The following is a 55,495-nucleotide window of genomic DNA, read 5'->3' as shown; positions in this document are numbered from 1 at the left end:
GAGGAGCTGGCGGCGCGGGGCTGGCGGTAGTGCCGGCAGCCGCGGCGGGAGCGCGAGGAGCCGTGCGGTCCGGTCGGTCCCGCTCCGTGCCCGGACTCAGAACGGGTGCCAGCGGACCGCCGGGTCGGACGCGCGCAGCGAGTCCACCCTGCGCCGGAACTCGCTCAGGGCCGCGGGATTGCCGGGGGCGTGCTGGGAGACCCATGCGCAGCTGGCGGTCTCCCGCGCCCCGCGGAGCACTCCACACCCCTCCCATGCGCGCACGTCCCAGCCGTAGCCGGCGCAGAACGACTCGTACTCCGCGGCCGGCAGCCCGTACCGGTCGCGGCTGAGCGCCATCACGACCAGATCGTGCTCGCGCAGATCGGAGGAGAACGTCTCCAGGTCCACCAGCAGCGGCCCCTGCGGGGTGATGTGGACGTTGCGCGGCAGGGCGTCCCCGTGCAGCGGGCCGGGCGGCAGGTGGGGGACGAGTCCGGGCAGCGCGGCGAGGATGTCGTCCCGGCGCGCCCGCAGGAACGCCGCGTCCTCGCGCGGCACCGCGTCCCCGGCCAGTCGCAGCCAGCGCTCGATGCCGCCGAGCAGTTCCCGGGGCGGCAGCGCGAACGGGGGTTCGGGCAGCGCGTGTACGAGCCGCAGCAGCCCGGCCAGGTCCGCCGGCCCGGCCGGGCGCACCGCGGCGGGCAGCCGCTGCCAGAAGGTGACCGGGTGCCCGCCGACCAGGCGGGCCTCCGGCTCCGCCGCGCGGACGGCGGGCACGCCCTCGCTCTCCAGCCAGGTGGCGACTCGCAGCTCGTGCTCGGCGCGGGCGAGCAGCTGCGCGTCCCGGCCGACCCGTACGACGGTCCCGTCCAGCGCGAAGACGGCGTTCTCGCCGAGGGACAGCAGTTCCGCCGTGCCGCCGGCACCGTTCGTCGCGGCGGCCAGCACCTCCCGCGCCAGGTCCTCGGTGAATGCCACGCTGGTCGCCATCGCCTCTGCTCCCTGCTCTCGTCGGTCCTCCCCTCCAGGCTGTCAGGGTGCCCGGCGGGGCCGTCGCGCAGCCCCGTGTCGAATGCGGCGTATCTCTCACTCCGCGGCTGCAACCGCCGGCCCTCCGGAGAGGTCTGCCTGTATGACAAGCACGGTGAAAACGGGCAGTTGGGAGCAGAAGTGCACAGCACGCGGGGTGGCAGGCCGGCGACCGTGGCGACAGCTGCCGCGGTGGGAACCGTGGCCGTCGGGCTGTTGACGGCGTTCGTCGGGACGGACGCGGGGGCGTCCGCCGCGGACCGGCATCCGGGCTGGGAGCAGAGTGTGCGCGCCGCGCGCGCGGGCCAGGACGCCGCCGCACCGGCGGAGAAGCAGTCCGGCGCCGGGCGGGCGAAGCCCAAGGCTCCTCCGCGGAAGGTCAGCCGGACGATCAGCCATCACACGGCGGACGGCGGACGCGCGGTCTCGCTCACCCTGGACGACGGCCCGCACCCGGAGTGGACGCCCAAGACGTTGGACCTGCTGCGGCAGTACCACGTGAAGGCGACCTTCTGCCTGATAGGCCCGAACGCGGAGCGCCATCCCGGTCTCGTCAAGCGGATCGTCGCCGAGGGGCACCGGTTGTGCGACCACTCCGTCGACCACGACACGGGGATGGACCACAAGTCGGCCGACTACCAGAAGCGGCAGATACTCGACGCGAAACGCATGATCGACAAGGCGTCGGGGGGTGCGCCGGTCCACTACTACCGTGCGCCGGGCGGGGCCTTCACCCCCACCAGCCGGCGGGTGGCGGCCGAGCACGGGATGCGGCCGCTGGGCTGGATCGTCGATCCGGGGGACTGGCAGCTCCCGGGGACCGACGCGATAGTGCGGCACGCCAAGGAGCAGGTGGAGGACGGTGCGGTCATCCTCTTCCACGACGGGGGCGGCGACCGGTCCGAGACCTACGAGGCGCTGCGTCGGCTGCTGCCCTGGCTCAAGAGCCAGGGCTACGGCTTCGGCTTCCCGAAGGCTTGACCGTCCCCCGTCAGCCGCTAAAGTCTAGACCAATCCCCACTGTGTGCTCTCCCCCCACCGAAGGAGCTGAGATGCACCGAACATCGCGTACCAGAAGGAAGTTAGCGGCCCTGGCGGGCGCCGGTCTCGCCCCGGTCCTGGCTCTCGGTCTCACCGCGACCCCGGCCTCCGCGCACGGCTGGATCACCAACCCGGCCAGCAGGCAGGCCCAGTGTGCCAACGGCACCGTCTCCTGCGGCTCGATCAAGTGGGAGCCGCAGAGCGTCGAGGGCCCCAAGGGACTCAAGGACTGCGCGGGCGGCAACGAACGCTTCGCCGACCTGCGCGACGACAACAAGGGCTGGAAGGTCACCGACGTCGGCAGCTCGGCCACCTTCAACTGGAAGCTGACCGCCCGGCACCGCACCACCACCTGGCAGTACTTCATCGGCAACACCAAGATCGCCGAGTTCGACGACGGGGGAGCGCAGCCTCCGCAGTACGTCTCCCACCACGTCGGATTCCAGGGCTTCACCGGTAAGCAGAAGGTGCTCGCGGTCTGGAACGTCGCGGACACGGCGAACGCCTTCTACGCCTGCGTCGACGTCAACATCGGCGGCTGACGCCTCTTCCCCCTCCCGGCCGGGCGGCTCCCCACCACCTCCGGCCGGGAGGCGCCCGCCTCGGCCGGGCGGCCCGCTCCCGGTCGGAGCCGGGGGCCGTTCGGGCGGGCCGGGACCTGCACGAGCAGCGCGCCGATGTGTCTCGGTGAACAGGGCGCCTCGCCGTTGCCGCCGATGGCCGAGTCCCGGCACAGGAAAGCCGGACGGCGTCCGCACTGCTTCACCCCCGTCCCCCGAGGCGAGCGTCGAACTCACGAGCCCGCCTCGGGCCGTCGGGAGCAGCCGGGGAGACCCGTTGCCCGATCCCGCTCGCCGGCGACGGCTCCGGCGGAGAGGAGCGTCGCGGCGGCGAGGCTGCCCCAGAGGGCGGCCGGGCCGTGGGGCGCGAGAGCGGTGAGGGCCGCGGGGGAGACGGCGAGGCCGAAACCCGTGGAGAGCTGGAAGCGGGCGAGGGCGCGTCCCAGGACGTGCGCCGGGGCGAGGGCGGTGACGAGTGCCGTGGCGCTGCCCGCGTAGACGATCTCGCCGAGGGTGCAGACCACGGACACCGCGGCGACGGCCGGGGCGCCCCAGCCGCGTCCCAGCGAGGTGGCCGCGAGGAAGCCGAGGTAGGACACCGCGAGCACCACGCCGGCGAGAACCAGCACGGACCGGCGGGAGAAGCGGGACATCAGGACCGTGACCGGAACCTGCAGGGTGACCACCAGCACCGTGTTGGCCACGAAGATGGTCCCCGACCACACCGGGGAGGCGTGCATCTGCGTCACCAGGACGAGAGGGAGCGCGACCTCGGGGACGTTGAGGCAGAAGACATAGATCACGTTGGCGGCCAGGAGCGCGCGCATCCGGGGCGCGGGCGCGTCGTCCCCGCCCTCGGTCACGGCAGCCGCCGGATGAGCGTGCACGTGGACCGACCACGCCAGGGCCGCAGCGGCGAGGTAGGCGAGCCCGGTGACGGCCGCCAGCGCCTGCAGTGCGGTGGTGCCGCCTGCCAGGCATGCGGTGGCGAGGAGTGCGCCGGCGCCCAGACCGGCGTTGCGCAGGGCGCGGCCCCCCGCGAGCGCGGCGTCGCGTTCCCGCCCGCGGGCGACCGTGGCCACGAGGGCAGCGTGGGCGGCCGGCCATGCCTGGTTGCCGATGCCGAGGAAGAGCGCCGCCGTCGCGAACGGCCAGACGTGCGCCGCCGGGGCGGCCAGCAGCAGCGTCACGCCCAGCACCCGCACCAGCATCGATGCTGCCACGACCGTGCTGCGTGCGCCCCGGTCCAGCCATCGGCCGATCGCGGGCATGCACACCAGGCCCACGACGGCGCCGAGTGTCATGGCGATGCCGGTGGCCGGCGCGGAGAGCCTCAGCACGGTCACCCCGTAGAGCAGCAGAAGGGGCCGGAGCAGGCCGGTGCCGAGCGCGTCCACGACCAGGGCGACGGCATATCTGGGGCCTCCGGAGGCACGGACGAGGGCGCGCGGCTGGATCTTGACGGTGGTTGCCATGGCGCCAACGGTGCGTTTCGGCCGCCGAGCAGAGCGTGCCGCTTGACGGACACCGTCAATCGACACGGTCGTCAACCGTGCGACCGGCGATGATGAGGGAATGACATTGAGGATCGACATCGGCGGCCTGCCGTCCGGGGGACTGCGGTTCGCTGCCTCCCCGCTGGCCGAGCTGACCGCGATGCTGCACGTGCTGGCCGAACCCGCGCATCATCCGCAGCTCACCGGCTGGGCCGCGGACGTGTGGGCCGGGCTCCCGCCCGAGCTGGCCGAGCGGCTCAGGGAAGCGGAGTTCCTCTGGCGGTCCTCACGAGCCGACTTCCTGGTCCCCGCCCGTCCCCGGCCCACCCTCGCCGAGGAGCTGGACGATGTGGACCGGATCGACGACGAAACCTATGTCGCCGCCGCGCTGATCACCACGTGCGGCAGCAACCGGGTCCACTTCGCCGCGCCGTCGCCACTCGCCGACGCAACGGCGCGTGAGCGGGCCCTGGCCCTGGCCCAGGCCCGCGGCGCGCTCCAGGAAGCCTTCGCGGAACGGCTGCTCGCGGACCCGGCCGCCGTGCGGGCACGGGTGCGCCGGACTCTCGAACAGTGCACCGAGGCGTTCTTCGACGCCGCCTGGGCGGGTGTCGCGGTGCGGCTCGCCACCGACCTGCGCCTGAAGAACGACCTGTTGAAGCGCCAGGGCACCGAGGCGGCACTCGCATCGGTCTCCGGCGCCGTGACCCTCGCGCCGGACGGCAACTGCCTCACCGTGGACAAGCTTCAGGACAATGCGACCACCGCACACGGCACCGGGATCACCTTCCTCCCCAGCGTCTTCGGCCGCCCGCACCTGGTGGTGATCCACGCGCCCGGGTGGCAGCCGGTGGTGCAGTACCCCGTGGCCGAGACGAGTCCGCCGGAGCCGGTGTCGCTGGAAACGGTCACCCTACGGTTGGAGGCACTCGCGCATCCGGTACGGCTGCGGCTGCTGCGCACCCTGGCCCGCGGCCCGCACACCACCGGTGAGCTGGCCCATGCCTGGGAACTCTCCCTCCCGGAGGTCTCCCGCCACCTCGCTGTCCTGCGCCGCGCGGACCTGCTCACCAGCCGGCGGCACGGCCGTCACGTCCGATACACCCTCGACCTGTCCGATCTGACGGTGCTGGGGGCCGACCTCGTGGCGGCCGTACTGCGCTGAGAAGCTTCGGCCCGCCCCGACGGCGACCGCCGCCTTGCGACCCGTGCGGCTCGGCAGGCGCCGGGCGTTCAAGGAGCCCGTCGACAACGACTGCCGACGCTTCCGCCGCCGCGGCAGCCCGGGCCGAAGCCCGCGCGGGCGCCACCAGGGCTCGGTGCCGGTTCTCGTTCCGATGCTCCCCGTCCCCGTGCGCCGTCGCGGCCGTGACCCGGACCTCTCACGAATGCGGAATTTCCGGCCGGTTCATCCCGGCAATGCGATCCGCTGCGATCCTTGCCGGTCGAATGTCGTCACCCGATACCGCGCGTGAATCTCCCGCGCGTGACCGGAATTCCCGAGCCACAACCGCCGCTTCGGTCACCGGTAACTCTCCCTGCTCTCACGGGAGTCGGCGAAAGCCGCAGCGACACGCCGAAACACCCGTGCTGTGCGGATGGCTTCTTGGGTGACGCGACCCTCGACTGCCGTGATTCCAGGGCGAGTTCACAGAATTCCGGGAATCCTACTATGGGCAGCCTTATGGGGAAACCGTGTGCGCGAATCCGGTGATGCGGCACGCTTCCTTTCGAGGAACGGCCCGCCGAGGCGAGCCGGGCAGCACAACACCCCACTCCTGCAAGGAGGTCCCCGTTGCCCCTTGCCCTCCTGGCCCTGGCCATTGCAACGTTCGGTGCGGGCACGGCCGAGTTCGTGATGATAGGTCTACTTCCCGAGGCGGCCTCCGACATGGGAGTGAGCATCTCCGAAGCCGGTGGCTACGTCTCCTTCTACTCGCTCGGTGTCGTGATCGGAGCACCACTTCTCACCGTCGTCGGTATGCGGGTCCAGCGTAAGACAATACTGCTCGCAATGACATGCATGTTCATCTTCGGGAACACAGCGTCAGCCCTTGTCCCGAGCCATGAACTGCTGCTGGCTGCGCGTTTCACCGCGGGACTCCCGCACGGTGTGTTCTTCGGAATCGGAGCCGTCGTCGCGGCCGGACTCGTCGCCCCCGAAAAACGCGGCAGAGCACTCTCCGTGGTGCTGGTCGGCGTACCGATGGCCAATATCGTCGGCTCGCCACTGGGCACCCTGCTCGGGCAGACCGTCGGCTGGCGCTGGACGTTCATCGTGGTCGCCGGTATCGGCGTGCTCGCGTTCGTCTCCCTCGCGGCGCTGCTCCCCGTGCAGCGCGAGACCGGCAGAGGAACCGTGCGCGGCGAACTCGGCATATTCAAAAGACCGCAGGTGTGGCTCGCCTTCGCCGTGGTGGTGTTCGGCTTCGCCGGCACCTCCTCGTTCTACACCTACATCCAGCCGCTGGTGACCGAGGTCAGCGGCTACACCCCCAACGCGGCCACCGCGCTGCTGGCGCTGGCCGGAGCGGGGATGACCGTGGGCACCATGCTCGGCGGACGGCTCGCCGACCGCCCGGTGCGCACGATGTGCGGGGCGCTGCTCGCGCTGGCGCTCTCGCTGAGCATGTTCCTGGTGACGGCGCAGAACACCGTCCTGGTCGCCGTCAACGTGTTCCTCACCGGGATCGCGGGCATGGCCGCCATCCCCAGCGTCCAGGCACGCATCCTCGACCACGGCAGGGACGCGCCCGAACTCGGCTCCGCCAGCGTGCAGTCCGCCTTCAACATCGCCAATTCGCTGGGCGCCTCGCTCGGCGGAGTGGTCATCGCAGCCGGCTTCGGACTCACCTCACCGAGTTGGCTGGGCGCGCTCCTCGCCCTGGCGGGTGCCTGTTTCGGCCTGCTGTCCGGGTGGCTGGACCGCAGCTCCCGGCCCTGGGCGGTCGCCTCCTCGGCCCCCTCCTGGAAGAGCGTGAAGTCGGAGGCGTTATCGGGCCGGGGCGTCCGCAGCGCCCCGCGCCCGCTCGCGGGCCGTACCGCCGCGCCGCTGCCGGGCGCCGCGCCCGGCCGGCGGGCCGCGCCGGTGACCGGCCGGGCAGTGCTCACTCCGCGGCGGTCTCCTCTGCGGTCTTCTCCTCCTGGGTTCGGCGGGACGCGTGGGACCACCGCAGCAGCGCGCCCAGCCCGCCGACCGGAAGCTCCTCCCCGGGCGCGGCGAGCAGTACCTCCGCATCGGTCGCCAGCGCACTGCGCAGCAGCGCGTCGTCGGCCCGCGCGGAGGCGGGCTCAGGCGCTCCGAGATACTGCAGCTCGGAGCGCCGCACCCCCACCTGGTCCGCGCCGTCGCCGACCCACACCTCGGTGTCCCTGTCCGGTCCCCCGGGCCGCACGAGCAGTGTGGCCAGCCGGTGCTCCCGTGCCGCCTCCACCAGCGAGGGCACCGTCTCCGCCGTGCCCGAGCCCGCGGGAGAGGGGCCGGGCGCGTGCGCGGCGCGCAGCGCGGCCAGTGCCTCGGAGGTGCGCCGCTCGACGTACTCCGTGCGGGCCCGCGCCGTCTCCCGGTCCAGCAGCTCCGAGGAGGCCCCGCCGCACGGCCGCCGTGCGAGGTCTGCACGGCCAGGGCCCGCAACCGCTCGGGCAGCTTCTCGTGCACGGCACGCCGCTCCCGGGGCTCGCCGCTGAGCACCAGCACATCGGCGGTCGTCTCCCGGAAGCGGCGTTCGATCGCCTCGGCGATCAGCCCGGCGTTGCTCTCCCAGGTGTTCTCCACCCGCAGCTGGAAGTGCTTCTCCGACAGCTCGCCGGTGGAGTTGCGGTGGATGGGCCACTCCTCGCCGGTGGCCTGCCCCGCGCTGCGCGTCCCGTGCGCGTCCACCAGTTCGAAGTCTGCCCCTGTGCGGTCGATGCGTGCCGTCAGGCAGCGCGGGTTCTCGCCCAGCAGCTCCGGCAGCGGTGCCAGATGCGGCAGCGTCGACCAGGCGACGTGCTGCCGTTCGGGCGCCACGGTCAGCGGGAGGTCCAGTACGAGGTCCCCGTCCGCCGCGAAGACCGCGCTGCCCTGCGGGCGGGTGCGCGGGGAGAGCGCGGACAGGCGCTCGGTGACGGCTTCGGCGGTGGCGGAGTCGGCCCCCTGCCGCAGCAGCTCGTCCCCCGCGGCACGGGCCGCCAGCCGCCGCTCGTCCCCGGCGTTCTCGGTGGCCTGCGCCGTGCTCGTGCAGACGGTGGCCCACGGTCCGTTCCGGTCGAGAAGAGGTGCGAGGGAATCGAGGCGCATGGTTCCTCCCTGGTGCTCCTGGGCGCGCTGCATCGATGCATTGCGGACCCCGGTGCCCGGACGCGGCCGGGCCGTCCGCAGGACGGCCGGGTACCCCTGCCACCAGGCAGCGACACAGGCCCGCGGGACCGGGGCCCGTCGCGCTCCGCGCCGTCTGCCTCCCGGCGCCTGTCTCCCGGCGCCTGTCTCCCGGGCCGCTGCCGGGAGGCGCCCACCACCCGACCAGAGCGGCGTGCCACCATCCGGGGCATGGCGTCACTGAGCGAACTGCTGCCCTGTGCGGCGATCCGTCTGGACATCGCCGCGGCGGACTGGCGCTCCGCCGTCCGCGTCGCAGGAGATCTACTGGTCACGCAAGGTGTCAGTACCGACGCGTACACGGACGAGATGATCGGGAACCTCGAGGAGAACGGACCCTACGTCGTCGTCGCACCCGGCCTCGCGCTCGTACACGCCCGGCCCTCGCCCGCGGTGCGCCGGACCGGGCTGGCGTGGGTGCGGCCGGCCGAACCCGTCGTGTTCGGCCATGCGACGAACGATCCGGTCACCCTCGTCGTGGCCCTCGCCGCGGCGGACTCCGGTGCCCACACGGCGGCCATGGCGGCCCTCGCCGGACTGCTGGCCGACCCGGACGCCGAGGCCGCGCTGCGCGCAGCACCGACCCCGCAGGCCGTGCACCGGCTGCTCGATGCCCGGGAGAGCGGCGGTGGACAGCTCCCGCGCAGCGGGCCGGCCGTGCAGCGGATCCTCACGGTCTGCGGGAACGGGGTCGGCACCAGCCTCTTCCTCAAGAACACCCTGGAGCGGGTGCTGGAGCGCTGGGGCTGGGACCGGCACGTCACCGTCGAGGCCACGGACACCGTCTCCGCGCGGGGCAAGGCGTCCGGGGCCGCGGCCGTCCTCACCTCGCGCGAGATCGCCGGGCTCCTCGGCGACCTGGGCGTCCCGGTACGGGTGGTCGCGAACTTCACCAGCGAGAAGGAGGTGGACGCCGTGCTCCGCGACACCTACGACGTCTGACCGCGCCCCCGCGCCCGGCTTCCCCCGCCACGCACCCCGCGGACTCCCCGCAGCTCCCGCGCACCCCGCGGGGCACCCTCCCCACCCGCCCGAGCACGGCACGCAGCGGAAGGCTCCATGGACTGGCTGGTCACGATCGCGGCATTCCTCGGCACCGAGATTCTGAGCGTCCCCGCATACCTCATCGGTCTCATCACGGCGGCCGGTCTGACGGTTCTGCGGAAACCCGGGGGGCAGATCGTCGGCGGGGCCGTCAAGGCGACGCTGGGATTTCTGCTCATCAGTGCCGGAGCCGGACTCGTCGTCGGCGCGCTGGCGCCGCTGGGGGAGATGATCCAGGGCGCCACCGGGGCGCACGGGGTGATTCCCACCAACGAGGCGATCGTCGGTATCGCGCAGGACCGGTTCGGCGCCCGCGTCGCCTGGCTGATGACCGCGGGATTCGCCCTCTCCCTGCTGCTGGCCCGGTGCACGCCGCTGCGCTATGTTTTCCTGACGGGTCATCACATGCTGTTCATGGCGACCCTGCTGACGATGGTGCTGGCGGCCGCGGACCTGCCCGGGTGGCTGGTGGTGGCCGTCGGCGGAGTACTGCTGGGCATCCTCCTCGTCTCGATGCCCGCCTTCGCGCACCCCTGGACGAAGCGGATCACCGGCGACAACAGCATCGCCGTCGGGCACTTCGGCACCGCCGGCTACGTGACCGCCGGTGCCGTCGGCCGGCTCGTCGGCGGACGCAGCCGCAGCACCGAGGACATGAAGCTGCCGGAAGGACTGCGGTTCCTGCGCGACTCGATGGTGGCCACCGCACTGTCCATGCTGCTGATCTACCTCGGCATGGCGCTCCTGTACCTGGCCGACGCGGGTGAGGCTACGGCCTTCCGGGCGTTCGCCGCCGACGGCGGGAGGGCCGCCACCGGCCTGGGGAACTACTTCATGCAGGCCGTGATGGAGGGCCTCCGGTTCGGCATCGCCGTCGCCGTCATCCTCTTCGGCGTCCGGACGATCCTCGGTGAACTCGTCCCCGCCTTCCAGGGGATCGCACACAAGGTCGTCCCCGGTGCCGTGCCCGCACTGGACGCGCCCATCGTCTTCCCGTACGCGCAGAACGCGGTGCTCGTCGGATTCCTCGCCAGTTTCTCCGGCGGCCTGTGCACGCTCGGGCTGCTCACCTGGCTGCTCAACCCCGCCTTCGGCCTGGCACTGGTGCTGCCGGGACTGGTGCCGCACTTCTTCACCGGCGGCGCGGCCGGTGTCTACGGAAACGCGACCGGCGGCAGGCGGGGTGCCGCGCTGGGTGCGTTCTGCAACGGCATCCTCATCACACTGTTGCCCGCCGTGCTGCTGAAGGTGCTGGGCACGTTCGGGGAGGAGAACACCACCTTCGGCGACGCCGACTTCGGCTGGTTCGGCACTCTCATCGGCTACGCGGGCAGGGCAGGGGAGGCGGTCGGCATCGCCTTGATGCTCGCCGTCGGGGCCGCGGTGCTGGCCGGAGCCGTCCTGGTGCAGCGGCGCGTCGTCGAGCCCGGCTGGGACCCCGGCGACCGTCGCGACGCGCTGCTGCCGCCCGAGGCCGCTGCGGATCCCCCACCCGCGGCGGCGACCGGTACGGAGGCCGCGCCGCCGGGTGCCGCGCGGATCCCGGGGCCCGGCCCGGCGGGGGACACGGCACCGCGCCGCTTCCCCAAACTGCCTCCGCCGGCCGGCGCGCCCGTACCACCCCCGCCGCCGGACTGAGACGGGACTCGGGCCGCGTCCCGCCGCCGCCGGGCACCGGCTGCTGGTAGAAGTCTGAGCACACCACCGCAGCCAGGAAGGGCCCGCCATGACCGTGCGCTTCACCACCTCGCCCGACGGCACCGACATCGCCTTCGAGCAACTCGGGGACGGCCCGCCCGTCGTCCTGACCGGTGGGGCGCTCAGCACCCGGCACGAGGGTCTGCCACTCGCCCGTGAACTGGTCGGCCTCGGGCTCTCCGGGGTGGTCTACGACCGCCGCGGCAGAGGCGGGAGCGGCGACACTCCGCCCTACACCCCGGCGCGGGAGGCCGAGGACCTGGCCGCCGTCCTCGGGGAACTCGGCGGGGGAGCGGCATGCGCCTTCGGCGTGTCGTCCGGCGCTCTGATCGCGCTCGGCGCGGCAGCGCGCACCGGAGCGGCCCCCGGCAGGCTGGTGCTCTTCGAACCGCCCTTCACCGGCGCCGTGGGACAGCCCCAGGACCCGGCGCGCGCGGTCCGGCTGGCCGAACTCCTCGACCGGGAGCGGCGCGCGGACGCCGTCGCGTACTTCCTGGAGGAGATCATCGGGCTGCCACCGGAGTCCGTGGAGGGCGCGCGCCGCTCCCCCGCCTGGGACGGCCTGACGAGAATCGCCCACACGCTCCGCTACGACACCACGCTGCTCGGGGACGCCACCCTCCCGGCCGGCATCCTGGCCGCTGTGCGGGTCCCCGCGCTCGTCCTCTCCAGTGACGCCAGCACGCGGCTGCTCCAGGACGCCGCGCACGCGGTGGCGGAGGCCCTGCCCCGCGGCGAACACCGGACGGTGCCCGGGACCTTCCACCAGGCACCCGCCGAGGCGCTCGCTCCGGTGGTGCGGGACTTCCTGGCCGCCTGAACCGGTGCGCCGGTACGCCGGTGCGCGCCGCGTCCGGTGCGTTAAGAGTTGCCCATGGCTTCCCCAACTGAGCCATGACCAGGGCCTCTCGGGGGAAGCCACTGGCTGTCCGGTGAGCGGGGGGCGAGCAACTCGGGGGTGCGGGATGGACAGCACGGCGGCGAACGGCGGCCCGCGGTGCGCGGCGGCGGACCAGGCGGACCCGACACCGTGCGAGGGCAGGCTCACGGTCGTGACCGTCATCGACCGGAACGGAGCGCAGCACACCGGCTGCATCCACCACACGGCCCGGCTGCTGGCCAGTCTCGAAGGCGCCCGGCTGCATCCGTCCGCGGCCGTGCTTCCCTTCGCGTGCGAGGTCTACTGCCGCGCCGACCAGCTCCTCCCCTTCCCCTGGCAGCTCGGCCGCTGAACAGCGACGGCCGCCGCGAGCACGTGGCGCGGCGGGCCGGGAGTCCGCGAGCCCCTCCGGGGTGCGCCGACTCCCTGCCACGGCAGGCCCGTACCCTGCTGCGCACCGCTTCCTCACGCGTCGGTACTCGGCAACAGGGCCGCCGGAGTGATGGGATGCCCTCGGGCGGCCGGGGACTCCGCTGCCCCGGACTGCGGGAAGGAGACCGGGATGGGTACCGCTGCGGTCGGCGGCGACGCCGGGAACACCGAGTACGGCCGGAAGGCGTTCAAGAGGTCCAGGAGCCACTTCGCCGACCGGATCACAGCCGACGGGAGGGACGGGTGGCCCGTCGAGGCGGGCCGCTACCGGCTCGTGGTCAGCCGTGCGTGTCCCTGGGCGAGCCGGGCACTGGTCTCGCGCCGGCTGCTGGGTCTGGAGAGCGCGCTGTCGCTGGCCGTCGCCGACCCGATCCAGGACGACCGGAGCTGGCGCTTCACCCTCGACCCCGGCGGCCGCGATCCGGTGCTCGGCATCCGCTTCCTGCACGAGGCGTACGACAGGCGCGAGACGGGCTACCCGGGCGGCGTCAGCGTGCCCGCCGTGGTGGACGTGCCCAGCGGCAAGCTGGTCACCAACGACTTCCAGCAGCTCACGCTCGACCTGGCGACCGAGTGGCGCGCGCTGCACCGGCCGGGCGCGCCCGACCTCTACCCGCGGGCACGGCGGGAGGAGATCGACGAGGTGGCCCAGGGGATCTACCGGGACGTCAACAACGGCGTGTACCGGGCCGGGTTCGCCACCACGCAGCAGGAGTACGACGCCGCCTACGCGGACGTCTTCCGCCGCCTGGACCTGGTCTCGGAGCGACTGCGGGACCGGCGCTATCTGGTCGGCGACACCCTCACCGAGGCGGACATCAGGCTGTTCACCACGCTCGTGCGGTTCGACGCCGTCTACCACGGTCACTTCAAGTGCAACCGCAACAAGCTGGAGCAGGATCCGGTGCTGTGGGCGTACGTGCGGGACCTGTACCAGACGCCCGGCTTCGGTGACACGGTCGACTTCGACCACATCAAGCGGCACTACTACGTCGTCCACACCGGCATCAACCCCACCTCGATCGTGCCCGCCGGGCCGGACCTGTCCGGCTGGCTGACCCCGCACCACCGCGAGCAGCTCGGCGGCCGCCCCTTCGGCGACGGCACCCCGCCGGGCCCCGTACCGGCGGGGGAGGAGATCCCGGCGGACCACCGGCCCTGAGGCCCGCCCTCGCCGGAGGCCGCCGTCCGGGCGGCTCAGCCGCCCAGCGGGAAGCCGAGCCAGGGAAGCCAGCGGCCCTCCTCGTGGACGACCAGCTCGACGCGGCTCACCCGCGCGGTCACCGGCAGCCGTGCCGTCAGCTGCGCCGCGATCCGCCGGTGCACCCGGGGGCCGCCGCTGTTGGCGACCGTGAGATGCGGCTCCACCGCGCCGAGCAGACCGCCGTAGGGCGGATGCGAGGGCCAGCGAGCGGCAGCCGCGCCGGTCAGCGCGCGCAGCGGGGCGGCCGGTTCGGGCACCAGGTGCAGCACGCCGGGGAAGGAGCCGCAGCGGTCGAACGTGACGGTGAAGGGCCGGTGCCGGGCGTACAGCGCCGCCAGCGCCGCTTGCTGGGGGCCGCGTATCCGGTCGCGGTGCAGAAAGGGGAACAGCACCGTCACATGTGCTGTTCCCCCGTACCGCGCGGCCGTGTCGTAGCGGGCGCGCCAGTCGCGGACCAGCGGATCCACGTCCGGCAGCAGTACGCTCAGCGCCGTCGTACCGGCCGCGACGGGCCAGTCCTCGCCGGAATCCCGCGTCCCCGTGTCCATCCGGGCACCGTAGCCCGCCGCCCGGGGCGTCAGGCGCCGGGCACCCGGTCCAGGAAGCCCTTGACCGAGGCGATCCGGCCGTCGTCGGCCAGCGTGAGCACGTCGGACCCCGCCGCGGGAGCCGAGCCGTCGGCCGCGACGACCAGTTCCCAGGAGAACCGGGCGATGTCGTGGTGCCCGTCGACCGCCCCGGTCAGCCGGAACGTGCAGCCGGGGAACTGCTCCTGGGCGGCCCGGATCGTCGCGGTCAGCTCCGGGTGGCCGGCGGCCTGCGCCAGGGGGTCGGTGTAGCTGCCCTCCTCGGTCCACGCCGCGGCCACGGCCGCGGCCAGGCTCGCCGCGTCCGGTGCGTTCCAGGCGGCGAAGTAGCGGTCCACAGCGGCTTCGTAGGTGTTCATGGTCCCTCGTCCCCTCGTTCGGGTGCCGCCGCCGGAGTGTTCCGGCGGGGCGATGCCAAGACTGTGCCCCGGCTCCGGGCACCCGGTCGATTACGCGCGGGGTAATGCGGCCGAGGCGGGGTGCTGTGCCCGCACTGGCGGGCCCGGCGGTCGCAGTGACCGCCGGACTCCGCGGTGCCGGAAGGCGGTTGACGGACTCCCGGCGTGCGGGAAGAGTCCCCCGCGTGGAGATCGACGAACTGACGGGCGCGGAGCGGCGGGTGTGGGAGGCGTTTCCCCGGGGGCGGACCGTGGATCTCTCCGCGGCCGCCGAGCGGTCGGTACGGGCCCGGGTGCTGCGGGCCCTGCTGCTGACCTCACCCGCGGAGGACGGGGAGATCCCCGCACTGCGGCTGCGCGGCGCCCGGATCACCGGCGAGTTCAATCTGCACTCCGGGGTGGTCAGGGCCCCGGTGTCGCTGCGGGAGTGCGTGTTCGAGGAGACGCCGGTGCTCTACGGCGCGGAGTTCCGGCAGCTCTCCCTGAGCGGCTGCCGGATGCCGGGGCTGTGGGCGGCGACACTGCGGGTGGCCGGGGCGCTGCGGCTCAACGACTGCCGGGTACCGGGCGCGGTGGGCCTGTCCGGAGCGCGGATCGAGGGAGCTCTCTTCCTGGACCGCGCGGAGCTGGGCACCCGGGCCACCGCCGGGGAGCCGGAAGCGGCGGCGGCCGAGCGCGAGGGCGGCAGCCTCAAGCTGGACCACGCCACCGTCGGCGAGGACCTGCAGGCCACGCGGCTGACGGTGCACGGCCGGACCCGCCTGGACGGACTGACGGTGACCGGACTCGTCCGGCTCGACGGTGCCCGGCTGCTGTACCCCGGCGGCGGCCACACCGCGCTCCACGCCGAGACCCTCACGGTCGGTACCGATCTGCACGCCATGCGGCTGCACGCCGAGGGCCGGGTCAATCTGCGCGGGGCCACCGTGCCCGGGCAGCTCAACTTCGCCTACGCCCGGCTCTCCAACCCGGGCGGGGTCGCGCTGCGGGCCAGCAGCTGCACGGCGGCCGAGTTCTGGCTCCGCGACGCGCCACCCGTCCAGGGCACCGTCAACCTGCGCCGGGCCCGGTTCGAACTGCTCCACATACGTCCGGAGGTGTGGCCCGCGGAGGTGCAGCTGGACGGGCTGACCTACACCGCGCTCACCCCCGTCCTCCCGGCGGCCGACCGGCTCCGGGTGCTCGCCCGCGAGGCGGACGGCTATGTGCCCTTCGCCTACGAGCAGTTGGCCACCGCATATCGGCACATCGGTGACGACGCGGCGGCGCGCACCGTGCGACTCGCCAAGGAGCGCCGCCACCGGGCCACCCGGCCGCTCTACGGACGGCTGTGGGGCCATCTGCAGGACGCGACCGTCGGCTACGGTTTCCGTCCCATGCGGGCGGCCGGCTGGCTGGTCGGCCTGCTGCTGGTGGGCGCGCTCGCCTACGGGCTGCATCCGCCGCGCCCGCTCAAGGCGGACGAGGCGCCGGAGTTCAACCCCCTCGCCTACGCACTCGACCTGCTGCTGCCCGTCGTCGACTTCGGGCAGGAGAAGTCCTACGCGCCAGAGGGCGGATACCAGTGGCTGGCCTACCTGCTCGTCGTCGCGGGCTGGGTGCTGGCCACGACGTTCGTGACCGGCGTCAACCGCGCGGTGACGCGGAACTGAGCGCGCCGTCCGCGGTCCCCTGCCCGGGGCGCGCGCCTCCGGGTCAGGGCCCGCGCCAGACGGTCGTCGCGTTGCAGAACTCGCGGATGCCGTGCCCGGCCAGCTCCCGTCCGTAGCCGGAGCGCTTCACCCCGCCGAAGGGCAGTGCCGGATGCGAGGCGGTCATCCCGTTGAAGAAGACCCCACCCGCCTCCAGGTCCTGGACGAAGCGGTCCGCCTCGCACTCGTCCCGCGTCCACACGTTCGAGCTGAGCCCGAACGGGGTGTCGTTGGCGAGTGTCAACGCCTCCTCCACGTCCGCCACCCGGTAGAGGGTCGCCACCGGACCGAACGCCTCCTCGCGGTGGATGCGCATCTGCGCGGTGACGCCTGTGAGCACGGTCGGCTCGTAGTAGAAGCCCCGCTCCAGCCCCTCCGGCCGACGGCCCCCGCACAGTGCCTGCGCCCCCTGGGCCAGCGCGTCGGTGACCAGCTCCTCCAGGTCCGCGCGGCCCCCGGCGCCGGAGAGTGGGCCGACATCCGTGCCCGGCTCCATGGGATCGTCCACGGTCAGTCCCTGCATGCCCGCCGTGAACCGCTCCGCGAAGGCGTCGAACACGTCGGTGTGGACGAGGAAGCGCTTGGCGGCGATGCACGACTGCCCGTTGTTCTGCACCCGCGCGGTCACCGCGGTGCTCGCGGCGGCCTCGACGTCGGCCGACGGCATCACGATGAAGGGGTCGCTGCCGCCGAGTTCGAGGACGGTCTTCTTGATCTCGTCCCCCGCCACCGAGGCGACCGCACGTCCCGCGGCCTCGCTGCCCGTCAGCGTCGCCGCGACCACCCGCGGGTCGCGCAGCACCGCCTCGACGGTACCGGAGGAGATCAGCAGCGTCTGGAAGCAGCCCCGCGCGAAGCCCGCCCGGTGGAAGAGGTCGCCCAGATAGAGCGCGGTCTGCGGCACGTTCGAGGCGTGCTTGAGCAGCCCGACATTGCCCGCCATCAGTGCGGGTGCGGCGAACCTGACGACCTGCCAGAGGGGGAAGTTCCACGGCATGACGGCCAGCACCGGCCCCAGCGGCCGGTAGCGCACCTCCGCCCGCGCCGCGCCGGAGTCGGCCACGTCCTCGGAGGCCGGATACTCGGGAGCCAGCAGTTCCTCGGCGTTCCGGGCGTACCAGCGCATCGCCTTGACGCACTTGGCGGCCTCGGCGCGGGCGGCGGCCAGCGGCTTGCCCATCTCCGTCGTCATGACACGGGCGACACCGTCCGCCTCCCGCTCCAGCAGGTCCGCGGCCGCGTTCAGCAGCCGGGCCCGCTCCTCGAACGTGGTGGTGCGGTAGCCGCGGAAGGCGGCGTCCGCGTCCGCGAGACGCTGCTCCACCTCCTCGGCGGAGAGCGGATCGAACGTCTCGATCGTCGTGCCGTCGGCGGGGTTCACCGTGGCGATGGGCATGGCCACCTCTCAACCGTGGGCCCGGCGGGGCCGGGCGCCGGGATCCTCAGGGCTCCGTCGCCGGAGGAACGTCCTCGGGGTCGTAATCGTCGACCCCCGTCTCGACCCGTTCCTGCTCCGTACGCCGGGCCAGCGCCTCGTCGTCCGGCTTCTCCGGCATTCCGCCGTGCGTCCGGCGCTCCTCGGGCCCGCGGATCTGATCGGACTCGCTGCCTTCCTGGTCCGGTCGGCGCTTGGACATCTGCCGCTCCTCACCTCGAGCAGGTGTTCTCGGACACCCCCATTCCAGGGAACACCCTTCCGGCGGGTCGCACCAAGCGGAGCCGCCCTGCGCGCTCCCGGTGCCGGGCCGACCACGGGCGGTGGCCGGTGGGGCGGGGAACGGTGGCCGACGGTGGCCCGCATAGGCGCGCGCGGACAGCGTTGCGCGCGGGCCGGCCCGCGCGCCGTCGGAACCGCGCTCTTCCTCTCCCGCAGGGTGCCGCTCCGGTCGGCCGGCGTCCGCGCGTCGGCGGAGTACGGCTACGGGCCGCCGCGCAGCCCGGAGCGGACGCCGGTGCTCCGCGACGGCCCGGCCGCGTCCGGCGGACCTCGACGATCCGGGGACGCGCCCTACCGCCGCTGCCGTACCGCCGGAACGGGCCGCGTACCGGACACGTCCGCCGCTGCCTCCGGTACGGCCGTCTCCCCGCCGGCCGGGAGGGCCGGTCGGGGCGCGCGCCGCCGGGCCTCCCGCTCGCCCGCGACCCGGACGACCACCCGGCACCCGCCGCCGGTGCGCCGTGGCCGGGCTGCCCGCGCGCGACCGGCTCAGCACGTACGCGAGTTCGACCGGGTCGCGCCGACCGCGCGGCGGTCCGCCTGGGCGTGCCCCGGTCAGCCGGGAGCGCCGGGCCGCTCGCGAGAGTGTTTCTCGCCACTCGCGAGCCTGACTCGTGGCAGCCGAACGTACCCTCTTCACCAGCCTGCCCCGGAGGGCCGGGCAGCCGTGCGAGCGACGACGAGGATGATGTCCGTGGATGCCAGCAGCCGTGTCGAAGCGGTGTACGCCGAGGTTCTGCGCCGGAACCCGGGAGAGCCCGAGTTCCACCAGGCCGTGCGGGAGGTGCTGCACAGCCTGGAGCCGGTGCTGCGCAAGTGCCCCCAGTACGCGGACGCGAACCTGGTCGAGCGGCTGGTGGAGCCCGAGCGGCAGGTCATCTTCCGGGTGCCGTGGACGGACGACGCGGGCGAGGTGCACGTCAACCGCGGCTACCGGGTCCAGTTCAGCAGCGCGCTGGGTCCCTACAAGGGCGGACTGCGCTTCGTGCCGCAGCTGTCGCTGGGCACCGTGAAGTTCCTCGCCTTCGAACAGATCTTCAAGAACGCGCTCACCGGACTGGGCATCGGCGCGGGCAAGGGCGGCGCCGACTTCGACCCCAAGGGGCGCAGCGACGCGGAGGTGATGCGCTTCTGCCAGTCCTTCATGACGGAGCTGCACCGGCATCTCGGTGAGCACACCGACGTGCCCGCGGGCGACATCAATGTCGGCGCCCGCGAAATCGGCTACCTGTTCGGCCAGTACAAGCGGCTGGCCAACCGCTACGAAGCGGGGGTGCTCACCGGCAAGGGCATCGGCTGGGGCGGCTCCTACGCCCGCACCGAGGCCACCGGGTACGGCACCGTCCACTTCGTCCAGGAGATGCTCGGCACCCGCGGCGAGGAGCTGGACGGGCTCCGGGTCGTCCTCTCCGGCTCCGGCAACGTCTCCCTCTTCGCCGTCGAGAAGGCCCAGGCGCTCGGCGCTCAGGTCGTGGCCTGCTCCGACTCCTCCGGCTACGTGGTGGACGAGGCGGGACTCGACCTCGACCTGCTCAAGGAGATCAAGCTGGAGCGCCGCGGCCGGCTGGACACCTACGCCGAGGCACGCGCCGGGGCCCGCTTCAGCAGCCGCGGCTCGGTCTACGACGTGCCCTGCGACGTCGCCCTGCCGTGCGCCACGCAGAACGAACTCCGCGAGGAGCACGCGGTCGCCCTCGTCAAGAACGGGGTCAAGGCCGTCGCCGAGGGCGCCAACATGCCCTGCACCCCCGACGCGGTGGCGGTGCTGCGCGAGGCGGGCGTCCGCTATGGCCCGGGCAAGGCCGCCAACGCGGGCGGCGTGGCCACCTCCGCGCTGGAGATGCGGCAGAACGCCGCCCGCGAATCCTGGACGTTCTCGGAGGCCGAGTCGCGGCTCGCCGTGGTGATGCGGGGCATCCACGCCGACTGCGTCACCGCGGCGGAGGAGTTCGGCACCCCCGACGACTACGTACTGGGCGCCAACGCCGCGGGATTCCTCCGGGTCGCCGAAGCGATGCGCGACCAGGGCGTGGTGTAGCGGCCCGCGGACCGGTCCGGGCCGGTCGTCCGCGGGCTCCCGTCCGCGGTCCGGACCGGCCCGGCGTACGCGGCGCCGCAGCGCGGGGCGCGCCGGAGCGCGCCGCCTCCGTGCTCCGGAACGTCACCCGCTCCCTGTGGGGGCGGGCATCACCCGGGGATGCGGTGCCGCGCGATGTGGCGCGCCGGGAACGTGGCCGGATCCGCGCGCAGCCGGTCGAGAGTGCGCTGCGCGAAGGTGACACCGGAGGCGGCGACTTCCCGCAGCGGAGCCAGGAACTCCAGGGCCTCCGGGCGCTCGGCGCCTTCGGCGATCCGCGCCCGCAGGCCGGTCTCGCTCAGCCGCAGCAACTCGGCCGCCACCTCCCGCACCGGACGGCCCGCCAGCCGGGCGGCCGTCCCGCGGCGGGCGATGTCGCGGACCGCCGCGCGGTGCTCGGCCGCGCCGATCCCGCGCAGCAGTTCCCAGGCCGCAGCGCGGGACGGCGGGTGATAGCACAGCCCGGTCCAGAACGCGGGCGCAGCGCAGAGCGCCCCGTAGGGCGGGCCGTCCACCGCGCGCAGCTCCAGCGTCTCGCGCAGCCGTACGTCCGAGAAGATCTGCGACAGATGGGCTCGCCAGTCCTCGGGCCCGGGCCGGCTTCCGTCCCCGAAGCCCTCCCGCAGCAGCGTGCCGAACGGCTCCGGCGGCGCGGCGCACCGGCCGCCGTCCGGCGACTCGTGGTGGATCATCGGAAGGCCCAGCGCCCAGTCGATGAACGCCTCCACGTCCACATCCTCGCGCAGCAGCGTCGGGACGACCCCGGTGCGCTCCGGATCGGTCCGGCTGAGGTAGGCCATGCGCCGCGACAGCCACCCGCACGGACGGCCCCCCTCCAGCGGCGCGTTGACGAACAGAGCCGCCGCCGGTGTGGAGGCGGCCGACAGCACTCGCAGCTTCTCCGCCAGATCCGCGGGCCCGCCGTAGTCGAGCGACACCTGCGTCGAGAGGGCCAGCGACATCACCTGCACCCCGGCGGAACCGGGCGGGCCCAGCCCCTCGAAGTGGCGCCGCATCACCGGGGTCCGCGAGTGCGGCACCCAGTCCACCTCGCCGGGCGCGGTGAACGGGTACTGCGCCCCGGGCACCAGCGCGAAGCCGAACCATCCGGCCGCCGCGGCCAGTCCGCGCAGCGCCCGGTCCGTCACCTCGGCGAGCTCGGCGACACAGGAGCACGGCGGTGACGAGTACTCGACCGCGCCTCCGTGCTCCAGCGAGACCGAGCCGCCCTCCGGCAGCCGCACGCCCACCAGCGCCGTGCGGTCGTACTGGGGCACCGCTCCGGGCCGTCCGGCAGCGAGCCGCTCCAGCAGGGCACGTACCCCGCCCGGTCCGGCGTACGGCACCGCGTGGCCGGTGGCCGGGTCCAGCGCCGCGGCCTCCACCTCGATCCCGACCAGGCCGCGACCGGCCGTGCCCGCACCGGTCTGCTGCGCGAAGACCGCCCGCAGCTCCGCTCGGGAGAGGGACGGCGGGACGGGGGCGGGAGCCATGACGCACCTCGAAGCGGATCGGTCAGCATCGGTCCGGGACGCAGGAAACGGAACCATCCCGTCGTCCCGACCGCCGGGTACCCCGGCGTGCGGCCGCAACAGGTGACCCCTTCGGCCCACGTCCGCGTCCGCCGGTACCGGTGCCGCCCGTGGCCCCCGCACGCCTCACATCAGCCAGGCGCCCGCGGTGACCGCGCCGCACGCGGCGCCCGCGGCCGTCTGCGCCACCGTGTGGTACTTCAGCGCGATCCGGGACCAGCACACCGCCACCACCAGCGGGCAGGCCAGCAGCCACCAGGGGGAGTGCACCACGGCCGCCATCGCCACCACCGACGCGGCCACCGCCGAATCCACGCTGATCTTCCAGACGGTGTTCACGGCCAGCAGGCACACCGTCATCGCCCACAGGGCCACCATCGCGACCAGAATGTCGCGGGGGGCCCGCCCCAGCACCATCACCAGCGCGCCCACCCCCACCGAGCCGAGGATCACCGCGAAGATGGGCAGCCGCTGGGTGCGATCCACCACGTGCCGGTCGCCCCAGGTGCCCCGCCTGCGCTCCCACTCGATGTAGGAGGCCGGGACGAGGCCCGCGCACAGCGCCGCGAACAGCCCCCAGGGCGCACCCGTCCAGTCCCCCGCGGCGGCCACGCCCAGCCCGGTCAGTCCCACCAGCAGCGCGTTGCGGGGCTGCAGGACATCGGTGACCAGGCGTGCGGCTCTCACGGCGCGGCTCCTCGCGGGGCAGGGGTGCCGCAGGAGACGCGGCGGGCGCCCCCACCGTAGCGGGGAGCCCGGACAGCGGGCCGGGCGCTACCACCGTAGGGCGGTGAAGTCGACGGGCCGCGGCCGCAGTGTGGCGGCGCGCTCCGCCAACTGCCGCAGGCGCCGCCCCATCTCCTCCGGGGGCAGCCGCCTGCGCCCGCCGTGTCCGGGCAGCAGCCACGCGAAGCGCAGCTCGCCCGCCACCGAGGCCAGCGAGGCGGCCAGTTCCTCGATGGAGTACCAGGTGACGCTCTGCGCGACCTCCAGGTCCTCCAGGGTCCGCGCCCAGTAGAAGCTGTCCCCGCTGAAGCAGTAGTGCTCGTCGGCCAGGTACAGGACGCTGCCGCGGGTGTGGCCCGGCAGCGGGACGGCGACGACACCCTCGCCGACCTCGGAGGGCGCCCGGCCGCGCAGCACCCGGTCGGCGTCCGGGGCCGCGTCCAGGTCTCCCTCGTGGATCCACAGACGGGCATCCAGCCGGTCGGCCCAGCGCCGGCCGTGCGCCGCGTGGTCCCGATGGGTGAGCAGCACGTCGGTGATGCGGCGGTCCGCCGTCCAGCGACGGGCGAGCGGTTCGCTGAAGCGCGGGGTGTCGACCATCATCCAGTGCCCCGCGGGACGCCGCAGCAGGTAGGAGTTGGCGCCCGCGGTGCGGGGCGAGTTGTGTCCGCACAGCAGCACGTTCTCGTCGAGCGGCAGCGGGAACGGGTCGGGTGCCGCCGGGTCGAACCGGCCACCCGGCGGGCGCACCGACCGGGTGTGGCAGGCCAGCGCGGCCGCTCGCAGCTGCGCGGTCTCGGCCGGGCTCCGCGGCTGCCGGACGATCTCGGAGCGGCCCTGTGCGGCGCGGATGAGCCCGGGGGCGAGCTGACGGGCCACGTCGCAGTCGGTGCAGCGCTCGTCGACGTACCAGCCGGCGGGCCCGGCTTCGGCGGTGCTCTCCATGGGAACTCCCTCCTGGAGGCGCGCACGAGGGGTGCGGCGCGCCCGGACGTGCCGCGGGCTCGGCACGTCTCCAGCACACCCCGCACACGGGCCGGAGCGAAAGGGTGCACCTTCCGCCACCCGCCCGTGTGCGGTGGCTCCGCGCCGGTCTCCGCGCCGGGGTTTCGCCGGGCGGTGCGGTCAGCGCCAGGTGATGCGGTCCGCCTTGGGCGGCCGGATCGGTTCCTCCGGGGTGGAGTGGTTCTTGAGGTAGTCCGTGAACGCGGCCAGGTCACGGGTGACGGACGTGCGCTCCGTGCCGTCCTCGAGCACGCTGAAGCCGTTGCCGCCCTGTGAGAGGAAGTCGTTGACCGAGACCCGGTAGGCACGCGCCTCGTCCACCGGCTCGCCGTTCACCCGCACGCTCTCCGCCAGCAGCCGGTCCGCGCCCTCGCGGGACATGTCGACGTCGAACCGCAGCGCGTCGGAGATCTGCAGCACCTGGGGATAGCCCGCGTTGGAGCCGGAGAACTGCTGCCGCAGCACGTCCAGCAGCTGCCGCCCGGAGAGGGTCATCGTCACCAGTGGATTGTCGAACGGCTGCACCTGGAAGGCTTCGCCGAACGTCACCACCCCGTCGCCCTCCTGGCCCGAAGCGCGGTGGACGAGGTCGGAGCGCACCCCTCCCCAGTTCAGCAGGGCCAGTTCGGCGCCCGCCTCCCGGGTGGCCGCCACCTGCGCGTCGGTGATCAGGTCCCCGAGCGGGGTCTCCGGGTCGGGGGAGCCCCGGCCGGGGATGTCGTCGGAGATGTAGCCGACCGGCTCGTTCGCCAGCTCGGCCGAGCGGGACCGCCACTTCTCCACGACGCGTTCCATCGCCGGCTGCCCCGGGGTGCCGGTGGTGACGATGTGGCTCGTGGCCCGGGCCGAGGAGCGCACCATGTCCCCGGTCCTGCGGTCGATGTCGAAGCGCAGGTCGGTGAAGGTCCGGCCGAACGAGGCCGATTGCGTGACCAGGCGCGGCTGCCCCGCCGGATCCTGCACGGAGCACACGTAGGGCTCGTGCGAGTGACCGGTGACGAACAGATCCACCTTCGGCGACGCCTGCTCACCGATCCCCTGGATGCGCCCGTCCAGTCGGTCGTCCGCCCCGTGCTCGCCGCAGGTGGCGTCGTACTTGTCGCCGGGCGGCTGGGCGCCTTCGTGCACGAGTGCCACCACCGCCTTGACACCCTTGCGGTCCAGTTCGTCCGCGTACCGGTCGATGGTGGCGACCTCGTCCTCGAAGACGAGGTTCTTCGTCATCGAGGCGCTCACAGCCGACGGAGTGTCCTTGCTGGTCAGCCCGATGAACCCGATCCGCTCGCCGCTCGGCAGCCGCTTGATCCAGTACGGCGGCAGAACGGGCCGCGGCCGGGCGGCCGGCCGGGCACGAACCGGCGCCGTGCGCGGCAGTACGTTCGCGGCCAGGTAGCGGAATCCGGCGCCGTCGTAGGGCTGGCCGGGGTCGGCGCAGCCGTCCTTGGGATGGCAGCCGCCCTCGACCATCCGCTGCAGTTCCTCCGGCCCCTCGTCGAACTCGTGGTTGCCGACGGAGCTGACGTCCAGACCCAGCGTCTCCAGGGCCTCGACGGTCGGCTCGTCGTGGAAGGCCGCCGAGAGCAGCGGACTTCCGCCGATCATGTCCCCGGCGGCCACGGTCAGCGAGTCGGCGCCCTCGGCGTCGGCACGCGCCCGGTCCAGCAGCGTGGCGAGCCGCGGCACGCCACCGGCCTGCACCCGCTCCGGTTCGCCATCCGCACCGCGGCGCCGGACGGCACCCGCGGGACCCGGCACGGCGTCGAGATTGCCGTGCAGGTCGTTGACGGCGAGGAGTTGGACGGGCGTCGTCCGGCCGGCACCGGGCGCGGGTGCCGGGGCGGCCGCCGACAGGCCGGGAACGAGCAGCAGGGCAGCGCTCGTCCCTGCCAGGGCGAGGCGGCGCCGGGCGCCGCGGACATCCGGGCGGGCGCGGGGGCGCGGTGGTACTCCGAGCACGGGGTGCCTTTCACACGGGCGGACAGGTCCGGGTGGCGGGCTCCGCCCTGCCACCCGGACCGATCAAAGCGCTCGCACCCCGCCCTGCCGGGCCGCGTCGCCCGGGTGCCACCCGGAGGAGTGGCACACCGGGTGTGGTGTGCGCATCTGCGGGGCCGCTCCCGGTACGGTCCGGGCCGGGGTTCCGGCGCGGAACACCCCCGCCGCGGTGCCGAGTCGGGTCCTACGCCGGATAGGCCAGGTAGAGAAGCGCTGCCAGGACGGCACCGAGCAGCGGGCCGACGACGGGGACCCAGGAGTAGGCCCAGTCGGCCTTGCCTTTGCCCTTTATGGGCAGCACGAACGCGTAGGCGAGCCGCGGGCCGAGGTCGCGGGCCGGGTTGATGGCGTAGCCGGTCGGCCCGCCGAGCGAGGTGCCGATCACCAGCACGACGAAGGCGACGCCGGCGTATCCCAGGGCGGAGTTGCCGAAGTCGGGTATGCCGCCCTCACCGGGACCGGGCTTGAAGGTCGGGGAGAAGAGGATGAAGGCGATCAGGACGAAGGTGCCCAGTACCTCGGTGACGACGTTCCAGAAGCTGTTGCGGATGGTCGGCGCCGTGGAGAACACGCCGAGTGTGCCCGCCGGATCATCGTGGTGGTCGAACTGCAGCTTGTAGGTGGCCCAGCACAGCACCGCGCCGATGACACCGCCGAGCAGCTGCGCCAGCATGTACACGGGGACGTCCGACCAGTCGGTCTTGTCGGCGACGGCGAGGGCGAGTGTGACGGCGGGGTTGAGATGCGCCCCACTGGGCGCCGCGATGCTGGCGCCGGTGAAGACCGCGAACCCCCAGCCTATGTTGATGAACAGGATGCCCCCGCCGTTCCCGTTCGTTCTCCGCAGCGCGTGGTTGGCGACAACCCCGGTGCCCAGCATGACCAGTACTGCGGTCCCCAGCAGCTCCCACAAGAAGATCGAGCCCGCGCTCATCCGCTACCTCCACAACGTCGCGGCTCAACACGCCGCGCTCTCGGCGGCGATGGGCGCGCACCTTACTGGCACAACAGTGCGCCGCTCCAGGGAGGCGACGGAGAATTCCCTGCGGAGAAGCGGTTTTCCCGCGCCGGGGGGCGGGCGGAGGTCCTCGGACATACCGCGCCCGGTGCCGGGCGCGTCCGCCGGGGGGCTGGGCTTCGCTCCGGGAGGCCGGGTGTCCGGACGGCGCACCGCGGACCGGGGCGCCGTGGACCGGGGCGCCGTGCCGGCCGGGTCAGTCGCGGCGCGCCACCAGCAGGTCCACCACGTACTCTTCCTCCACCCGCTCGTGCGGAAAGAGCGCGCGCAGCCGGGTCCGCTCGGCGTCCAGGAAGTCCCGGGTCGCCTGCTCGGGCATGACCAGGAACCCCGAGTGGCTGGCCAGGTTGCCCAGATGGACATCGAGCGGGACGGTGCGGCTCCACCGGGTGTGGCGGTGGGACAGCCGGAGCCCGTCGAGGCCGGCCCTGCGGAGCGCGCCGTGGTCACCGACCTGGTTCAGGGGCGGGGAGGAGACGCCCGTATGGCGCGTGATGCGCTCCGCCTGCGCGCCGATCCAGGGCACGTCGTGGGCGGTGAGGTTCCACCAGACGACGAGCGATCCGCCCGGACGCAGCACGCGCAGCGCCTCGGGGACCGCCCGGTACGGCTCCGCCCAGTGCCACGCCTGCGCGTAGGTGACCAGGTCGCGGGACCCGTCCGCGAGGGGCAGCGCGTTGGCGTCCCCGCGCACCAGCGGCACGTCCGGCAGGCTCTTGCGGAACCATGCGGCCATGCCCTCGCCGGGCTCCACCGCGACGACGTCGGCGCCGCGTTGCACGAGCTGCGTGGTGGAGATGCCGGTGCCCGCCCCCACATCGGCGATCCGGGCTCCCGCCAGGGGTATCTCCGAGAGCTCCTCGACCAGTTCGAACAGCGTGGGTGGGTAGAACGGCCGGAAAGCGGCGTACCGGTCGGGCGCCGTGTTGAACGACATCGCTCGGGTCAAAGGGGTCACCGACCCATCCTGCCCGCCCCTGCTCCGCCTATTACCCGGTTCCGAGCCGGCCGTGCCGGGAGCGCACCGCCGTGTGCGGTCCCGGCACGGAGGAGTTCCGCAGGGGGCCGGGCCCGACCCGGTTCGGCGGGCCCGTTGCCCGCGCGCCGGTCGCGAGCCGGGCGGCCCGGCGGCGTGCGCGGCGGGCCCCCGCCGTGCTCACCGCTGCGGCGGCAGCCCCTGTGTGCGGTCCGGCGCTCCGCGGTTCCGGCCGGGTGCGCTGCTCAGTAGGCGGGTCTCGTGCAGGGGGAGGAATCGGGCGGCGTCGTCGGGGGTGAGCCAGTGGCCGACGGTGCGGTGCAGCGGGACGAGCGTATGGGCTTCGAACAGGTGGGCCAGCAGGGTGCGGCCTCCCGAGGGGCACAGCGTGCTGTCGACGGCCAGCAGCCGCCCCACCGTGAGTCCCGCCGCATCGCCCAGATGGGTGTTCAGGGCTCGCGCCGCGCTTGCCGCGGGGGTCTCCGTCGCCGTCACCAGGGCTCCGGGCAGTCGGCAGGGTGCACCCCCGCCCCAGGCGTCCCCGGATTCCTCGGCGTCGAGCACGAGGATCCGGCCCGCCGCATCCGTGACCAGGGCAGCGGCGGCCACTGCCGGGCCGGGCAGCAGGGCGCGGCGGTCCCCTTCGTCGAGGGGCGCCGGGTGACCGTCCAGCAGGTGCGCCGTGTGGGCGCCGCGCTCGGCGGCGAGGGCGGCGGCCGTGCGGCGCCGCAACCGCTCGGGCAGCCTCGCCAGCGCCTCGTTCGGGGGAAGGAACGCGGCCGCCCGCAACTCGTCCCGCTGCAGCCGCAGGTCGTGTGCGCTCACCGGGTGCGGGAGGTGGACGGCGTACACACAGGCGGTGAGCGCCCTGCCGTAGACCGCGGCGGGCACGTTGTCGACGGCGAGCAGCCGGCCGACGCGCAGCGCGGGGGGCTGCAGTTCCTCCCGGAGCTCCCGCACCAGGCCGTCGACCAGACCCTCGTCGTCGACCATGCCGCCGGGCAGATCCCAGTCCGCCTTGTAGACCGGGTCGACCACCAGCAGGTCGCCGCGTTCGTCGCGGATCACCGCGTCCACGGCGGCGGCCGGGGCCGGGTGCGCGGCGAGGTAGGCGGCGAGCTCGTCCTGGGGGAGCGGCACTGTCGCGGTGAGGGGTGCCCCGAGGGCCGGGGTGGACGCGGGTGCGGTGGTGGTGGCAGGCGTACGGGGTGTCGACGTCATGCGGCCCTCCTCGTGTCCGGTGGCGGAGGCGGGCCGGAACGGTGCCCGAGCCTCCTGTGAAGTCAACTGACCCGCCGCGGAATTGGGTACGCCGCTCGTTCGGCTCAGCCGTGGCGCCGCCAATCGGGTCTCCGGGCTGCTCAGCGGATAAAAGGTGCATATGGTGGCCATTCGGCGGAGGCGGTCGACGAGGCGTCCCGAGCCGCACCGCACCGGTACCGGACGACGAGGGGAAGCGCGACGGTGAGCGAACAACTGAGCGGCGAGCTGGGCGGGAGCGGGGCCGCGGCCCCCGGCACGGCCACCCGCCCGCACGTCCGGGTACGACAGGGCCCCGGCAGCGTGCGCGAGGCCGCGCCGCGCTCCGCGCACCCCGTCGTGCGGATCTTCGAGGACGCCGCGCGGGCCGTGTCCGGCTATCCGCTCGCCCCCCTGGTGACCGACGAGTTCTGCGTACTGATCGGCCCGGGCAACGCCTCCACCATGATCGCCGTCTACTTCGACGACGTGGCCACGCTCTGGGTGGACCAGTACATGTGGAGCGAGTACGAGTGGTCCGACCTGGACATGGGCGAGTTGGGCTTCCTGGCCGAGGCCGTGGCGGCCGTGCAGCGCGGGGACGGTGCCGTGCACTTCCGGGAGGACGACGGGCGCCTCGTCCACCTCGGCGGCCGGGTGGGCAACCACGTCATCGGCCCGGGCGGCGTCCACCCGCCGCCCCTCACCCTGCCCCTCATCCCGTGGGCGACCCAGCTCGGTCCTGCACCGCGCTGACCGGTTCCGGCTGCGGCCCCGTACCCCCGGCGCCACAGTGGAACCCAGGGCGCGCAGCGGGCTCCGCGGCGGAAGCGGAGCAGCGCCGGCACCGGCACGGATTCGAGGACCAGGCATGAGCGGCGACGACGACGTGCTGCGGACCTACCGCGGCAAGCGGCGCTTCGAGCGGACGGCGGAGCCCGCGGGAGGGTCACCGGAGGGCGGCGGCGAACCGCGCTACGTGGTGCAGATCCACGACGCGACCCGGCTGCACTTCGACTTCCGGCTGGAGTGGGACGGTGTGCTGAAGTCCTGGTCGGTGCCGAAGGGACCCTCCACCGACCCGCACGACAAACGGCTGGCCATGCCGACCGAGGACCATCCGCTGGAGTACCGCACCTTCGAGGGCGTCATCCCGGCGGGAGAATACGGTGCCGGGCCGGTCATCGTCTGGGACGAGGGCACCTACGAGCCGCTCTCCCGCGACTTCGGCAGGGCGCTGGAGAAAGGGCACATCTCCTTCCGCACACACGGCGGCAAGCTGCGCGGCGACTGGGCCCTCTCCCGCTTCCGCGGCGGGGAGGACGGCGAGCGCGAGGCGTGGCTGCTGGTCAAGAAGAACGACCGGCACGCCTCCGCGCGCGGGACGCCCGATCCGTGGCGCGTCCGCTCGGCCCGCAGCGACCGCACCCTCAAGCAGGTCGCCAGGGAGGCGACCGAGGAGTGGACCCGGGAGGGCGGCCGGTCGTGAGCGGTCTGCTGGAGTCGCTCCCCGAGGAGCAGCGCGCGCTGCTGCGCCCGACGACCCCGGGCGCGGAGCCGGCCGGGCGGCCCATGCTCGCGGAGCTGAGCGACCGCCGGGACTTCCCCGCCGGCCGCTGGATCTTCGAACGCAAGCTCGACGGAGTGCGGACGCTGGCGGTCCGGGAACACGGCCGGGAGCGGCTGCTCTCCCGGACGGGGCGGCGCGTGACGGAGACCTGGCCGGAGATCGCCGACGCGCTCGCCGCCCAGAGCTGTCCGGACTTCACCGTCGACGGCGAGATCGTCGCCCTCGTGCACGGCCGCACCGACTTCGCCCGGCTCCAGCAGCGCATGCAGCTGAGCACCGCCCGGCGGGCCAGGGCCAGCGGTGTGGCCGTCACCTACTACGTGTTCGACCTGCTGCGGTTCGACGGCAGGGATCTGACCCGGCTCCCGCTGCGCACCCGCAAATCGCTGCTGCGCCGGGCCCTGGAGTTCGGCGGCCCGCTGCGCTTCACCGCCCACCGCAACGAGGGCGGCGGACGGCTGCTGGAGGAGGCGTGCACCCGCGGCTGGGAGGGACTGATCGCCAAGCGGGCCGACGGGCGATACCTGCCGCGCCGCTCACCCGACTGGCTCAAGCTCAAGTGCACCGGCGGCCAGGAGTTCGTCGTCGGCGGCTTCACCGAGCCCGCCGGGACACGGGAGGGCTTCGGGGCGCTGCTGCTGGGCCACTACGAGAGCGGCGCGCTGCGCTACGCGGGCAAGGCCGGCACCGGCTACGACCGCGCCACCCTGCTGTCGCTGCGCCGCGCGCTCGACCGGCTGGCGGCGGAGCGCTCCCCGTTCGCCGACCCGGTCCGCGAGCGGGGCGTGCACTGGGTGGAGCCGCGCCTGGTGGCGCAGATCGGGTTCACCGAGTGGACGCGCGACGGAATGCTGCGGCATCCCCGCTTCCTGGGGCTGCGCGACGACAAGGAGCCCGAGGATGTCGTCCGGGAGCGGCCCCGCCGCTGACCGGCCGGACTCCGGCGTGTCCGGGGCCGCGGCCGCTGCGTAGCCGTGGTGTCCCGGGGGTACCCGCTGTGGGTCCGCACGAGAGGAGGCCGCCATGACGGGAGACGGCAGGGACATCCCCGCGGAGGAGGGCGTCACCCTCGAGGACGCCGCCGAGCTGCGGCCCGGGCCCGTGGCGGGCCGGGAGCCGGGCGAGCGTCTGGAGCGCGGCCACTGGCAACCGCCCGTGGAGTCCGACCCGCCGCCGCGCGTCGCCGGGGACGACAGCGGCGGATTCGACACCTCGTTTCTGACCCCGCAGGCCGAGGCCGAGCAGGAGCACGCGGAACCCGCCGACCCGGGCGCCGAACCCGAGGACGAGGGCATCCCCGATCTGCAGGACGGCGCGCCGATGCAGCAGCGGTCCAGCGACCCGCAGCAGGAGGCGGTGCCCGGCGACACGCCGACCGCCGTCACGCGCGCCGCTCCGACCCCGGCGGAGATGCGCGCGGGCGAGTCGCTGGACGAGCGGCTCGCGGAGGAGGAGCCCGAGGAGTCCGAGCGGAAGGTGGTCTCCGGGCTGCCCGACGCTCTCGCGGGGGCGCTCCGCGCCGACCTGGAGGCGGCGCCGCCTCGCCGGCAGGACGTCTACGGCCGGGAGGCGGGGGAGAGCGAGGGGCTGTCCCCCGAGGAGCGCGCGCTGCGGACGGTGGACGAGGACGAGATGTGAACCGGGGGAGCGGAGATCCCGCGCCGGGATCCGGCGCAGGGCGGGGAGACGGCGCCCGGGGCGGGCACGCGGCAGGAGACGGTACGGGGGAGGAGGCATACGGCTGCGTCCGCACGCTGAATGCGCCCCCTAACGCGCCCCCCAATAACACATCGCACACGTTTGGTCTCAATGTGTGGCCAAAACTGTGCGCCTCTTCGCTCCTATGAGCTTGTATGTATGGAGTTGCGCCTGTCATCCGTGAGGCGATCAGGCATCTAGGGGGGACCAAGAGTGATCCGGGTACTGCTGGTGCACGATGTCCGCATACTCCGCTGCGCGTTGGCCGCTCTGGTCGGCCGGGAGCCCGACATGGCCATCGAGGCCGCACCCGCCAAGGACGCGATGCGGCTGGCACGGACGCTGACCGCCGACGTCTGCGTCGTGGACGCCGATGTGACCCAGCGTTCGCCGCTGGACGAGCTGGCGGGGTTCTCCCGGACCGGAGCCGCACGGACCGCCGAAGCGGCCCAGCGGCTGCTGGTACTGGTGAGCCAGCACTGCCCGGGGGCCCTGCGCCGCGCGCTGGACGTGGGAGCCCGCGGATTCGTGTGCAAGGACGCGCTCCCCGAGCAACTGGTGACCGGCATACGAAGAGTCGCCGCCGGCGAGCGCTTCGTCGACAACGCGCTCGCCGGCACCTTCTTACACGCCTCGGAAGCCCCGCTGAGCGAACGGGAGCTGACCGTGCTCTCGGCGGCGGCCGAAGGCGCGTCCGTCGGCGAGATCGCGCGGCACCTGGGGCTCTCCACCGGCACCGTACGCAACTACATGTCCGCCATCACGCGGAAGACGGGCGCACGCAACCGGGTGGACGCCATCCGCATCTCCCAGGGAGCCGGCTGGCTCTGAGCGGGCATCGGCGCCGCAGCGCAGCCCGCTCCCCGCGGCGGCACGCCGGTGCCGCCGCACCCGAGGGACCGGGCCGTCACACCCGCGAGGGCGGAGCCCAGCCCGCTGCCAGGTCGCGGTAGAGCCCGGAGCGCTCCAGCAGCTCGGTATGGGTCCCGCAGCAGGTACGTGCGCCGTCCAGCACCAGCACCCGGTCGGCGCGGAGGGCCGAGCTGATCCGGTGCGCGATCACCACCAGCGCCCCGCCGCGCCGGATGAAGGCGCGCTCGGCCACCTCCTCGGCGGCGGGGTCCAGATGGCTGCCCGCTTCGTCCAGGACGACCAGCGGGGCCGGCGACAGATAGGAGCGGGCCAGTGCGATCTGCTGCCGCTCGCCCGACGAGAGCGCCGCCGGATCCACCGGACCGTCGATCCCGCCCAACCGCCGCACGAGCGCGTCCGCCCCCACCGCCTCGGCGGCGCCGAGCAGCGCCGGTCCCGGCACGGCAGCGCCGTCCGGCAACAGGCAGCACAGGTTCTCCCGCACGCTGCCGGTGAAGACGTACGACTCCTGCGGGATGAGCACCCGCTGCTCCACCGCAGGAGGCGGTCGGCGGGCCGGTCGTGCAGCCCCCTCCGGCAGCGGTGGCAGGACCGGGCTGCCGTGCAGCCTGATCTCGCCGCTCGACGGGCGCAGCAGTCCGGCCACCAGCAGGGCCAGTGTGGACTTGCCCGCCCCGCTGGGGCCGACCACCGCCAGCCGCCCGCCCGCGGGGACCGTCAGATCGAGCCCCGCGAGCACCGGCTCGGCCGCCGGGCCGTAGGCAAAGGTGACCCCCCGCAGCTCCAGCGCGGGAGCCACGCCGTCCGCGCCGCCGGGCGCAGCCGCCGCACGGGCCCCGGGCACGCCCGGCGCCGGCGTGCCGGGGACCGGGGTGCGCGGCGCGTCGGAGTCCACCTCCGGGGCTCCCTCGCGCAGGCGGCCGATCACCACCGCGAAGCGGGCACCGGCGCCGCCCAGGCCGTGCACCAGGCTCTGCAGCGCGGGCAGCAGCGCCTGGGTGAGGTAGGTGAGCGCCCCGGCCAGCGCCCCGGCGCTCACGCCCTGCCGCAGCAGCCACGGGGTGAGAACCAGCAGCAGCACCACGGGCAGCCGTCCGCCCAGCCCCAGCGCCAGCGCCCGGGCCATCCCCCAGTACGCGAGCGCGTCGGCAGCCCGCCGCTCCACCGTCACCTTCTCCACCGCGGACTGCCGCATCCGCTCCTGGGCCCCGCACGCGGTCACGTCCCGCAGCGCGCGCACCGTCGTGCCCGTCTCCCGCGCCAGCTCCTCGTCCGCCACCAGGAAGTCCCGCTGCCGGCGGGCCAGCGGCCGCAGCGTCCCGGCGAACACCGCGAGCCCGGCCACCAGCGGCGGTACGACGATCAGCAGCAGCACCGGCGCCAGCGCCAGGAGCCCGGAGACCGCGCCGATCAAGGTGAACAGGAACGAGCGCGAGACCATCACCAGCCCCGCGAAGCTGTCCCGGGCGATCTCCACCTGATGTGTCAGCCGGGAGACGACACCGGTGCCCGCGGCGTCGTCCGCGGCCCGCCCAGGGGTCCCGGTGGCGGCCACGGCCTCGTACAGTCCGCGGCCCACCACGCGGCGCACCAGTTCGTCCCGCAGCGGTTCGGCGAGCGCCGCGACCTGCCGGTAGACCCGTGCCGTGCCCCAGGCCCCCGCGAGCAGCCCGGCGGCGGCGACGCCCAGCCAGCCCAGGCCCACGGCCGGGCGGTCCGCCAGGAAGCCGTCGTCCAGGGCCCGTGCGAGGGCGAATCCCAGCGCGAAGGTGTGTGCCGCCTCCAGCACCGACCAGCCCGCCAGCCCCAGCAGTACTCGTGGCCGCCGCAGCAGGAAGCGCGCCCCGGCCCGCCCGAGCCCGCGCGGCGCCCGGTGTCGGCCGCCCGCCCGCCGGTGCGGCGCCTGCCGGTCCGCCACTCCGGTGCCGACCGCCTCCGCCGAGGCCCCGGGGCGTGCCGCCGCGGGGTCAGTCATCGCCGCTCCCACTGCCGAAGAGGGACCGGTAGCCGGGCTGTTCCCACAGCTGCCGGTGCGGAGCCAGCGCACGGATCCGGCCACCGTCCAGCCAGGCGGTCAGGTCCGCGCGGGCGGCGGTCGAGGCGCGGTGCGCGACGACCAGCCGGGTGCGTGCCCCGCCAGGGCCGCCCGCGTCCGCCAGCGCCTGGGTGACCTTCCACTCGGTCACCGTGTCCAGACTGGAGGTGGCGTCGTCCAGCACGAGCACCCGGCCGTCCTGGGCGAGTGCACGGGCCAGGCCCAGCCGCTGGATCTCGCCGCCGGAGAGCGGGGCCTGCGCGCAGGGCGTGGCATAGCCGTGCGGCAGGGTCCGCACGAAACCGTCGGCGCAGGCCCCGCGGGCCGCCGCGCGGACCCGGGCCTCGCGCCCCTCGTGTCCGGCGGGGATCCCGGCTCCGAGCGCGTCGCCGACCGTGGAGCCGAAGAGCACCGGGCGCTCGAAGGCGAAGCCGACGGCCCGCCGCAGGGCCGCCCGATCAAGTTCGGCCAGGTCGGTACCGTCCAGCAGCACCTGCCCGGCCTCCGGTTCGGCGAGCCGTCCGGCCACCGCTGCCAGCAGCGACTTGCCCGCTCCCGACCGGCCGACCACGGCGACCGTGGCGCCGCCGGGCACCACCAGGTCGACGCCGTCCAGCACCGGTTCACCCGCGTAGGAGGCGCGCACACCGCGCAGTTCCAGTCGCCCCGGTCCGCCGCCCGCGGTGTGCTCCGGGGCCGCCCGGTTCCCTGCCGCCATGGTGGGCACCTCCAGAACCTCCGCCAGCCGCCGTGCCGCGGTACGGCCGCGCACCAGCGCGTTGAGCTGCCCGACGAGGGTGCCGACGCCTGCCGCCAGCACCGCGTACCGTGCGGCGGCCACCAGACCGCCCACGCTCAGCTCCCCCCGGCCCAGCAGCAGTCCGCCGACCGCGACCACCGCCACCTGGAGCAGTGGCACCAGCACGGCGGCCTGTGCGGTCGCCCGACCCTGGACGTGCCACATCCGGTGGCCGTGCGCGGACAGTTGGGCCAGCGGTTCCAGTACCCGGGCCTGTTCACGTTCGCGCAGGCCGCCGGCCGCGATGGTGCGGGCTCCGGTCAGTGCCTCCACGAGCCGCCCGGCGAGCCGTGCCTGGGTCTCCTGGTAGCGGGTCACGCAGTCGGTCGAAGTACGGGAGAACGCGCGCAGCAGCAGCACCAGCAGCGGGGTACCGGCGAGGAAGACCGCGGCGAGCCGCAGGTCGAGCACCGCGAGTGCCACGAGCGCGCCCACCGGGGTGACCAGCGCGGCCAGCGCTGAGGCGACGCTGCCGGGTGCCGTGCCCGCGTGCGCGGCGTTTCCGGTGCAGCGGGTGACCAGGTCCCCGTGGCTGAAGCGGCCCGCACGGTGCGGTCCCACTGCCAGCAGATGGCCGGTCAGCCGCGTGCGCAGCCGGGCCGTGGTGCGGGAGTTCAACGTTCCGGTCAGCACGGTGTCGGCCGCGTCCAACGCCACCGAGACGGCTGTCAGCGCCGCGCAGCAGGCCAGCCAGCGGCTTGCTGCGGCGCCGTCGGCCCCCTCGCCGGCCAGCAGCAGATCGAGGGTGCGGCCGAGGGCCGCGGGCAGTGCCAGCGCGGCGAGCGCAGCCCCGGTCGCCGTGGCGAACAGCGCGAGGGTGCGCCACAGGTGCGGCCGTCCCGCGGCGAGCAGCAACCGGTCGGCGGGAGCGCGGCGGGCCGGTCCGGCCGCCGGCCCGGAGACAGGGGAGTGCCCCCGGGCGGGGGCAGAACCCCGCCCGGGAGCACTGGGTGCGTGAGTCACCCGGTCACAGGCACAGGAGCGCGCTGTGGGAGCTGAGCTTGTCGCACAGGAGGAGGCTGGCGCTGCTGTCGTCGCCGCCGCCGGTGTGCTCCTCGGGCTCCATGGTCTGCAGGTCCAGAAGGGCCATGATGTTTCCTTCCCTATCGGGGTGTTGGGTTGTGTGTTACAGGGACGGTTGTGCTTCGGTACGGCCCCCGCCCCGGAGGCCGGTCTGTGGGCCGCCGGGCGCCGGCGCGCTGTCGCGCGCGGCCGGCCCGGGCGGCGGTGTGGCGCTGCGGTGCGCCGGTGGTGCCAGGAACGGCAGGCTCGGCGGGGTCCCGCCGGCCTCGGTGCCGACGGCGGCACCAGTGGCGAGCAGGCAGCCCGCGGTGCCGGTCGCCAGGTCCATCGACAGCCGCATCATCTGGTCGCCGGGGAAGGCGAGGCCCCCCTGGTACGTCATCCCGTACCAGCCGAGCCCGGTGAGCTGTGCCATCCGGTCGGCTTCGGTGACACCGGGCGCGGTGCTCCGGCTGAGGTGCAGCAGCATCCCGGCGCGGCCCTGGAAGAGCCCGGGCTGCGCGTAGTAGCGCATCCGTGCCGCGGGCAGGATGCCCTCCCGCGCGGTCGCGAAGCCCTCGTGGTCCGGCCGGTGGCCCAGGAAGTCGTCGAGCACCATGCCGATGCCCACGCTGCCCGCACCCAGGTACGGCATCACCCGGCTGCCCTCGTCGACCTGCCAGGTTCCCGCGCTGTCCCGGACGCAGTGCGCCAGGTCGCGTGCGAGCGCGCGGTCCGCCAGGTCGAGCAGCGCGGGGTCGCCGTGCCTCTCGTACAGCCGCAGGAACAGCAGCGCGGATCCGGTGGCACCGTGCAGCAGCCCGGCCCGGTTGACTCCACGGGTGCCGTCGTCGGGTTCGTCCAGCCGCCGGGCCAGCAGGTGGGCGGCTTCGACGGCGGCCGAGTGCAGCCGCCGCTCACCGGTGTCGTCCGCGAGCTGCTCCAGCGCGAGACCGAGACCGGCGAGGCCGCCGTGCAGTGAGCTGCCCAGCCGCTGCCACTTCTCGTCCAGCACCCGCTCGGTCAGCTCCAGCGCCCGCTTGGTGTGGCCGAAGCGGGCCAGTACGCACGCGACTCCGGGCAGCCCGTCGTAGAGCCCCAGTGGGGTGCCGCGCGGCGGGGGGTCGGTGTGCCGCAGCAGCCACTCCTCGCCCTCCGGGAAGCGGGCCGCTCCCGTCTCCGCGAGCGCGTGCAGCACTCCGGCGGCGCCGTGCGCCAGACCGAGCCCTCCGCCGTCGTTGAACTGCGCCACGTCGCCGGGGAAGAGCCGGTCGTCGCGCTCGGGAGTTGCCGAGGCGAGGATCGCCCGCACCATCGCGTCGCGGGCCGCCGGCCAGTCGTCGGGTGCGGGAGCCGCGGGGACCCGGGTGCTGAGGGGCGCGGGGGCGGTGGTGCCGGCGGCCTCGCCTTCGATGGTGGCGACGGCCTCGGCCAGGAACTCCCGCGGGATGCCGGGGAACTGCTCGGCGGCGATCTCGGCCAGGTGCGCCGCCTTGCCGCGGTCGACCGCCAGCAGTGTCGTCATCGGGACGAACAGCGCGAGCCGCAGACACGCCAGTGCGTAGCGGTCGATCTCGTAGCGGGTGCGGTCTGCCGGGGCGATGAATCCGGGGTGGGCCACGATCTGGCGCGGGTCGTCCTCGGCGGGTGCTGCCGCCTCGAAGTCCAGCAGCGCGACGGACTGCTCGTCGGGCGCCACCATGATGTTGAACATGTGCAGGTCGTTGAAGACGATCCCCCGCTCGTGCACCGCCGCGACGGCGTCCTCCACCAGCCGGTGCATGCGCAGCGCCCACTCGGTGTGCCGGGTGAGCGCTTCCGGGTCGGGGTCGGAGCTCAGCAGCGGATGGCGTCTGGCGAAGAAGGAGTTGAGGGTCTGCCCCGCGAGCTCCTCCATCACCAGGAACCGGTGCCCGTCCAGCTCGAACCAGTCCCGGACGGCCGGGACCACCGGCAGCCCGGCGAGCCGGTCGAGTGCCGCCTTCTCGCGCTCCAGCCGCGCCACCGCGTCGGCGCCGTCGGCGGCGAGTCCGGCGTGCGGCCGGGCCTCCTTGAGCACGACCCGGCTCCCGTCCCGGGCATCGACGCCGCCGTACACGCCACCGCCGTTGGAGAAGTGCAGCGCCCGCTCGATCCGGTAGGGCAGGTCCCGGAAGGTGGCCGCGTCGCGCGCCGCCAGCTCCGGCCGGAGGAAGTCGGGCAGCGTCACCCCGTCGGGCACCCGGAACGCGGGGTCCTTGCGGTCCGGGACGAGCCGGCCCTGCGCGTCCTCCACCGCCGGTACGAGCCTGCCCTGGCCGTCGACGCAGAAGCGCGGGGCGAAGCCGCCGTACCGCACGTACAGCGGTCCGGTGCGCCAGCGCAGATCCGTCAGGATGTACGGCCCCGGCCGGCCCTCCAGGCTCTCGCCCAGCTCGCGCAGAATGCTCTCGAGCTGCGTCTCGTCGGCCGGGTATATCGTGGCGAATTTACCGCTCGTGCCGCGTCCGGCGTATTTGGCGTTGCGCAGGTACAGAAGGGTGCGGTGCGGTACGAATTTGAAAGGGATTCCGCGAGGTATGCAGTAGTCCCAGATCGCGGTGCCGATCTCGTCCGCGTTGTCGAGAGTCGCCGAGGCGTGAATCTTCCAGCCCTGCAGCGGGAATTCTCCCGCCACCGGGCGCAGCTCCTGCCAGTCGCCGGACCGGGTCTGACGCCAGTCGGCGGGGACGGGCCGGCATGCTACCGGAAATGCGCCCGGATCAGCGGAACGGTCGGCGGCCGACTCGTCGGACCGCCTTCCTGCGTCGTCCGTTGCGGCGCCTGAAGCGGAGTCCGACAAGCGGTCGGGTGTTTCGTAGAAATACGGGTCCGCGAGACAGAAGATCTCGTACCGCTTGTCCATCGTTCCCCTCCCCTCGGAAGCACGGATCAAGCGTGCAGCATGTGTGAGGGGAATGTGTAGTCAGTTCTGTCACGAACGTGATGTGAGGAACGCACGGGTAGCTCATGGGGCATCAGAACATGCCCGGAGAAAGCGTCAGATTCGCACGTCGAGCCCCAGGTCGCCGCTCTCCGGCGCGGCGAAGTGCCGCGCCACCTCCTCCGCGGAGACCTCGTCGAGCGCGGCGGGCGACCAGCGCGGGGTGCGGTCCTTGTCGATGATCTGCGCCCGCACGCCCTCGGCGAAGTCGGGCGAGGAGAGCGCGGCGACGGAGGTGCGGTACTCCTGATCCAGGGCCGCTTCCAGCGAGGAGAGGTCGCGTGCCCGGCGCAGCGCGGCCAGGGTCACTTTGAGGGAGGTCGGGGACTTCGACTCGACGGCCGCGGCCGCCTCCTTGGCCGCTGTTCCGCCGTGGTCCCGCAGCCGGGCCAGGATCTCCGGAACGCTGTCGGAGCGGTAGCAGGTGTCGATCCAGGCCCGGTGCCCGGCCAGTTCGGACTCGGGCGGAGCGGCCGCGTACTGCGCCACCGCGTCCGCGGGCGGAGTGTGGGCCAGCGCGGCGGCGAAGTCCGCGAGCCGGTCCGCGGGGACGAAGTGGTCCGCCAGTCCGCACAGCAGGGCGTCCGCCGCACCCATCGCCCCCGCGGTCAGTGCCAGGTGCGTCCCCAACTCGCCCGGTGCCCGCGAGAGCAGCCAGGTGCCGCCCACGTCGGGGACGAAGCCGATGCCCGTCTCCGGCATGGCGACCCGCGACCGCTCGGTGACGACACGGACGCTGCCGTGCGCGGAGACTCCGACGCCGCCGCCCATGACGACGCCGTCCATGAGTGCCACGTACGGCTTGGGGTAGCGGGCGATCCGGGCGTTGAGGCGGTATTCCGCCGCCCAGAAACGTGCGGAGTCCGCGCCGCCGCCCTGTCGTACGTCCTCGTGGATCCCGCGGATGTCGCCCCCCGCGCACAGCCCTCGCTCGCCCGCGCCGCTGACGACGACGGCGGCGACCTCGTCGTCCCGCTCCCAGACGTCCAGTGCCTCGGCGAGCCGGTCGACCATCTCCCGGTCGAGCGCGTTGAGCGCGCGGGGGCGGTTGAGGACGAGACGGCCGACGCGGCCGTCCGTTCGGACCAGCACGGGCGGTTCGGTCGGGGCCACGGCGGCGCTCCTCTGTCACGGGGTGGCCCTCCCGGGCAGGAGGGCGTCCCGCCACGGTACGGGTGCGCCGGTGTTCGCTATCTCACAGGTGGGCGTACCGCGCCGCCGGAACGGGCAGACATGTGTCACACGACAACAGTTGTCTCCGGAGGCACGATGAATCTCGCCGTGGCGCCGCCCCGGGCCGTGGGACCGCTTGTCCACACGCCCTGGGGCGGCAGGGCGCGCGCCCGGCTCCGCCTAGGCCGGATCCGGGGCGCTACCGCGCCGGCTCCTGGGCCGAACCAGCTCGGATGGAGCCACGGGTGACCAGCGAGGGGACCGTCTACACCTCCGATTCTCCGCTTTCTGACGAGAGGCCCGGCGGCCCCGGGGAAGAGCCCCGGGCTGCCGGTCGCGAACCCCTGGCACCCGGTGCGGAGTCCGAGGCCGTCGACCGGGCGGAGGAGGCATGTCCGCCTGCTGAGCTCCACCGGCTCCGGGAGGAGGTGGCCCAACTCCGGCAGGCCCTGGACAGCCGCCCCGTGATCGACCAGGCACGTGGGGTGATCATGGCTTCGGGGTGCTGCGGCCCCGAGACGGCGTGGCAGGTGCTGGTCGACACCTCGCAGCGGACCAACACCAAGCTCCGGGAGGTCGCCCGCCTGCTGACCCGGGCGACCCACCAGGAGCCGCTGCCGGAATGGCTGCGCAGCGCGGTGTCGGCCTCCTGCGCCCGCGCCGCCCGCGCGGCCCGGCAGAACGGAACCGGTCGCTGAAGCGTTCGCGGACGATCCGCCACCGAGGAGCGGTCGGCTCCCGGGCCGGAACGGACCGCGCGCAGCAGTACGCGGCGATACGGGCCGCTCCCGCCACCCGCGGCCCGGCAGCGGTGTCTCACCCCCGGCGGACCCGTTCCGCCCCGTGGGCTTCAGCGGCCGGGTCCTCGTCCGCGCCGGGGGCCAGGGACCAGGCGCTCGCCAGCAGTTCCCCGACGAGGTCGTCCCCCTCCAGGCGCCGTTCCACCCGTCGCAGGTCGGTGACCCGGGCGCCGGTGCTGACCTCGCGAGGGGCCAACAACGAGCAGCAGTCCTCGTCGGGCAGCACCGAGACCTCGGCGGTGCCCAGGGCCCGCGCCTCGTCGATGATCTCCTGCTTCTCCCAGCCCAGCAGGGGGCGCAGCAGCGGCACCTCGGCCGCCTCGTCGACAGCCGCCATGTTGGCCACCGTCTGACTGGCGACTTGGCCCAGGCTGTCCCCCGCCACCAGGGCCTCGGCTCCCAGCCGCCGGGCGAGCGCGCTCGCCGTCCGCACCATCAGCCGTCGTTGGGCCACCACCTGCAGCCGTCCCGCGCCCGCCAGCGCGAGTTGCTTCTGCGCCCTGCCGAGCGGGACGACCCACAGCGCGCGGCCGGGCTGGAAGCGGTTGAGTCCGCGGGCCAGCGCGTACGCCTTGTAGACGGAGGAGGCGTCGGCGTAGGGGGCACCGGTGAAGTGGACGAAGTCGCAGGCCAGGCCGCGGCGCATGGCGCGGTAGGCGGCGACGGGGGAGTCGTACCCGCCGGAGAGCAGGGCCAGCGCCCGGCCGCTGGAGCCGACCGGCAGCCCGCCCTGGCCGGGGATCCGGTTCCTGCACACGAAGCCCGTGCCCCGGTCCACCTCAACCAGCAGTTCGATGTCCGGTGTGGAGAGGTCCACGCGGGCTCCCGTCGCCCGCCGCACCCGCTCACCGAGCGCCGCGGCCAACTCCGAGGAGGTGAGCGGGAAGGACTTGTCCCGGCGCTTGACCCGCACGGCGAAGCTGGGTTCACCGCCGCTCCCGGCGCGCTCCTCCCGCGCACGGCGCAGCGCGTCGACCGCGTGCCGGCCGAGGGCCTCGACCGTGCCGGGGACGCGCACGGCGGGCTGCACGACGCTGAATCCCATCACGCGGCGCACGCGGTCCACGAGCCGGTCCAGCGGTACCTGGCCGCCCACAACGGTCACGCTGCGGCCCTTCTCCAGCCAGACGGGCCCGGGGAGCGTACGGAGCGCGTCGCGCAGGTTGTCGTACAACTGGTCCTCGAACCGGGCGCGGTTGCGGCCGCGGAGAAAGACCTCGCCGTGCTTGAGCAGGACGCACTCGCGCACATGCTCCGGCAGGCCCGGGCGGCCGCGCGGATCGGGGACGGGACGGGGCCCTGAGAGGGTCACGGAACTCTCCTCCTGACACCCAGGCCAGGCGACCGGCGCCGCCCCTCCCCTCGCGCACCGTGCGCGGCCCTCCGTGAAGTCCTCGGGCCCGAGACCACCCCGCGCCCGCTCCCCACTTCGCCCCGGCGGGCCGCAGCCGGGGCCGCCCTGCGGGAAGCGGGGGCCGGAGCTGCGGCGGTGCGGCGCTGCGGCCACCGGCAGGAAGCGGAGCAGCGGACCACGACAGGAGAGGGCCCCGCCGGACGGTGCACGCACCGTCCGGCGGGGCCCGCGGGCCGGATCAGGCCCGGGGCGGCTTGATCCACCCCTTCTTCACCAGCTTGTCGCACAGGGACCTGGCCGCGTGGTCGGTGCCCTTCGTCTGCCGCTTCGCCTCCTTCACGCAGTCGGCGTACGGGTAGGGAGGTCCACCGGCACGCGTCTGCGCGGGGGACACGGCGGTGGCCGGAACCGCCGCGAACAGCACGCTGCTCACCGCGGCGGCCGCCGCCAGGGCGATACCCTTCCGTGGCACGAGTCCTCCTCTCTCACCCCGGAGCCCGATGCTCCGGATGCACTGCCTCAACGAGCGCATCCGTGATCGGCAACGAGCCGCGGCGCCGGTCCCGCCTTCGGCGGAGCCTTCCACCATGACGACCTTTCGGTACGTCGAGGTGGTGATCGCACCGGCGGTACCGGCCCCGGCTGTGCGTCCGAACCCGGCACCGGTCCGGCGGTCGTACGGCTGCTCAAGGCCGTACGACCGGGCCCGCGCCCCGGACGGCAGGACGCCCGCGCCGTCGGCGGCGCAGCGCACGCGCCGCGCGGTACCCACCCCGTCCGGGCGGGCCGGAGCGGCACCGCCTCAGGGCACCACCACGATCTTGCGGCCCTTGCCCTCGGCGAACCGGTCCAGCGCCTCCGGATAGGAGTCCAGCGGCATCCGGTCGGAGATGAACACCTCCGGGTCCAGGATCCCGCCCGCGAACAGCTCGGCGGCCCGCTCGTAGCTGTGCAGGACGGCCATCGAGCCGGTGATGGTGATCTCCTGGTTGTAGATGCGGTACGGCTCGATGGTGGCGCGTGTCGCGTAGTCGGACACGCCGAACTGGAGGAAGGTGCCCGCCTTCGCGACCCGGCCGAGGCCGTCCTGGATGGCGGCCGCGTTGCCCGTCGCGTCCACCACCAGGTCCCAGCCGCCGGGCCGGTCCAGTTCCTCGGCGGTCGCCGCCGCGCCGCTGCACCCCAGACCGCGGGCCGTCGCCAGCCGTTCGGGGTTCAGGTCGAGGACCTCCACGCTGGCAGCGCCGGTCCGTTTGGCCAGCTCCAGCATCATCAGTCCCATCGTCCCCGAACCGTAGATCAGCACATGGGACCCCAGTTGGCTCTTGAGCACGTCGTAGCCGCGCACCGCGCAGGAGAGCGGCTCGATGAGCGCCGCGTCCTGGGTCCGCACATGCTCGGGCAGCCGTACGCAGTTGGCCACCGGCGCCACCGCGTACTCGGCGGCGCCGCCCGCCGTGGACACGCCGATCGCCGCCCACCGGTCGCACAGGTTGTTGTGGCCGCGGCGACAGTAGCGGCACTCGTGGCAGTACAGAGAGGGGTCGACGGCCACCTGGTCCCCCTCGGCCAGCTCGTCCACCTCGCTGCCCAGCGCCACCACCTCCCCGGCGAACTCGTGACCGGGCACCAGGGGCAGCGAGGGGGCGAACTCGCCCTGCTTGATGTGCAGGTCCGTGCCGCACAGCCCGCACGCCGCGACCTTCACCACCACCTCGCGGGGACCGGGGGTCGGGTCGGGAACCTCCGTCAGGGACACCTTGCCCACCGACTCGACGAGTGCGGCCTTCATTTGACAGCTCCTAGCGACAGGCCCTGGACCAGCTTGTCCTGGGCGGCGAACCCCGCGGCGAGCACCGGCAGGGAGATCACGAGAGACGCGGCGCACACCTTGGCCAGGAACAGGCCCTGGCTGGTGATGAAACCGGTCAGGAAGACGGGCGCGGTCTGCGCCACGACCCCCGTCAGGACCCGCGCGAACAGCATCTCGTTCCAGGAGAAGATGAAGCAGATGAGCGCGGTGGCGGCGATCCCGGGCGCGGCGACGGGCGCGACCACCCGGGAGAGGACGGTCGGCAGCCGCGCCCCGTCGATCTGCGCCGCCTCGATCAGCGCGGGCGGCACCTCGGCGAGGAAGGACTGCATCATCCACACCGCGATCGGCAGGTTCATCGAGGTGTAGAGGATGACCAGCAGCCAGATGTTGTCGAGGAACGACGTGTTCTTCGCGAACAGATAGATCGGCAGCAGCCCGGCGACGATCGGCAGCATCTTCGTCGACAGGAAGAAGAACAGCACGTCGCGCCACTTGCGCACCGGCCGGATGGACAGCGCGTACGCGGCGGGCAGCGCCAGCACCAGCACCAGCAGGGTGGAGAAGACCGAGGCCATCAGCGAGTTGGCGAGCGCGGGCCAGGGGCCGGCCCCGCCGCCCGCGTCGAAGAAGGCGCGGTAGCCGTCGAGGGTCAGCGGGGCGGCCGGCGACGGCGGGTTGGTGGCGGCGTCCGACTCCGAGTGCAGCGAGGTCAGCACCATCCAGGCGATCGGCAGCACGAAGAGCAGCCCGCACACCCAGGCCAGCAGAGCCAGCGCGGTGTTCTTGCGGCGGACGCTTCTGGGCGCGACGGAGGTGGCCTTCGGCCCGGTGGTGGACGACGCCGCCTCGGGTGCGTCTGCGGTCAGGGCGCTCATGCGCGGACCTCCTCGCGGAAGAGGGACGAGACCACCCGCAGCGCGAGGGTGGCGATGATCAGGGAGCCGATGACGACGAGCACACCGGCGGCCGAGGCGAGGCCGTACTCATGGCCCTGGTAGAAGGTCTGGTAGATGGTGTACGGCAGGTTGGCGGTGCCGAGCCCGCCGGAGGTGATGGTGAAGACGGCGTCGAAGTTCTGCACGATGTAGATCGACCCCAGCAGCGCCCCCAGCTCCAGATACCGGCGCAGGTGCGGCAGCGTCAGATAGCGGAAGATCTGCCAGGCCCCGGCCCCGTCGATCCGGGCGGCCTCGATCGAGTCGGCGGGCCGGCTCTGCAGCCCGGCGAGCAGGATCAGCATCATGAACGGCGTCCACTGCCAGATCAGCGCCACCTCCACGGCACCGAGCGGCATCTCGGCCACCCACTCCGGTTGCGGAGCGTCGTCCCCGAACAGCCAGCTCAGCACGCCGTTGAAGAGCCCGTACTCGGGGTTGTACAGCACGTGCTTCCACAGCAGCGCCGCGGCCACCGGCACCAGCAGGAACGGGGCGATCAGCAGTGTGCGCACCACGCCGCGCCCGCGGAAGCTGCGGTCGAGCAGCAGCGCCAGCAGCAGCCCGAGCACCAGGCTGACCAGTACGACGACCGCGGTCAGCACCGCGGTGGTCACCACGGAATCGCGCAGCTCGGGATCGCTGAGCACTTCCTGGTAGTTCGCGAAGCCGCCGAAGGACCGGGCCTCGGGGTAGAGCGCGTTCCAGTCGAAGAACGAGACCACCAGGGTGGCCGCGAACGGCAACTGGGTGACGATGATCAGGAAGACCAGGGCGGGCAGCAGCGGCGCGCGGGTGACCCAGCCGCGCAGCCGGTTGGGCGGCCCCTTCGGCGCGGCGGCCGGGGTGGCCGGCCGACGCTTCTCGTCCTGCGCGCCCGGGGCAGTGGTGGTCGGAGTGCTCATCGCCCTCGCCCCTCGTAGTCGTCGGAGACCTCCTGTGCCAGCTTCTGGGCCTTGCGCAGTGCCTCGTCCACCGACTGGCGGCCCGCGATGGCGGCGCTGATCTCGTGCGAGACCTTCGTCCCGAGGTCGGCGAACTCGGGGATGTCGACGAACTGGATGCCGATCGTGGGCCGCTTCTGCACGCCCGGGTCGCGGGGCCTGGCCTTGGTGATGGCCTCCCGGGTGACCTCGTGGAAGGCGCCGGCCGCCTTCTTGTACTCCGGCAGCTCGTAGGTGGAGGCCCGCTTGCCCGCCGGGACGTTGGCCCAGCCGAACTTCTCACCGACCAACTTCTCGTACTCCTTGCCGGAGGCCCAGGAGATGAACTTCCACGCCTTGTCCGGGTTCCGGCTCGCCTTCTGGATCCCCCAGGCCCAGCTGTAGAGCCAGCCCGAGCTGCGGGTCTTCACCACCGGCGCCGGGACGTAGCCGATCTTGCCCTTCACCTTGGACTTCGCGCCCTCCAGGGATCCGGCCCCGGCAGTGGCGTCGTACCACATGGCGGTCTTGCCCTGGGTCATGTTGTTCAGGCACTCCGCGTACCCGGACTGGGAGGCCCCGGACTCGCCGTGCTTGCGCACCAGGTCCACGTAGAACTCGGTCGCCTTCCGGAAGGCGGGGTCCTCCAGCCGCGCCTTCCAGTCCTTGTCGAACCAGGTCCCGCCGAAGGTGTTCACCACCGTCGTCAGCGGTGCGATGAGTTCGCCCCAGCCTGGCAGCCCGCGCAGACAGATGCCCTTCATGCCGTGCTCGGCGCCGTCGACCTGCGCGGCGAGCTTCGCCACCTGCGGCCAGGTGGGGTGCTCGGGCATCTTCAGGCCCTCACGTGCGAAGACGTCCTTGCGGTACATCAGGAAGGACGACTCGCCGTAGAACGGCTCGGCGTAGACCTGGCCGTCCTCGCCGCTGAGCGATTCGCGCACCGGAGGGAGGATGTCCTGCTGGTCGAAGCGCTCGTCCTGGCGGGTGTAGGGGGTCAGGGAGCGCAGCCAGTCGTTCTTGGCGAAGATCGGCGTCTCGTAGTTGCTGAGCGTCGCCACGTCGTACTGCCCGGCCTGGTTGGCGAAGTCCTGGCTGATCTTGTCCCGCACGTCGTTCTCCGGGAGCACCGAGAACTTGACCTTGATGCCGGTCTCCTCGGTGAAGTGCTCCGCGGTGAGCTTCTCCAGCTCCAGCATCTGCGGGTTGTTCACCATCAGCACGTTGATCGTGTCGCCGCCGGAGCCGAGGCTGCCCGCGCCGGCGCAGGCGGAGAGTGCGAGCAGCGCACTCGCCGTGGCGGCGGCGGTGGCTGCCCGGACCGCTCTGGCCCGATGTGGTCGGCTGCGTATCCGGCCCTGCGGCCTGCTCTGACAGCGCATATGAACTCCTGGCGAATCGTAATATTCCGGTGGAACGCGGGCGTGCGGTACAGCCGCCCGTACAGAAACTGGGGAGCGGGCCGGATCAGACCCTGATGACCTGCGGCCCGCGCAACGCGTAGCGGTGTGCTTCCGGGGCGGGCAGGTTCACCGAGGTGACCAGCGCCTCGAAGTCGGCGACCTCCGCGAAGCGGCAGAAGCTCACCGCGCCGAACTTGGTGTGCAGCCCGGCGAAGACCCGCCGCCGTGCGGCCCGCATGGCCTGCGCCTTGACCTCGCTGACCGCCGGGTCGGGGGTGGTCAGGCCGTGCTCGCGGGAGATCCCGTTGGCCCCCACGAAGGCCAGATCGATGACGAACCCGGCGAGCATCTTCGTCGTCCAGTGCTCGACGGTGGCCAGGGTGCCGCCCCGTACCCGCCCGCCGAGCAGCAGCACGGTGAATTCCTCCTCCGCCGCCAGCACCCGCGCCACCGGCAGCGAGGCCGTCACCACGGTCAGCCGCCGGTCCCGGGGCAGCGCCTCGGCGATCAGCTGCGGGGTGAACCCCTCGTCGACGAAGACGGTCTCCGCGTCCCCGAGCAGCTCGACGGCGGCCGAGGCGATCCGCCGCTTCTCGGGCACGTGCATGGTGGTGCGGTACGCCAGGGTCGTCTCGAACCCGGCGCTCTCCACCGGATAGGCCCCGCCGTGGGTCCGCCGCAGCAGCCCGTGCTCCTCCAGTACCCGCAGGTCGCGGCGGACCGTCTCCTTGGCGACGCCCAGTTCCTCCGCCAGCGCGGCCACCTCGACGGAGCCCAGCCGCCGCGCCGCGCCGACGATCTGCCGCTGCCGCTCCGCCGCGCTCATGGCCCTGTCGCCCCTCTCCGTTCGGTCACGGACATGCCCGTTCCTGCCCGTGTGGAGAGTTGTACCGGGCCCGGTCCGGTACGACCAGCCTCCCGGCGGCGAAGATCGTGCCCGTTTCCGCCCGTCGGTACCGTCCGTGAAAACGCCGCTGAGCAGGAACAACGCATCCGCGGCCCAGAGGGTTTCGACCGTTGGAGGTGAACGCTCGCCCGTTCGGTGCCCGTTCCGCTCCACGGGTCGTAGGGCCCGGCGTCGTGCGACCGGTGCGGCGCGGGCGCGGCTAGCGTTCCGGGAGACTCCGCCGCACGCATCCCGGTACGGGGAAGGACACCACGTGGACGACTCGCCGCGACTGCCAGCGGAACTTCCCGAACCCGAGGACGACGGTGCCGCCGACCACCTGAGCGGAACGCGGCTGCCGCATCTCGAACTTCCACACATCGAAGGCCGGCTGGTCGCCCTGGACCGGCTGGGCACCGGGCGCACCGTGCTCTACGCCTTTCCACGCGCCGCACGCCCCCGCGCGCTGCCCCGCGGTTGGGATTCCGTTCCCGGTGCGGCGGGTTGCCTCCAGGAAGCCTGCGGATTCCGGGACCGGCACGCGGAGCTGCTGACCGCCGGGGCCTCCCGTGTGTTCGGCCTCTCCGGTCAGGACAGCCCGTGCCAGCGTGAGCTCGCCGAGCGGCTGCGGCTGCCGTTCGGGCTGCTCTCCGACCCGGTGCTGACCCTCGCGGGAGCCCTGCGGATGCCCGTTCTCGAAGTGGGCGGGCGGCTGTTCTACCGGCGCCTCACCCTGATCGTGCGCGCCGGTGCGATCGAGCACGTCTTCCACCCCGTCTTCCCTCCGGACCGGCACGCCGCGCAGGTTCTGGACTGGCTGCGGGCCAACCCCGCCTAGGTACCGCCCATCGGGGACGCCGGGTACCTCTGGACGGGTGAAAGATCGGCAAAGCAGAACGGATCGTCGGCCCGGACGGCATCTGACGGAGTTTGCTACGGCCCTGACGGGCTTTCCTCTGACCCCAACAGAGAGCTTCCGGGCTCGACGGTAAGGACTTGATTCAGATGCGTAAGACCAAGATCGCCACCTTCGGCGTCCTCACGGCTGCCGCGGTCGCCGTTCCGGCCGCGCCTGCCTTCGCGCAGGAGGGGCAGTCATCCGACACGCACACGCACACGGAGGCCGCACAGCGTCAGGACCCCACGACCACCACCTACCAGGTGCGGCCCGGCGACACGCTCTCCGAGGTGGCCCGGAGCCACGGCACCAGATGGCAGGAACTCGCGGAGCGGAACGCGCTTCCCGACCCCGATCGGATCTACCCCGGGCAGCGGCTGACCATCGGGGAGGCCGTACCCGGGCCCGCCCCGGCGACTCCGGGCAGCGCGACCGGGCCCGGCGCCGGGCAGGAGTCGGCGCCACAGGGCCAGCAACCCGCTCCCGAGCAGCAGGAATCCGCCCCTGAGCAGCAGGCACCGCGGAGCAACGCCCCCACAGGGCCGAGCGCCTCGACAGCGGAGAGCGCGGCCAAGGCGGAGATCATCCGCCGGGAGTCCAGCGGCAACCCGAACGCGCAGAACGGCAAGTACCACGGCCTGTTCCAGACCGACCAGCCCTGGGGCAAGGGCACGGTCGCCGAACAGCACGCCGGCGCCGAGCGCTACGTCAAGGAGCGGTACGGCTCCTGGCAGGCGGCACTCGCCTTCCACGACGCGCACGGCTGGTACTGACCCGCCCGGGACGCCGCCCATCCGGTCCGCCGTCCCCGGTCCGCGCGCCGTCACGGCGGACCGGGGGCGGGCTCCCCGCTCAGCGGGAGCCCGTACCGGAGCTGTGCAAGCGTTCGACCGGCGGCCACCGGGGTCGCCGATCCGGACGAGATCGGGGGAGATGAGCTGATGACTGCCGTGCAGACCACCGCTTGGCGCGGTATCCGGACAGTTCCCCTCTCCCCGGTTCCCGTTCCGGCCTGAGCCCGGGGCGCCTGCCGGCCGTAAGCCGGGCGCCCTGTGAGCAAGCCGGCAGTACCGGGACCCCTCGTACCGAAGGTGTTCCCGTTGTCCCAGCCTTCCGCAGGCCCCTTCACCACCCGCCCCGAGCGGTCCGGCTCCGCGGCGGACGCCGCCGCGATCCGCCGGATCCTCCTCGCGGCCTTCCCGACGTCCGAGGAGGCCGCTCTCGTCGAGGCGCTGCGCGCCGATCCGGCCGCGTGGCTCGACGGGCTCTCCCTGCTCGCCGAGACACCCGACGGCACCCCCGTCGGGCAGGCCCTGCTCACCCGCTGCCACGTGGACGGACATCCCGCGCTCACGCTGGCCCCGTGCGCGGTGCTGCCCCCGTATCAGCGCACCGGCGCCGGTACGGCAGCGATCCGGGCCGCGCTGCAGGCGGCCCGGCGCCGCGGTGAGAATCCGGTGCTCGTCCTCGGGCATCCGGAGTACTACCCGCGGTTCGGGTTCCGTCCGGCCTCCCGCCTCGGGATCCGTGCCTCCGTCGACGTACCGGACGAGGCCCTGATGGCCCTCCTCCTGGACGCGGAGGCGGGTCCGGTGCCCTCCGGGGTCATCCGCTACCCCGCCGCCTTCGGTATCTGACCCCGTCGGCACCCGTGGTGGCACGCCCGGCGCCGCCACACCTGCGGCGACTCCGCCGCCGGGTCCGCCGGGAACATCCCGCCGGAGCCCGCGGCGGGCCGTCGCGGCCCGCACACCCAGGTCAGTCCTCGGCCCAGCCGTGGCTCTTCCCGAACTGCACCAGGCGCCGGCGGATGTCGAGGATCTGCGCGCCGGTCAGGTCCGGCGCCGTCTCCAGCAGCAGTTCCGTCACCGCCCTGGTGTACTCGGCGACACCGAGCACATCGCACATGGGGTCCTCCCCGTCCTCACCGCGGGAGGCCGCCGGGCCGTGCGGGATCCGGCCCCCGGCAGGCGAAGCGGCCTCCGGTCCGGGCGCGTCCGAGCGGTCCAGAAGCCGGACGGAGGAGGCTTTGAGGCCCCGGTCCCCGTCCTCGATCTCGAACTCCACCGCGACGCCGGTGTGCACATACGATTCCGGCATCATCAGGTCATTCGCGTGCAGAAAGACGTCCTCGCCTCCGTGGTCCGGGGCGATGAACCCGTACCCCCGCGCACCGTCGAAACGGACGACTCGGCCGACAACTGTATTCACCATTCACCCCAACCGCACTCCCCGGGCCCCGTGCCCGGACATCTGCCCCGGATCCTAGCGAGCGGGGAGCACGAGCGTGACACGGACGACCGGCTACGACCGGCAACAGGGCGCACATGCGCCACGCTCGCCCCTACCGTCGAATGACGCCCCGTCAACTTCGTTGCCTGTCAGGGCATGAGGGCCGAGCGGCCGCGGTTCATGGTTTACCGGCGCGGCGTCCGGGAAGCCGGGCAGGTGCCGGGTCCCTCCTCCGCGGCCCGCCCCTCGGTACGGCTCCCGGGCGCTGCCCGTCGGGGGCCGGGGAGAAGGCGCACATGTTCATCCTCCTGCTCGTCGCCGGTACGGCCGCGATCCTGGCCGTCGCCTTCGTCGTCGCGGTCCGCCTCCGGCGGCGGGCGGCGGCCGTGGAGGCGCAGCTGCTGGAACGCCGCTTCGGCCCGGAGTACACGCGTGTCCTCGCCCGGCGGCACGGCGACACCAGGACCACGCGGCGCGAGCTGGCCGGCCGGCTCGACCGGTACGGCTCCCTCGCGGTGCTCCCGCTCGCCTCCGGCGCCCGGGAGCGCTACCTCGCACAGTGGAGAGCCGTCCAGGAGGACTTCGTCGACTCCCCGGCCCGGGCGCTCGGTGCGGCCGAGACGCTGCTGGAGTCCTTGGCCGAAGAGCGGGGCTACCCCGCCGGACTGCCGTTCGAGGAACGTCTCGCCGCGCTCTCGGTGCACCACGCCCGGCGGGTCCAGGGATACCGGCGACTCCGGGACGCGCGGCGAGCCGGTGGCGGGTCGGGCCCGGACGCGGCGGAGACCGAGGATCTCCGCGCCGCACTGCTGGAGGGGCGCGCCCTCTTCGACTCGCTCCTCAACGCCCGCGCCGGCGGCGCCGGAGCCGAGCGAGGCCGCCCCTCCCGCCCCGGCCTGTCCCGCGGGCTCGCCGCCGCGCACCGGCAGCAGCCGCCCGCCACGGGGCCGGGCGCGCACTGACGCCGCGGCTGCGCCGGGAGCTCCTTGGCAGGTCAGTCCAGGAGCGCGGCCGCCAAGGCCCGGGCCTGCCGCAGCCAGTCGGCGCGGCGTGCCGGGTCGGCGTCGGTGACCGTGCGGAAGACGGTGCGCCGCACGTCCGTGATGCCCGTGTACGGCAGGACGCAGGCCCTCCAGATGCTGCCCAGCGGGTCGTTGAACTCGCACTCCTCCCGCTCCGCCGGGGTGTCCGAGGTGTTGAGGACCAGGGCGCGGTCCGCGGACAGCAGCCCCGCCGGCTCGCCTTCCGCCGCGGCCAGCTTGTAGGCGACACCGGGTACCAGAACCCGCTGCACCCAGCCGGTCAGCACCGCGGGAGGCATGCCCCACCAGTTGGGGTGGACGAAGACCAGCGCGTCGGCCTCGGCGACCTGCGCGCGATGCCGTTCGAGCGTCGGATCGGCGTTGCCGTCCGCGTCCGCCGCCGCTCCGAGCGCGTGCACGGTCCCGGTCTCCGGCGCGGTCAGGAGCGGGTCGAAACCTTCGGCGTACAGGTCGTGGGCCCGGACTCGGCAGCCGTGCTTCCGCAGTTCGTCCACGACGGCGTCGAACACGGCGTGGTTGAAGCTGCCGGGACGCGGATGCGCCAGATAGGCGGCTATGCGCATGGGGTCTCTTCTCTCCGGTCTTCTCCGGCGGGCCGATGGCGGCCGTGTGGCAATCGGTGGAACGGGTCGGCCGGGCGAGCCCGGGCGCGGGCCCTCCGGGCCCCGAGGGGTCATTGTGGCGCAGCACCGCAGCACCGCAGCACCGCAGCACCGCAGCACCGCAGCACCGCAGCACCGCAGCACCGGCACTGCCCGCCACGTGATGCGGGGCGCGCGTGCCGGGCATGACATGGCGGCTGACCGGGCATACGGGGTGCTCAGGGAGAGGCCTGCCGACGACGGGCGCCGCAGTGGACCGGTGGAAGGTGGCCGGCCGTGCAGCGGAGCAGCACCGGTCCGGCGTGCGAAGCGTCCGGCTCCGGCCCCGCCTCGGCGTCCGCATCGGGCACCGGGGTGGGGCCGGGGGCCGATCCCGGTCTGGCCGTCCCGCCGTGAGGGAGTGGTACTGATATGGGCGGGGATCCCTCGCTGCCCGGCGGCTGCGCCCAGCAGGCCGGACAGCGCGCGGGCGAAATCATAGAGCTGCTCGAAGTGCTCTGGGAACAAGGCAGGAACGCGACCGCCCGCACACCGGTGTCCCCTTCTCAGTTGCGCGTCATGTACTGCGTCGACCGCGACGAGGGAATGAACCTGCGGACGCTGGGGGAGGCGCTGGGTTCCGCGCCGTCGTCGGTCAGCAGGCTCTGCGACCGGCTGGAGGCGATCGGCTTCGTCGCGCGCTCACCGAGCCCCACCAGCGGACGCGAGCTGGAGCTGCGGCTGACCCCGCAGGGCAGGGCGCATCTGCAGGATCTGCGCGAGCGGCGCGAGGAGGCCCTGCTCGGCATCCTGGCCGCCATGCCGCCCGCGGACCGCGAAGCGCTGCTCGCGGGCCTCCGAGGATTTGCCGACGCCGCGGCGAACGGTTCTCCCGACTGTTCGCACCCGGTTACACCAGCCACACCTTGATCAAGGCCGGGTTGCAGAGGTGTCACACGGGCTACCCCGCACAGCTCTCACTCCATAGGGTGGCGGCACCGACCCTGGAGGGGGAATTAGTGTCGTACACAGGACCGCCCAATCAGCCGTACCAGCCAGGCCCGCCGCCTGCGAACGATTCCAACACGCTGAGCATCGTCGGGATCGTCCTCGGTGCCGTGGCCTTCATATTCTGCCCGCCCGGCTTCGGAATAGCGGGCATGGTCTGCGGCTTCGTCGCCAAGTCCAAACAGGAGCGACTCGCACCGGTCGCGATCGGGGTGTCCGTCGCCGGGCTCGTCATCGGCATGGTGCTCGGCTTCGTCGTGTTCCGCGGGATGTACGGCGGCTGACCGACGGACGCGGGCGCACATCGCATGGTTTGGGACCGCGTCGTGCGGTCACCCGCAGCGGCATGGCTGACCCGGTGAAGAACTCCAAGGGACGCAGCGCGGAGAGCGCAGTCGAGACCGTGACGGCGAACGGGGCCGGACCCGGCGCCCATGGCGCCGCCACGGGCGAGGGTGCGCACTCCGCGGGAGAGAACCCCAGGACGAAGAGCGAGGCCGCCAAGGACACGCTGGTGTCCGCGGGGGCCAAGGCGGGCGCGGCTGCCGCCGCCGGTGCGACTGCCGTCAAGGAGCGCAGGAACCTCACCGTCGGCACGGCAGGCGGTCTCCTCGCTCTGCTGGCGGGTGCGTTCGCGCTGGGGCGGAGGACCGCCCGCAGCAGCGCAGGCCCCGTGACGCGATGGACCCGCGGCCGTATCTGAACGGCCGGGGCGGCGACCGGAGCGGTGCGCAGGGCGCCGTGGGGGGGGGGGGGGGGGGGGGGGGGGGGGGGCGCGGGCGGCGACCAGCGCTGCAGCGGGAACGCCAACGCGGTGGGG

Annotated in this window: 52 protein-coding genes and 2 pseudogenes (1 of these 54 running past the window's edge); 25 read left to right on the top strand and 29 right to left on the bottom strand. The window is 73.6% G+C overall.

Annotated features, from left to right (window positions below; all coding sequences use genetic code 11):
- A protein-coding gene (locus tag ACFYNS_RS05425) for an FGGY family carbohydrate kinase (protein WP_360295814.1) crosses the window boundary here: on the top strand, positions 1-30 show its 3' end. Its footprint begins 1,455 nt before the window's first position; the window shows 30 of its 1,485 coding nt (coding positions 1,456-1,485); the start codon falls outside the window, past its left edge; it ends in the stop codon at positions 28-30.
- 66 nt (positions 31-96) lie between these two features.
- On the opposite strand, the gene ACFYNS_RS05420 is transcribed toward ACFYNS_RS05425, so the two are convergent.
- Positions 97-972 carry an aminoglycoside phosphotransferase family protein gene (locus tag ACFYNS_RS05420; protein ID WP_388600953.1) on the bottom strand — a complete coding sequence of 292 codons (876 nt, stop codon included), beginning with the start codon at positions 970-972 and terminating at the stop codon, positions 97-99.
- A gap of 213 nt (positions 973-1,185) precedes the next feature.
- Between ACFYNS_RS05420 and ACFYNS_RS05415 the strand changes: the two genes are divergently transcribed.
- The gene (locus ACFYNS_RS05415) at positions 1,186-1,992 is read left to right on the top strand and encodes a polysaccharide deacetylase family protein (RefSeq protein WP_388600951.1); all 807 of its coding nucleotides are present in this window, start codon (positions 1,186-1,188) and stop codon (positions 1,990-1,992) included.
- A 71-nt stretch (positions 1,993-2,063) separates the two neighbouring features.
- The gene (locus ACFYNS_RS05410) at positions 2,064-2,594 is read left to right on the top strand and encodes a lytic polysaccharide monooxygenase auxiliary activity family 9 protein (protein WP_360295802.1); all 531 of its coding nucleotides are present in this window, start codon (positions 2,064-2,066) and stop codon (positions 2,592-2,594) included.
- 251 nt (positions 2,595-2,845) lie between these two features.
- Here ACFYNS_RS05410 and ACFYNS_RS05405 read toward each other — a convergent pair whose 3' ends face one another.
- The gene (locus ACFYNS_RS05405) at positions 2,846-4,087 is read right to left on the bottom strand and encodes an MFS transporter (RefSeq protein WP_360295805.1); all 1,242 of its coding nucleotides are present in this window, start codon (positions 4,085-4,087) and stop codon (positions 2,846-2,848) included.
- 100 nt (positions 4,088-4,187) lie between these two features.
- Here ACFYNS_RS05405 and ACFYNS_RS05400 point away from each other — a divergent pair, with 100 nt between their 5' ends.
- Together ACFYNS_RS05400 and ACFYNS_RS05395 are read left to right on the top strand one after the other, a co-directional pair.
- The gene (locus ACFYNS_RS05400; RefSeq protein ID WP_360295808.1) at positions 4,188-5,273 is read left to right on the top strand and encodes a helix-turn-helix domain-containing protein; all 1,086 of its coding nucleotides are present in this window, start codon (positions 4,188-4,190) and stop codon (positions 5,271-5,273) included.
- Positions 5,274-5,966: 693 nt separating this feature from the next.
- Positions 5,967-6,869 (top strand): annotated as a pseudogene (locus ACFYNS_RS05395) (MFS transporter); the annotation flags it as partial.
- A 346-nt stretch (positions 6,870-7,215) separates the two neighbouring features.
- Here ACFYNS_RS05395 and ACFYNS_RS05390 read toward each other — a convergent pair.
- Together ACFYNS_RS05390 and ACFYNS_RS05385 are read right to left on the bottom strand one after the other, a co-directional pair.
- Positions 7,216-7,554 (bottom strand): hypothetical protein, encoded by a 339-nt coding sequence (locus tag ACFYNS_RS05390; protein WP_388601450.1) that lies wholly within the window; start codon positions 7,552-7,554, stop codon positions 7,216-7,218.
- A gap of 197 nt (positions 7,555-7,751) precedes the next feature.
- Positions 7,752-8,387 (bottom strand): annotated as a pseudogene (locus ACFYNS_RS05385) (Vms1/Ankzf1 family peptidyl-tRNA hydrolase); the annotation flags it as partial.
- A 249-nt stretch (positions 8,388-8,636) separates the two neighbouring features.
- Between ACFYNS_RS05385 and ACFYNS_RS05380 the strand changes: the two are divergent.
- The 5 genes from ACFYNS_RS05380 (at position 8,637) to ACFYNS_RS05360 (ending at position 13,681) form a co-directional block, all read left to right on the top strand.
- Entirely contained in the window at positions 8,637-9,407 is a 771-nt protein-coding gene (locus ACFYNS_RS05380) for a PTS sugar transporter subunit IIA (protein WP_388601425.1), read from the top strand.
- Positions 9,408-9,524: 117 nt separating this feature from the next.
- Positions 9,525-11,147: a PTS ascorbate transporter subunit IIC gene (locus ACFYNS_RS05375; protein ID WP_388600946.1), complete on the top strand. Its 1,623-nt coding sequence runs from the start codon at positions 9,525-9,527 to the stop codon at positions 11,145-11,147.
- An 88-nt stretch (positions 11,148-11,235) separates the two neighbouring features.
- Positions 11,236-12,027 carry an alpha/beta hydrolase gene (locus tag ACFYNS_RS05370; protein ID WP_360297880.1) on the top strand — a complete coding sequence of 264 codons (792 nt, stop codon included), beginning with the start codon at positions 11,236-11,238 and terminating at the stop codon, positions 12,025-12,027.
- A gap of 145 nt (positions 12,028-12,172) precedes the next feature.
- Entirely contained in the window at positions 12,173-12,439 is a 267-nt protein-coding gene (locus ACFYNS_RS05365) for a hypothetical protein (protein ID WP_388600943.1), read from the top strand.
- Positions 12,440-12,649: 210 nt separating this feature from the next.
- Positions 12,650-13,681 (top strand): glutathione S-transferase family protein, encoded by a 1,032-nt coding sequence (locus ACFYNS_RS05360; protein WP_388600942.1) that lies wholly within the window; start codon positions 12,650-12,652, stop codon positions 13,679-13,681.
- Positions 13,682-13,716: 35 nt separating this feature from the next.
- On the opposite strand, the gene ACFYNS_RS05355 is transcribed toward ACFYNS_RS05360, so the two are convergent.
- The gene (locus ACFYNS_RS05355) at positions 13,717-14,271 is read right to left on the bottom strand and encodes a 2'-5' RNA ligase family protein (RefSeq protein ID WP_388600940.1); all 555 of its coding nucleotides are present in this window, start codon (positions 14,269-14,271) and stop codon (positions 13,717-13,719) included.
- A 29-nt stretch (positions 14,272-14,300) separates the two neighbouring features.
- Positions 14,301-14,669 carry a nuclear transport factor 2 family protein gene (locus ACFYNS_RS05350; RefSeq protein ID WP_360297887.1) on the bottom strand — a complete coding sequence of 123 codons (369 nt, stop codon included), beginning with the start codon at positions 14,667-14,669 and terminating at the stop codon, positions 14,301-14,303.
- A 224-nt stretch (positions 14,670-14,893) separates the two neighbouring features.
- On the opposite strand from ACFYNS_RS05350, the gene ACFYNS_RS05345 reads away from it, so the two are divergent.
- Positions 14,894-16,360 carry a membrane-associated oxidoreductase gene (locus ACFYNS_RS05345; RefSeq protein ID WP_388600938.1) on the top strand — a complete coding sequence of 489 codons (1,467 nt, stop codon included), beginning with the start codon at positions 14,894-14,896 and terminating at the stop codon, positions 16,358-16,360.
- A gap of 43 nt (positions 16,361-16,403) precedes the next feature.
- On the opposite strand, the gene ACFYNS_RS05340 is transcribed toward ACFYNS_RS05345, so the two are convergent.
- Together ACFYNS_RS05340 and ACFYNS_RS05335 are read right to left on the bottom strand one after the other, a co-directional pair.
- Positions 16,404-17,795 (bottom strand): NADP-dependent succinic semialdehyde dehydrogenase, encoded by a 1,392-nt coding sequence (locus ACFYNS_RS05340; RefSeq protein ID WP_388601422.1) that lies wholly within the window; start codon positions 17,793-17,795, stop codon positions 16,404-16,406.
- 46 nt (positions 17,796-17,841) lie between these two features.
- Entirely contained in the window at positions 17,842-18,036 is a 195-nt protein-coding gene (locus tag ACFYNS_RS05335) for a hypothetical protein (RefSeq protein WP_388600937.1), read from the bottom strand.
- 765 nt (positions 18,037-18,801) lie between these two features.
- Here ACFYNS_RS05335 and gdhA point away from each other — a divergent pair.
- Positions 18,802-20,154 (top strand): NADP-specific glutamate dehydrogenase, encoded by a 1,353-nt coding sequence (gene gdhA, locus ACFYNS_RS05330; RefSeq protein WP_388601420.1) that lies wholly within the window; start codon positions 18,802-18,804, stop codon positions 20,152-20,154.
- A 149-nt stretch (positions 20,155-20,303) separates the two neighbouring features.
- Here gdhA and ACFYNS_RS05325 read toward each other — a convergent pair whose 3' ends face one another.
- From ACFYNS_RS05325 to ACFYNS_RS05295, 7 genes are all read right to left on the bottom strand, one after another.
- The gene (locus ACFYNS_RS05325) at positions 20,304-21,686 is read right to left on the bottom strand and encodes a glutamate-cysteine ligase family protein (RefSeq protein WP_388600935.1); all 1,383 of its coding nucleotides are present in this window, start codon (positions 21,684-21,686) and stop codon (positions 20,304-20,306) included.
- Positions 21,687-21,851: 165 nt separating this feature from the next.
- Positions 21,852-22,412, bottom strand: a complete 561-nt coding sequence (locus ACFYNS_RS05320) for a hypothetical protein (RefSeq protein ID WP_360297897.1) — start codon at positions 22,410-22,412, stop codon at positions 21,852-21,854.
- Between the two features lie 87 nt (positions 22,413-22,499).
- The gene (locus ACFYNS_RS05315) at positions 22,500-23,396 is read right to left on the bottom strand and encodes a 4Fe-4S domain-containing protein (protein ID WP_360297899.1); all 897 of its coding nucleotides are present in this window, start codon (positions 23,394-23,396) and stop codon (positions 22,500-22,502) included.
- A gap of 180 nt (positions 23,397-23,576) precedes the next feature.
- On the bottom strand, positions 23,577-25,412 hold the full coding sequence (locus ACFYNS_RS05310; protein WP_388600933.1) for a bifunctional metallophosphatase/5'-nucleotidase: 1,836 nt from the start codon (positions 25,410-25,412) through the stop codon (positions 23,577-23,579).
- A 223-nt stretch (positions 25,413-25,635) separates the two neighbouring features.
- Positions 25,636-26,385: an MIP/aquaporin family protein gene (locus ACFYNS_RS05305; RefSeq protein WP_075000692.1), complete on the bottom strand. Its 750-nt coding sequence runs from the start codon at positions 26,383-26,385 to the stop codon at positions 25,636-25,638.
- A 280-nt stretch (positions 26,386-26,665) separates the two neighbouring features.
- Positions 26,666-27,427 (bottom strand): class I SAM-dependent methyltransferase, encoded by a 762-nt coding sequence (locus tag ACFYNS_RS05300; RefSeq protein ID WP_360297906.1) that lies wholly within the window; start codon positions 27,425-27,427, stop codon positions 26,666-26,668.
- A gap of 198 nt (positions 27,428-27,625) precedes the next feature.
- On the bottom strand, positions 27,626-28,666 hold the full coding sequence (locus ACFYNS_RS05295) for an NUDIX domain-containing protein (protein WP_388600929.1): 1,041 nt from the start codon (positions 28,664-28,666) through the stop codon (positions 27,626-27,628).
- Between the two features lie 243 nt (positions 28,667-28,909).
- Here ACFYNS_RS05295 and ACFYNS_RS05290 point away from each other — a divergent pair, with 243 nt between their 5' ends.
- The 5 genes from ACFYNS_RS05290 to ACFYNS_RS05270 all read left to right on the top strand — a co-directional run bounded on the left by ACFYNS_RS05290 (position 28,910) and on the right by ACFYNS_RS05270 (position 32,783).
- On the top strand, positions 28,910-29,440 hold the full coding sequence (locus tag ACFYNS_RS05290) for a hypothetical protein (RefSeq protein WP_360303374.1): 531 nt from the start codon (positions 28,910-28,912) through the stop codon (positions 29,438-29,440).
- Positions 29,441-29,555: 115 nt separating this feature from the next.
- Positions 29,556-30,173, top strand: coding sequence for a DNA polymerase ligase N-terminal domain-containing protein (locus ACFYNS_RS05285; RefSeq protein WP_360303372.1), 618 nt, complete (start codon positions 29,556-29,558; stop codon positions 30,171-30,173).
- On the top strand, positions 30,170-31,183 hold the full coding sequence (gene ligD / locus ACFYNS_RS05280) for a non-homologous end-joining DNA ligase (protein WP_360303370.1): 1,014 nt from the start codon (positions 30,170-30,172) through the stop codon (positions 31,181-31,183). The genes ACFYNS_RS05285 and ligD overlap by 4 nt, the downstream gene beginning before the upstream one ends.
- 94 nt (positions 31,184-31,277) lie before the next feature.
- Positions 31,278-31,892: a DUF5709 domain-containing protein gene (locus ACFYNS_RS05275; RefSeq protein WP_360303368.1), complete on the top strand. Its 615-nt coding sequence runs from the start codon at positions 31,278-31,280 to the stop codon at positions 31,890-31,892.
- 273 nt (positions 31,893-32,165) lie between these two features.
- Complete coding sequence (locus tag ACFYNS_RS05270) at positions 32,166-32,783, top strand: LuxR C-terminal-related transcriptional regulator (RefSeq protein ID WP_388600926.1); 618 nt, start codon at positions 32,166-32,168, stop codon at positions 32,781-32,783.
- A 76-nt stretch (positions 32,784-32,859) separates the two neighbouring features.
- Here ACFYNS_RS05270 and ACFYNS_RS05265 read toward each other — a convergent pair whose 3' ends face one another.
- The 5 genes from ACFYNS_RS05265 to ACFYNS_RS05245 all read right to left on the bottom strand — a co-directional run bounded on the left by ACFYNS_RS05265 (position 32,860) and on the right by ACFYNS_RS05245 (position 40,736).
- Positions 32,860-34,800, bottom strand: a complete 1,941-nt coding sequence (locus ACFYNS_RS05265; protein ID WP_388600925.1) for an ATP-binding cassette domain-containing protein — start codon at positions 34,798-34,800, stop codon at positions 32,860-32,862.
- Positions 34,793-36,622: an ABC transporter ATP-binding protein gene (locus tag ACFYNS_RS05260; RefSeq protein ID WP_388600922.1), complete on the bottom strand. Its 1,830-nt coding sequence runs from the start codon at positions 36,620-36,622 to the stop codon at positions 34,793-34,795. The genes ACFYNS_RS05265 and ACFYNS_RS05260 overlap by 8 nt, the downstream gene beginning before the upstream one ends.
- Positions 36,623-36,626: 4 nt before the next feature.
- Positions 36,627-36,749 (bottom strand): SapB/AmfS family lanthipeptide, encoded by a 123-nt coding sequence (locus ACFYNS_RS05255; protein ID WP_360297309.1) that lies wholly within the window; start codon positions 36,747-36,749, stop codon positions 36,627-36,629.
- A 36-nt stretch (positions 36,750-36,785) separates the two neighbouring features.
- Positions 36,786-39,545 (bottom strand): class III lanthionine synthetase LanKC, encoded by a 2,760-nt coding sequence (gene lanKC / locus ACFYNS_RS05250; RefSeq protein ID WP_388600920.1) that lies wholly within the window; start codon positions 39,543-39,545, stop codon positions 36,786-36,788.
- Positions 39,546-39,680: 135 nt separating this feature from the next.
- Entirely contained in the window at positions 39,681-40,736 is a 1,056-nt protein-coding gene (locus ACFYNS_RS05245) for an enoyl-CoA hydratase/isomerase family protein (protein ID WP_360297314.1), read from the bottom strand.
- Positions 40,737-41,041: 305 nt separating this feature from the next.
- Between ACFYNS_RS05245 and ACFYNS_RS05240 the strand changes: the two genes are divergently transcribed.
- On the top strand, positions 41,042-41,494 hold the full coding sequence (locus tag ACFYNS_RS05240; protein WP_360297317.1) for an ANTAR domain-containing protein: 453 nt from the start codon (positions 41,042-41,044) through the stop codon (positions 41,492-41,494).
- A 118-nt stretch (positions 41,495-41,612) separates the two neighbouring features.
- Here ACFYNS_RS05240 and thiI read toward each other — a convergent pair whose 3' ends face one another.
- From thiI to ACFYNS_RS05205, 7 genes are all read right to left on the bottom strand, one after another.
- Positions 41,613-42,908 (bottom strand): tRNA uracil 4-sulfurtransferase ThiI, encoded by a 1,296-nt coding sequence (gene thiI, locus ACFYNS_RS05235; RefSeq protein WP_388600917.1) that lies wholly within the window; start codon positions 42,906-42,908, stop codon positions 41,613-41,615.
- A gap of 280 nt (positions 42,909-43,188) precedes the next feature.
- Positions 43,189-43,422 carry a hypothetical protein gene (locus ACFYNS_RS05230; protein WP_019359191.1) on the bottom strand — a complete coding sequence of 78 codons (234 nt, stop codon included), beginning with the start codon at positions 43,420-43,422 and terminating at the stop codon, positions 43,189-43,191.
- A 330-nt stretch (positions 43,423-43,752) separates the two neighbouring features.
- Positions 43,753-44,742, bottom strand: a complete 990-nt coding sequence (locus ACFYNS_RS05225) for a zinc-dependent alcohol dehydrogenase family protein (RefSeq protein ID WP_019359190.1) — start codon at positions 44,740-44,742, stop codon at positions 43,753-43,755.
- The gene (locus tag ACFYNS_RS05220) at positions 44,739-45,641 is read right to left on the bottom strand and encodes a carbohydrate ABC transporter permease (protein WP_360297321.1); all 903 of its coding nucleotides are present in this window, start codon (positions 45,639-45,641) and stop codon (positions 44,739-44,741) included. Before ACFYNS_RS05220 ends, ACFYNS_RS05225 begins: the two co-directional genes overlap by 4 nt.
- Positions 45,638-46,606 carry a sugar ABC transporter permease gene (locus ACFYNS_RS05215; RefSeq protein ID WP_360297324.1) on the bottom strand — a complete coding sequence of 323 codons (969 nt, stop codon included), beginning with the start codon at positions 46,604-46,606 and terminating at the stop codon, positions 45,638-45,640. Before ACFYNS_RS05215 ends, ACFYNS_RS05220 begins: the two co-directional genes overlap by 4 nt.
- Positions 46,603-48,006, bottom strand: coding sequence for a sugar ABC transporter substrate-binding protein (locus ACFYNS_RS05210; RefSeq protein WP_360297327.1), 1,404 nt, complete (start codon positions 48,004-48,006; stop codon positions 46,603-46,605). Before ACFYNS_RS05210 ends, ACFYNS_RS05215 begins: the two co-directional genes overlap by 4 nt.
- A gap of 85 nt (positions 48,007-48,091) precedes the next feature.
- Positions 48,092-48,853 carry a DeoR/GlpR family DNA-binding transcription regulator gene (locus ACFYNS_RS05205; RefSeq protein WP_360297329.1) on the bottom strand — a complete coding sequence of 254 codons (762 nt, stop codon included), beginning with the start codon at positions 48,851-48,853 and terminating at the stop codon, positions 48,092-48,094.
- Positions 48,854-49,187: 334 nt separating this feature from the next.
- On the opposite strand from ACFYNS_RS05205, the gene ACFYNS_RS05200 reads away from it, so the two are divergent.
- The 3 genes from ACFYNS_RS05200 (at position 49,188) to ACFYNS_RS05190 (ending at position 51,448) form a co-directional block, all read left to right on the top strand.
- A complete protein-coding gene (locus tag ACFYNS_RS05200; protein ID WP_388600912.1) occupies positions 49,188-49,751 on the top strand; it encodes a peroxiredoxin in 564 nt (187 codons plus the stop codon).
- Positions 49,752-49,918: 167 nt separating this feature from the next.
- Entirely contained in the window at positions 49,919-50,584 is a 666-nt protein-coding gene (locus tag ACFYNS_RS05195) for a LysM peptidoglycan-binding domain-containing protein (protein WP_388600910.1), read from the top strand.
- Positions 50,585-50,911: 327 nt separating this feature from the next.
- Positions 50,912-51,448 carry a GNAT family N-acetyltransferase gene (locus tag ACFYNS_RS05190; RefSeq protein WP_388600908.1) on the top strand — a complete coding sequence of 179 codons (537 nt, stop codon included), beginning with the start codon at positions 50,912-50,914 and terminating at the stop codon, positions 51,446-51,448.
- A 121-nt stretch (positions 51,449-51,569) separates the two neighbouring features.
- Here the strand turns inward: ACFYNS_RS05190 and ACFYNS_RS05185 are convergent, their stop codons facing one another.
- Positions 51,570-52,025 carry a cold shock domain-containing protein gene (locus ACFYNS_RS05185; RefSeq protein ID WP_360297340.1) on the bottom strand — a complete coding sequence of 152 codons (456 nt, stop codon included), beginning with the start codon at positions 52,023-52,025 and terminating at the stop codon, positions 51,570-51,572.
- A gap of 314 nt (positions 52,026-52,339) precedes the next feature.
- Between ACFYNS_RS05185 and ACFYNS_RS05180 the strand changes: the two genes are divergently transcribed.
- The gene (locus tag ACFYNS_RS05180) at positions 52,340-53,005 is read left to right on the top strand and encodes a hypothetical protein (RefSeq protein WP_360297343.1); all 666 of its coding nucleotides are present in this window, start codon (positions 52,340-52,342) and stop codon (positions 53,003-53,005) included.
- A gap of 32 nt (positions 53,006-53,037) precedes the next feature.
- Here the strand turns inward: ACFYNS_RS05180 and ACFYNS_RS05175 are convergent, their stop codons facing one another.
- Positions 53,038-53,649, bottom strand: a complete 612-nt coding sequence (locus ACFYNS_RS05175; RefSeq protein ID WP_360297346.1) for an NAD(P)H-dependent oxidoreductase — start codon at positions 53,647-53,649, stop codon at positions 53,038-53,040.
- Between the two features lie 450 nt (positions 53,650-54,099).
- On the opposite strand from ACFYNS_RS05175, the gene ACFYNS_RS05170 reads away from it, so the two are divergent.
- From ACFYNS_RS05170 to ACFYNS_RS05160, 3 genes are all read left to right on the top strand, one after another.
- Positions 54,100-54,597 carry a MarR family transcriptional regulator gene (locus ACFYNS_RS05170; protein WP_360297349.1) on the top strand — a complete coding sequence of 166 codons (498 nt, stop codon included), beginning with the start codon at positions 54,100-54,102 and terminating at the stop codon, positions 54,595-54,597.
- Between the two features lie 89 nt (positions 54,598-54,686).
- Entirely contained in the window at positions 54,687-54,959 is a 273-nt protein-coding gene (locus tag ACFYNS_RS05165; RefSeq protein WP_360297352.1) for a hypothetical protein, read from the top strand.
- A 62-nt stretch (positions 54,960-55,021) separates the two neighbouring features.
- Positions 55,022-55,378, top strand: a complete 357-nt coding sequence (locus tag ACFYNS_RS05160) for a hypothetical protein (RefSeq protein WP_360297355.1) — start codon at positions 55,022-55,024, stop codon at positions 55,376-55,378.
- Positions 55,379-55,495 lie beyond the last annotated feature (117 nt).

Source organism: Streptomyces sp. NPDC006925 (assembly GCF_042869575.1).
Classification (GTDB): domain Bacteria; phylum Actinomycetota; class Actinomycetes; order Streptomycetales; family Streptomycetaceae; genus Streptomyces.
This window is presented reverse-complemented; position numbering and strand designations above follow the sequence as displayed.

Bases quoted from the DNA above. Each gene is read 5' to 3' on its own strand.
- ACFYNS_RS05420 (WP_388600953.1), bottom strand. From the start codon at position 972: ATGGCGACCAGCGTGGCATTCACCGAGGACCTGGCGCGGGAGGTGCTG.
- ACFYNS_RS05410 (WP_360295802.1), top strand. From the start codon at position 2,064: ATGCACCGAACATCGCGTACCAGAAGGAAGTTAGCGGCCCTGGCGGGC.
- ACFYNS_RS05405 (WP_360295805.1), bottom strand. From the start codon at position 4,087: ATGGCAACCACCGTCAAGATCCAGCCGCGCGCCCTCGTCCGTGCCTCC.
- ACFYNS_RS05400 (WP_360295808.1), top strand. From the start codon at position 4,188: ATGACATTGAGGATCGACATCGGCGGCCTGCCGTCCGGGGGACTGCGG.
- ACFYNS_RS05380 (WP_388601425.1), top strand. From the start codon at position 8,637: ATGGCGTCACTGAGCGAACTGCTGCCCTGTGCGGCGATCCGTCTGGAC.
- ACFYNS_RS05375 (WP_388600946.1), top strand. From the start codon at position 9,525: ATGGACTGGCTGGTCACGATCGCGGCATTCCTCGGCACCGAGATTCTG.
- ACFYNS_RS05370 (WP_360297880.1), top strand. From the start codon at position 11,236: ATGACCGTGCGCTTCACCACCTCGCCCGACGGCACCGACATCGCCTTC.
- ACFYNS_RS05365 (WP_388600943.1), top strand. From the start codon at position 12,173: ATGGACAGCACGGCGGCGAACGGCGGCCCGCGGTGCGCGGCGGCGGAC.
- ACFYNS_RS05360 (WP_388600942.1), top strand. From the start codon at position 12,650: ATGGGTACCGCTGCGGTCGGCGGCGACGCCGGGAACACCGAGTACGGC.
- ACFYNS_RS05355 (WP_388600940.1), bottom strand. From the start codon at position 14,271: ATGGACACGGGGACGCGGGATTCCGGCGAGGACTGGCCCGTCGCGGCC.
- ACFYNS_RS05350 (WP_360297887.1), bottom strand. From the start codon at position 14,669: ATGAACACCTACGAAGCCGCTGTGGACCGCTACTTCGCCGCCTGGAAC.
- ACFYNS_RS05340 (WP_388601422.1), bottom strand. From the start codon at position 17,795: ATGCCCATCGCCACGGTGAACCCCGCCGACGGCACGACGATCGAGACG.
- ACFYNS_RS05335 (WP_388600937.1), bottom strand. From the start codon at position 18,036: ATGTCCAAGCGCCGACCGGACCAGGAAGGCAGCGAGTCCGATCAGATC.
- gdhA (WP_388601420.1), top strand. From the start codon at position 18,802: ATGATGTCCGTGGATGCCAGCAGCCGTGTCGAAGCGGTGTACGCCGAG.
- ACFYNS_RS05325 (WP_388600935.1), bottom strand. From the start codon at position 21,686: ATGGCTCCCGCCCCCGTCCCGCCGTCCCTCTCCCGAGCGGAGCTGCGG.
- ACFYNS_RS05315 (WP_360297899.1), bottom strand. From the start codon at position 23,396: ATGGAGAGCACCGCCGAAGCCGGGCCCGCCGGCTGGTACGTCGACGAG.
- ACFYNS_RS05305 (WP_075000692.1), bottom strand. From the start codon at position 26,385: ATGAGCGCGGGCTCGATCTTCTTGTGGGAGCTGCTGGGGACCGCAGTA.
- ACFYNS_RS05295 (WP_388600929.1), bottom strand. From the start codon at position 28,666: ATGACGTCGACACCCCGTACGCCTGCCACCACCACCGCACCCGCGTCC.
- ACFYNS_RS05285 (WP_360303372.1), top strand. From the start codon at position 29,556: ATGAGCGGCGACGACGACGTGCTGCGGACCTACCGCGGCAAGCGGCGC.
- ACFYNS_RS05275 (WP_360303368.1), top strand. From the start codon at position 31,278: ATGACGGGAGACGGCAGGGACATCCCCGCGGAGGAGGGCGTCACCCTC.
- ACFYNS_RS05265 (WP_388600925.1), bottom strand. From the start codon at position 34,800: ATGACTGACCCCGCGGCGGCACGCCCCGGGGCCTCGGCGGAGGCGGTC.
- ACFYNS_RS05255 (WP_360297309.1), bottom strand. From the start codon at position 36,749: ATGGCCCTTCTGGACCTGCAGACCATGGAGCCCGAGGAGCACACCGGC.
- lanKC (WP_388600920.1), bottom strand. From the start codon at position 39,545: ATGGACAAGCGGTACGAGATCTTCTGTCTCGCGGACCCGTATTTCTAC.
- ACFYNS_RS05225 (WP_019359190.1), bottom strand. From the start codon at position 44,742: ATGAAGGCCGCACTCGTCGAGTCGGTGGGCAAGGTGTCCCTGACGGAG.
- ACFYNS_RS05220 (WP_360297321.1), bottom strand. From the start codon at position 45,641: ATGAGCGCCCTGACCGCAGACGCACCCGAGGCGGCGTCGTCCACCACC.
- ACFYNS_RS05215 (WP_360297324.1), bottom strand. From the start codon at position 46,606: ATGAGCACTCCGACCACCACTGCCCCGGGCGCGCAGGACGAGAAGCGT.
- ACFYNS_RS05210 (WP_360297327.1), bottom strand. From the start codon at position 48,006: ATGCGCTGTCAGAGCAGGCCGCAGGGCCGGATACGCAGCCGACCACAT.
- ACFYNS_RS05205 (WP_360297329.1), bottom strand. From the start codon at position 48,853: ATGAGCGCGGCGGAGCGGCAGCGGCAGATCGTCGGCGCGGCGCGGCGG.
- ACFYNS_RS05195 (WP_388600910.1), top strand. From the start codon at position 49,919: ATGCGTAAGACCAAGATCGCCACCTTCGGCGTCCTCACGGCTGCCGCG.
- ACFYNS_RS05185 (WP_360297340.1), bottom strand. From the start codon at position 52,025: ATGGTGAATACAGTTGTCGGCCGAGTCGTCCGTTTCGACGGTGCGCGG.
- ACFYNS_RS05180 (WP_360297343.1), top strand. From the start codon at position 52,340: ATGTTCATCCTCCTGCTCGTCGCCGGTACGGCCGCGATCCTGGCCGTC.
- ACFYNS_RS05175 (WP_360297346.1), bottom strand. From the start codon at position 53,649: ATGCGCATAGCCGCCTATCTGGCGCATCCGCGTCCCGGCAGCTTCAAC.
- ACFYNS_RS05170 (WP_360297349.1), top strand. From the start codon at position 54,100: ATGGGCGGGGATCCCTCGCTGCCCGGCGGCTGCGCCCAGCAGGCCGGA.
- ACFYNS_RS05160 (WP_360297355.1), top strand. From the start codon at position 55,022: ATGGCTGACCCGGTGAAGAACTCCAAGGGACGCAGCGCGGAGAGCGCA.